The 57,671-nt window shown below is 69.8% G+C and carries 44 protein-coding genes, 2 tRNA genes, 2 pseudogenes and 2 CRISPR repeat arrays (1 of these 50 running past the window's edge); of the genes and pseudogenes, 12 read left to right on the top strand and 36 right to left on the bottom strand.

Annotated elements, in window-relative coordinates; translation table 11 throughout:
- The 3 genes from ACZ6QQ_RS30410 to ACZ6QQ_RS30400 all read left to right on the top strand — a co-directional run.
- On the top strand, positions 1-202 hold the 3' portion of the coding sequence (locus ACZ6QQ_RS30410; RefSeq protein WP_465880935.1) for an alginate lyase family protein. 812 nt of this gene lie to the left of the window's left edge; the window shows 202 of its 1,014 coding nt (coding positions 813-1,014); the start codon falls outside the window, past its left edge; it ends in the stop codon at positions 200-202.
- A gap of 59 nt (positions 203-261) precedes the next feature.
- Positions 262-2,061: a peptidoglycan-binding protein gene (locus ACZ6QQ_RS30405; RefSeq protein WP_465880934.1), complete on the top strand. Its 1,800-nt coding sequence runs from the start codon at positions 262-264 to the stop codon at positions 2,059-2,061.
- Positions 2,062-2,331: 270 nt separating this feature from the next.
- Positions 2,332-6,165, top strand: coding sequence for an nSTAND1 domain-containing NTPase (locus ACZ6QQ_RS30400; RefSeq protein ID WP_465880932.1), 3,834 nt, complete (start codon positions 2,332-2,334; stop codon positions 6,163-6,165).
- A 111-nt stretch (positions 6,166-6,276) separates the two neighbouring features.
- On the opposite strand, the gene ACZ6QQ_RS30395 is transcribed toward ACZ6QQ_RS30400, so the two are convergent.
- The 3 genes from ACZ6QQ_RS30395 to ACZ6QQ_RS30385 form a co-directional block, all read right to left on the bottom strand.
- On the bottom strand, positions 6,277-6,585 hold the full coding sequence (locus ACZ6QQ_RS30395; protein WP_465880931.1) for a hypothetical protein: 309 nt from the start codon (positions 6,583-6,585) through the stop codon (positions 6,277-6,279).
- Positions 6,586-6,664: 79 nt separating this feature from the next.
- Positions 6,665-7,060 (bottom strand): hypothetical protein, encoded by a 396-nt coding sequence (locus ACZ6QQ_RS30390; protein WP_465880930.1) that lies wholly within the window; start codon positions 7,058-7,060, stop codon positions 6,665-6,667.
- Between the two features lie 260 nt (positions 7,061-7,320).
- On the bottom strand, positions 7,321-7,896 hold the full coding sequence (locus tag ACZ6QQ_RS30385) for a TetR/AcrR family transcriptional regulator (RefSeq protein WP_465880928.1): 576 nt from the start codon (positions 7,894-7,896) through the stop codon (positions 7,321-7,323).
- Positions 7,897-7,956: 60 nt separating this feature from the next.
- On the opposite strand from ACZ6QQ_RS30385, the gene ACZ6QQ_RS30380 reads away from it, so the two are divergent.
- On the top strand, positions 7,957-8,442 hold the full coding sequence (locus ACZ6QQ_RS30380) for an FBP domain-containing protein (protein ID WP_465880927.1): 486 nt from the start codon (positions 7,957-7,959) through the stop codon (positions 8,440-8,442).
- A 108-nt stretch (positions 8,443-8,550) separates the two neighbouring features.
- Here the strand turns inward: ACZ6QQ_RS30380 and ACZ6QQ_RS30375 are convergent, their stop codons facing one another.
- From ACZ6QQ_RS30375 to cas7g, 8 genes and pseudogenes are all read right to left on the bottom strand, one after another.
- Positions 8,551-9,330, bottom strand: a complete 780-nt coding sequence (locus ACZ6QQ_RS30375) for an SAM-dependent methyltransferase (protein WP_465880925.1) — start codon at positions 9,328-9,330, stop codon at positions 8,551-8,553.
- Between the two features lie 98 nt (positions 9,331-9,428).
- Positions 9,429-10,771: direct repeats of the CRISPR family, unit length 36 nt; unit sequence GCCTCAATGAAGGGCAGCTCCGGTGGGAGCTGCGGG.
- A 184-nt stretch (positions 10,772-10,955) separates the two neighbouring features.
- On the bottom strand, positions 10,956-11,258 hold the full coding sequence (cas2, locus tag ACZ6QQ_RS30370; RefSeq protein WP_465880923.1) for a CRISPR-associated endonuclease Cas2: 303 nt from the start codon (positions 11,256-11,258) through the stop codon (positions 10,956-10,958).
- Positions 11,255-12,489, bottom strand: a pseudogene (gene cas1, locus ACZ6QQ_RS30365) (CRISPR-associated endonuclease Cas1). Before cas1 ends, cas2 begins: the two are co-directional and overlap by 4 nt.
- Positions 12,417-12,818 (bottom strand): CRISPR-associated protein Cas4, encoded by a 402-nt coding sequence (locus tag ACZ6QQ_RS30360; RefSeq protein WP_465880922.1) that lies wholly within the window; start codon positions 12,816-12,818, stop codon positions 12,417-12,419. The pseudogene cas1 and the gene ACZ6QQ_RS30360 overlap by 73 nt, the downstream one beginning before the upstream one ends.
- A 26-nt stretch (positions 12,819-12,844) precedes the next feature.
- Positions 12,845-13,891, bottom strand: a complete 1,047-nt coding sequence (locus ACZ6QQ_RS30355) for a hypothetical protein (protein WP_465880920.1) — start codon at positions 13,889-13,891, stop codon at positions 12,845-12,847.
- Complete coding sequence (cas3g, locus tag ACZ6QQ_RS30350; RefSeq protein WP_465880918.1) at positions 13,888-16,626, bottom strand: type I-G CRISPR-associated helicase/endonuclease Cas3g; 2,739 nt, start codon at positions 16,624-16,626, stop codon at positions 13,888-13,890. The genes ACZ6QQ_RS30355 and cas3g overlap by 4 nt, the downstream gene beginning before the upstream one ends.
- Positions 16,623-18,140, bottom strand: a complete 1,518-nt coding sequence (csb2, locus tag ACZ6QQ_RS30345) for a type I-G CRISPR-associated protein Csb2 (RefSeq protein WP_465880917.1) — start codon at positions 18,138-18,140, stop codon at positions 16,623-16,625. Before csb2 ends, cas3g begins: the two co-directional genes overlap by 4 nt.
- Complete coding sequence (cas7g, locus tag ACZ6QQ_RS30340; protein ID WP_465880916.1) at positions 18,137-19,372, bottom strand: type I-G CRISPR-associated RAMP protein Csb1/Cas7g; 1,236 nt, start codon at positions 19,370-19,372, stop codon at positions 18,137-18,139. Before cas7g ends, csb2 begins: the two co-directional genes overlap by 4 nt.
- Positions 19,373-19,802: 430 nt before the next feature.
- Positions 19,803-20,924: a CRISPR direct-repeat array (repeat unit 36 nt; unit sequence GCCTCAATGAAGGGCAGCTCCGGTGGGAGCTGCGGC).
- 278 nt (positions 20,925-21,202) lie between these two features.
- On the opposite strand from cas7g, the gene ACZ6QQ_RS30335 reads away from it, so the two are divergent.
- Both ACZ6QQ_RS30335 and ACZ6QQ_RS30330 read left to right on the top strand, forming a co-directional pair.
- Positions 21,203-21,457, top strand: coding sequence for a hypothetical protein (locus tag ACZ6QQ_RS30335; RefSeq protein WP_465880953.1), 255 nt, complete (start codon positions 21,203-21,205; stop codon positions 21,455-21,457).
- A pseudogene (locus ACZ6QQ_RS30330) lies at positions 21,349-21,685 on the top strand (transposase); the annotation flags it as partial. The gene ACZ6QQ_RS30335 and the pseudogene ACZ6QQ_RS30330, both read left to right, overlap by 109 nt.
- Before the next feature lie 314 nt (positions 21,686-21,999).
- Here ACZ6QQ_RS30330 and ACZ6QQ_RS30325 read toward each other — a convergent pair.
- From ACZ6QQ_RS30325 to ACZ6QQ_RS30310, 4 genes are all read right to left on the bottom strand, one after another.
- Positions 22,000-22,073: transfer RNA gene (locus ACZ6QQ_RS30325), tRNA-Ile, on the bottom strand.
- A 160-nt stretch (positions 22,074-22,233) separates the two neighbouring features.
- The gene (locus ACZ6QQ_RS30320; RefSeq protein WP_465880915.1) at positions 22,234-23,475 is read right to left on the bottom strand and encodes an NAD(P)/FAD-dependent oxidoreductase; all 1,242 of its coding nucleotides are present in this window, start codon (positions 23,473-23,475) and stop codon (positions 22,234-22,236) included.
- Positions 23,465-25,624 (bottom strand): MMPL family transporter, encoded by a 2,160-nt coding sequence (locus ACZ6QQ_RS30315; protein ID WP_465880914.1) that lies wholly within the window; start codon positions 25,622-25,624, stop codon positions 23,465-23,467. Before ACZ6QQ_RS30315 ends, ACZ6QQ_RS30320 begins: the two co-directional genes overlap by 11 nt.
- A gap of 75 nt (positions 25,625-25,699) precedes the next feature.
- Positions 25,700-25,772 (bottom strand) — tRNA-Asn (locus tag ACZ6QQ_RS30310).
- A gap of 260 nt (positions 25,773-26,032) precedes the next feature.
- Here ACZ6QQ_RS30310 and ACZ6QQ_RS30305 point away from each other — a divergent pair.
- The gene (locus tag ACZ6QQ_RS30305) at positions 26,033-26,368 is read left to right on the top strand and encodes a hypothetical protein (RefSeq protein ID WP_465880912.1); all 336 of its coding nucleotides are present in this window, start codon (positions 26,033-26,035) and stop codon (positions 26,366-26,368) included.
- A 138-nt stretch (positions 26,369-26,506) separates the two neighbouring features.
- Here ACZ6QQ_RS30305 and ACZ6QQ_RS30300 read toward each other — a convergent pair whose 3' ends face one another.
- From ACZ6QQ_RS30300 to ACZ6QQ_RS30290, 3 genes are all read right to left on the bottom strand, one after another.
- Positions 26,507-27,514, bottom strand: coding sequence for a sugar phosphate isomerase/epimerase family protein (locus tag ACZ6QQ_RS30300; RefSeq protein ID WP_465880911.1), 1,008 nt, complete (start codon positions 27,512-27,514; stop codon positions 26,507-26,509).
- A 262-nt stretch (positions 27,515-27,776) separates the two neighbouring features.
- The gene (locus ACZ6QQ_RS30295; protein WP_465880909.1) at positions 27,777-29,903 is read right to left on the bottom strand and encodes a ThuA domain-containing protein; all 2,127 of its coding nucleotides are present in this window, start codon (positions 29,901-29,903) and stop codon (positions 27,777-27,779) included.
- Positions 29,904-29,988: 85 nt separating this feature from the next.
- The gene (locus ACZ6QQ_RS30290; RefSeq protein ID WP_465880908.1) at positions 29,989-32,844 is read right to left on the bottom strand and encodes a PQQ-dependent sugar dehydrogenase; all 2,856 of its coding nucleotides are present in this window, start codon (positions 32,842-32,844) and stop codon (positions 29,989-29,991) included.
- Between the two features lie 525 nt (positions 32,845-33,369).
- On the opposite strand from ACZ6QQ_RS30290, the gene ACZ6QQ_RS30285 reads away from it, so the two are divergent.
- Positions 33,370-33,867: a hypothetical protein gene (locus tag ACZ6QQ_RS30285; protein WP_465880906.1), complete on the top strand. Its 498-nt coding sequence runs from the start codon at positions 33,370-33,372 to the stop codon at positions 33,865-33,867.
- A 137-nt stretch (positions 33,868-34,004) separates the two neighbouring features.
- Here ACZ6QQ_RS30285 and ACZ6QQ_RS30280 read toward each other — a convergent pair whose 3' ends face one another.
- Both ACZ6QQ_RS30280 and ACZ6QQ_RS30275 read right to left on the bottom strand, forming a co-directional pair.
- Complete coding sequence (locus ACZ6QQ_RS30280) at positions 34,005-34,667, bottom strand: hypothetical protein (RefSeq protein ID WP_465880905.1); 663 nt, start codon at positions 34,665-34,667, stop codon at positions 34,005-34,007.
- Positions 34,668-34,676: 9 nt separating this feature from the next.
- Entirely contained in the window at positions 34,677-36,839 is a 2,163-nt protein-coding gene (locus ACZ6QQ_RS30275) for a glycoside hydrolase domain-containing protein (RefSeq protein WP_465880904.1), read from the bottom strand.
- 323 nt (positions 36,840-37,162) lie between these two features.
- Here ACZ6QQ_RS30275 and ACZ6QQ_RS30270 point away from each other — a divergent pair, with 323 nt between their 5' ends.
- Positions 37,163-37,507 carry a hypothetical protein gene (locus ACZ6QQ_RS30270; RefSeq protein ID WP_465880902.1) on the top strand — a complete coding sequence of 115 codons (345 nt, stop codon included), beginning with the start codon at positions 37,163-37,165 and terminating at the stop codon, positions 37,505-37,507.
- A 527-nt stretch (positions 37,508-38,034) separates the two neighbouring features.
- Positions 38,035-38,625 (top strand): AfsR/SARP family transcriptional regulator, encoded by a 591-nt coding sequence (locus tag ACZ6QQ_RS30265; RefSeq protein WP_465880901.1) that lies wholly within the window; start codon positions 38,035-38,037, stop codon positions 38,623-38,625.
- A gap of 34 nt (positions 38,626-38,659) precedes the next feature.
- On the opposite strand, the gene ACZ6QQ_RS30260 is transcribed toward ACZ6QQ_RS30265, so the two are convergent.
- Genes ACZ6QQ_RS30260 through ACZ6QQ_RS30225 form a run of 8 tightly spaced genes read right to left on the bottom strand, consistent with a single transcriptional unit; the run spans position 38,660 to position 46,864 of the window.
- The gene (locus ACZ6QQ_RS30260; protein ID WP_465880900.1) at positions 38,660-39,727 is read right to left on the bottom strand and encodes a polyprenyl synthetase family protein; all 1,068 of its coding nucleotides are present in this window, start codon (positions 39,725-39,727) and stop codon (positions 38,660-38,662) included.
- Positions 39,724-41,121 carry an alkaline phosphatase family protein gene (locus ACZ6QQ_RS30255; protein WP_465880898.1) on the bottom strand — a complete coding sequence of 466 codons (1,398 nt, stop codon included), beginning with the start codon at positions 41,119-41,121 and terminating at the stop codon, positions 39,724-39,726. The genes ACZ6QQ_RS30260 and ACZ6QQ_RS30255 overlap by 4 nt, the downstream gene beginning before the upstream one ends.
- Positions 41,122-41,135: 14 nt before the next feature.
- A complete protein-coding gene (eboE, locus tag ACZ6QQ_RS30250; protein WP_465880897.1) occupies positions 41,136-42,326 on the bottom strand; it encodes a metabolite traffic protein EboE in 1,191 nt (396 codons plus the stop codon).
- Positions 42,326-43,189, bottom strand: a complete 864-nt coding sequence (locus ACZ6QQ_RS30245) for a TatD family hydrolase (RefSeq protein WP_465880895.1) — start codon at positions 43,187-43,189, stop codon at positions 42,326-42,328. The genes eboE and ACZ6QQ_RS30245 overlap by 1 nt, the downstream gene beginning before the upstream one ends.
- Position 43,190: 1 nt before the next feature.
- Positions 43,191-43,799, bottom strand: coding sequence for an EboA domain-containing protein (locus tag ACZ6QQ_RS30240; protein ID WP_465880894.1), 609 nt, complete (start codon positions 43,797-43,799; stop codon positions 43,191-43,193).
- The gene (locus ACZ6QQ_RS30235) at positions 43,799-44,749 is read right to left on the bottom strand and encodes a sugar phosphate isomerase/epimerase family protein (RefSeq protein ID WP_465880893.1); all 951 of its coding nucleotides are present in this window, start codon (positions 44,747-44,749) and stop codon (positions 43,799-43,801) included. Before ACZ6QQ_RS30235 ends, ACZ6QQ_RS30240 begins: the two co-directional genes overlap by 1 nt.
- A 52-nt stretch (positions 44,750-44,801) precedes the next feature.
- Positions 44,802-45,665, bottom strand: coding sequence for an SCO3242 family prenyltransferase (locus tag ACZ6QQ_RS30230; protein ID WP_465880892.1), 864 nt, complete (start codon positions 45,663-45,665; stop codon positions 44,802-44,804).
- Positions 45,666-45,676: 11 nt separating this feature from the next.
- Positions 45,677-46,864 carry an inositol-3-phosphate synthase gene (locus ACZ6QQ_RS30225; protein ID WP_465880890.1) on the bottom strand — a complete coding sequence of 396 codons (1,188 nt, stop codon included), beginning with the start codon at positions 46,862-46,864 and terminating at the stop codon, positions 45,677-45,679.
- Positions 46,865-47,342: 478 nt separating this feature from the next.
- Between ACZ6QQ_RS30225 and ACZ6QQ_RS30220 the strand changes: the two genes are divergently transcribed.
- Positions 47,343-47,492, top strand: coding sequence for a hypothetical protein (locus ACZ6QQ_RS30220; protein WP_465880888.1), 150 nt, complete (start codon positions 47,343-47,345; stop codon positions 47,490-47,492).
- 125 nt (positions 47,493-47,617) lie between these two features.
- On the opposite strand, the gene ACZ6QQ_RS30215 is transcribed toward ACZ6QQ_RS30220, so the two are convergent.
- From ACZ6QQ_RS30215 to ACZ6QQ_RS30180, 8 genes are all read right to left on the bottom strand, one after another.
- Positions 47,618-48,826 (bottom strand): Gfo/Idh/MocA family protein, encoded by a 1,209-nt coding sequence (locus ACZ6QQ_RS30215; RefSeq protein ID WP_465880887.1) that lies wholly within the window; start codon positions 48,824-48,826, stop codon positions 47,618-47,620.
- Positions 48,827-48,844: 18 nt separating this feature from the next.
- Positions 48,845-49,894: a substrate-binding domain-containing protein gene (locus ACZ6QQ_RS30210; protein ID WP_465880886.1), complete on the bottom strand. Its 1,050-nt coding sequence runs from the start codon at positions 49,892-49,894 to the stop codon at positions 48,845-48,847.
- Between the two features lie 95 nt (positions 49,895-49,989).
- Positions 49,990-51,060 carry an ABC transporter permease gene (locus ACZ6QQ_RS30205; protein ID WP_465880885.1) on the bottom strand — a complete coding sequence of 357 codons (1,071 nt, stop codon included), beginning with the start codon at positions 51,058-51,060 and terminating at the stop codon, positions 49,990-49,992.
- Positions 51,057-52,619, bottom strand: coding sequence for a sugar ABC transporter ATP-binding protein (locus tag ACZ6QQ_RS30200; protein ID WP_465880883.1), 1,563 nt, complete (start codon positions 52,617-52,619; stop codon positions 51,057-51,059). The genes ACZ6QQ_RS30205 and ACZ6QQ_RS30200 overlap by 4 nt, the downstream gene beginning before the upstream one ends.
- Positions 52,616-53,794, bottom strand: coding sequence for an ROK family protein (locus tag ACZ6QQ_RS30195; RefSeq protein WP_465880882.1), 1,179 nt, complete (start codon positions 53,792-53,794; stop codon positions 52,616-52,618). Before ACZ6QQ_RS30195 ends, ACZ6QQ_RS30200 begins: the two co-directional genes overlap by 4 nt.
- A 159-nt stretch (positions 53,795-53,953) precedes the next feature.
- Positions 53,954-54,943, bottom strand: a complete 990-nt coding sequence (locus ACZ6QQ_RS30190) for a YihY/virulence factor BrkB family protein (RefSeq protein WP_465880880.1) — start codon at positions 54,941-54,943, stop codon at positions 53,954-53,956.
- Positions 54,944-55,020: 77 nt separating this feature from the next.
- Positions 55,021-55,827 carry an ABC transporter permease gene (locus ACZ6QQ_RS30185; RefSeq protein WP_465880879.1) on the bottom strand — a complete coding sequence of 269 codons (807 nt, stop codon included), beginning with the start codon at positions 55,825-55,827 and terminating at the stop codon, positions 55,021-55,023.
- A gap of 12 nt (positions 55,828-55,839) precedes the next feature.
- Positions 55,840-56,655, bottom strand: coding sequence for an ABC transporter permease (locus ACZ6QQ_RS30180; protein WP_465880952.1), 816 nt, complete (start codon positions 56,653-56,655; stop codon positions 55,840-55,842).
- Between the two features lie 364 nt (positions 56,656-57,019).
- On the opposite strand from ACZ6QQ_RS30180, the gene ACZ6QQ_RS30175 reads away from it, so the two are divergent.
- The gene (locus ACZ6QQ_RS30175) at positions 57,020-57,571 is read left to right on the top strand and encodes a hypothetical protein (RefSeq protein WP_465880878.1); all 552 of its coding nucleotides are present in this window, start codon (positions 57,020-57,022) and stop codon (positions 57,569-57,571) included.
- The last annotated feature ends 100 nt before the right edge of the window (positions 57,572-57,671 follow it).

Here is a 57,671-nt window from a genome sequence, read left to right as displayed (position 1 = left end):
GCTGACCCCGTCGTCGGAGGCTCCGTCGCTCGGCACCTGGGGAACGTCGGTGACCAGCCCGGCCTGGGCGATCATCCACAACCACTACGTCACCCGCAAGGCCCTGTCCGCCCCGAACACGGCCGTCCTGGCGAACCGGGCGCGGGCCGAGGGCGGCGGCTTCGACCAGTTGGGCCTCGGCGCGCTCGCCTACACCCTGTAGCGGCGCCGGCCGCCCGTTTCCGTACGTCCACTGGTCATCGAACAGAAAGAAGTCCCGCCATGAAATTCGTCACCAGAGCCGAGTGGGGTGCGCGTCCGCGCGGGGAGAACGACGACCCGCCGATCACGTCCAACCGGGGCGTCAAAATCCACTATCTCGGGTCGCTGTACGCGATTCAGCGCCACCAGGATTGCGACGCCAAGGTCCGGGAGGTTCAACTCGGCCACCAGAACCAGGGATGGTCGGACATCGGCTACAGCCTGGCGGTCTGCCGGCACGGATACGTCTACGAGGGCCGGGGAAAGAATCGCCAGAACGCCGCGAACGGCAATCAGACCCTGAACCGCAACCACTATGCCGTTCTCGGGCTGGTCGGCACCGGAGTCGAATGGTACGGGACCTCCGGCTGGGGTATCTGGAACACCGCCGCCACCGCCGAGATGAAGCAGGGCATCCGCGAGGCCATCGCCTACCTGCGGTACTACGGCGGGGCCGGCAACGAGATCCTGGGCCACCGGGACGGCTACGCCACCGCGTGCCCGGGGTCGCACCTGTATAACCTGGTCAACACCGGCGCGCTCGAACCCGGCGGGAACAGCGGACCGATCGAGTACATCACCGGGGTCGGGGAAACCCTGGGCTCGGTCGCCCGGAAGTTCAACATCCCCTGGTCCGCCCTGGCCGCGGCGAACGGCATCCCGATGGTCGTGCTGGAGAACTACACGTTCGTGCTCGGCACCCGCCTGACGATCCCCGGCCAGGGATCGAGCCTGGACCCGCAGGGCGGCAGCGCCCCGCTCGACGGGTACGTGCCCTTCCCGGGAACCGAGTGGTTCAAGGGCCGGCCGAACAGTCGCATCATCATGGCGATGGGTGTCCGGCTGGTTCAGGAGGGTTGCAACCCGTACCGGGTGGGCCCCGGCAGCCAGTGGTCCGACGTCGACCAGGACGCGTACGCGATGTGGCAACGCAAGCTCGGCTTCACCGGCGCCGACGCCGACGGCTGGCCCGGCGCCACCACCTGGGACCGGCTGAGGGTGCCCAGCGAGGGCGGTGTGTCGGCCGGGCCGACCAGCTACGAACCGTACCCGGGTGCGGCCTTCTTCCAGTCCAACCCGAACAGCTCGATCGTGACGGCGATGGGCGTACGGCTGGTCGCCGAGGGCTGCGGGGCGTACCTGTCGGGGCCGGGACCGAGGTGGAGCGAGGCGGACCGCCAGTCGTACGCGAACTGGCAGCGCAAGCTCGGCTACTCCGGTGCGGACGCCGACGGCTGGCCCGGCGCCACCACCTGGGCCCAGTTACGGGTCCCGCGCCAGGGCAGCGGCCCCTACGAGGAGGGTGGCGCGGCCGGCAGCACCTACGAGCCCTTCCCCGGCGCGGCCTGGTTCAGGGCCAACCCGAACAGCTCGATCGTCACCGAGATGGGTCGCCGCCTCATCGCGGAGGGCTGCGGCAGGTACACCTCCGGCGCCGGTCCCCAGTGGACCGACGTCGACCGCCAGTCGTACGCGGCCTGGCAGCAGAAGCTCGGCTTCACCGGCGCCAACGCCGACGGTTGGCCCGGCAAGTCCTCCTGGGATCAGCTCCGGGTGCCCCGGTACACCAACCAGTACCAGGCCTATCCGGGTGCGGACTGGTTCAGGTCCAACCCGAACAGCGTGGTCGTGACCAACATGGGTCGCCGTCTGGTGGCCGAGGGCTGCGGCCTCTACAGCGTCGGTCCGGGCCCCCAGTGGTCCGACGTCGACCGCCAGTCGTTCGCCAAGTGGCAGCGCAAGCTCGGCTACACCGGCGCCGACGCCGACGGCTGGCCCGGCCCGACCTCCTGGGACCAGCTCCGCGTCCCGAGGAGCTGACCGCGCGACGGTTGGACTTCAGGATTTGCGTACGGAAGCGGAGGAGGCCGTGGGCAGCTCGCCTACGGTCTCCTCCGTGTTGTCCCCTATTGTTGCTTGAACGGGATTCGCTGGACCGATGATTGCCGCCAATTCCCCCGAAGCTGTCCACCCGACCGGCGCTCGGCTTTATCCGGTCCTCATTCGGGCCACAGCAGCGGCAGCCGAGGCTCGCTATCAGAAACACGACTGTTACGCAGAGCAAACCTGACGCCGACGGACAATGGCGCCGTGCCGGCTGACCAGATAGGACCCGACCCGAGCCACATCCGTACCCGGGCGGATTTTTCCCGGGCCCTGACCGAATTGTGGCAGTCGACGGACCTGAGCGTGCGGGACCTGACAAAAAAGGCGTTGGCGCGCATGCCCGGAGCGGTGTTTCCGAGCGGCGGCCACACCACGATCAACGACTGGTTCACCGGGAAGTCCCGGCCGTCGCCGTCGAACAAGGAGTTGTTCGTCGCGGTACTCGGGGTCTGCGGGGTCACCGACGACGCCGGAGTCGAAGAGTGGATGCGGGCCTGGCGGCGGGTCCGGCAGAACCCCGGACCCCGAAGCGTCGTGGAGCCGTACCGGGGCTTGGAGACCTTCCAGCCGGAGCACGCCGCGTGGTTCTTCGGTCGAGAGGCGCTGACCGCACAACTCGTGGAGCGGCTGGCCGCGCTCGACGCGGCCGATGGCGGCATCCAGGTGGTGGTCGGCCCGTCGGGCTCCGGAAAGTCCTCGTTGCTCCGCGCGGGCATGATCCCGGCGGCCCGCCGGGGCGCGGTGCCGGGTTCGGACCGCTGGCGGGTGGTGCTGCGCACACCGAGCACGCCTCTCCTGGAGAGCCTCGCCTTCGACGCCGACGATGCTGTTTCCGAGGGCCGCCGACTGCTCGTGGTGGACCAGTTCGAGGAGGTCTTCACGAGCTGTGACGACGAGGACGAGCAGGCCCGTTTCGTCGCCGCGCTGTGCGCGCTGGCCGCACCGCCGCAGGGCGCGCTGGTGGTCCTGGGGCTGCGGGCCGACTTCTACGCCCGGCTGCTGAGCTACCCGGACCTGGTCGCCGCGGTTCGGGATGGCCAGGTCACCATGGGGTCGATGAGCGAGGCCGAGTTCCGTCGGGCGATCACCGAGCCGGCGCAGAAGGCGAAGGTTGATATCGAGAACGGCCTGGTGGAGTTGCTGCTGCGGGACGTGATGCCGCGGGGCGCCGGTCCCGCCGGTGGATTCGGCCCCGGCGTGCTGCCGCTGCTGTCCCACGCGCTGTACGCCACCTGGCGCCACGAGGCGGGCAAGAGCCTGACCGTGGCGGGTTATCGGGAAACCGGCGGAATCGACGGGGCGGTGGCCACCAGCGCGGACGCGGTCTATCGCAGCCTCGCTCCCACCCAGCGTGAGCTGGCCCGCCGCATGTTTCTCAGTCTGGTGCACGTCAACCCGGACAGCGCCGACACGCGTCGCCGGGTGACGATGACGCAGTTGGTGATGGACACCGGCGGAGAGCCGGACCAGCTCACCGACATGGTCGACTGCTTCGTGGCTCAGCGACTGATCACCGTGGACGCCGAGACCGTCGAGGTCAGCCACGAGGCGCTGATGACCGCATGGCCCGCGCTGCGCGGCTGGCTGGAGACCGACCGCGCCGGTCTGGTCGTCAGGGCACAGCTGACCGCCGCCGCATCGGCGTGGCATCGGGAGGGGCGCGACCCGGACGGCCTCTACCAGGGCACCCGGCTCGCTACCGCCCAGGGTTGGTCCGCGCATCGGCGCTCCGAGCTGCCTCAGCAGACCGTGGAATTTCTCGACGCCAGCGGACGGCATGCGCAGCGCCGCACCCGGCGGCTGTACCGGTCGATCGCCGCGCTGCTCACGCTCACCGTCACCCTGTTCGGGGTGGCGGCGTACGCGCTTGATCAACGGTCTGCGCTGGACGCCCAGCGTCAGGCTGCGATCGACCAGCGCAAGGACGCGGTCAGCCGGCTGGTGGCGGGACGCGCCAACCGGCTCCGTGAGACCGACCCGGCGTTGGCAAGGCAGCTCAGTCTGGCCGCCTACCGGGTCGCCCCGACGTCGGAGGCCCGGTCCAGCCTGCTCGACGCGTACGCCGGGCCCGCCGCGACCCGGCTGGGAGGATTCACCCAGGAGGTCCAGTCGGTGGTCTTCAGTTCCAGTCGACGGCTGCTTGCCGCAGGCAGTGCCGACGGGACCGTTCGCCTCTGGGAAATGAGTGTGCCCGGCACGCCCGCATCGCTCGGGCCGCCGCTGACGGAGCCGACCGCGGCCATATACACGGTCGCATTCAGCCCGAACGGCCGGGTGCTGGCCGCCGCGGGTGGTGATCGACAGATCTACCTGTGGGACCTGACCGATCCGCGGCGCCCGACCATGCTGGGAGCGCCGCTGTCCGGCCCCGCCGCCACCGTCTATTCCGTCGCGTTCAGCCCCAACGGCCGGCAGCTGGTCGCCGGCAGCGCGAATGCCAGTGTGTGGCGCTGGGATGTCTCGGTGCCCGAGCGGAGCGTCCCGCTGCCTGCGCTGACCGGCCCCGGCGCCGTCCAGGCGGTGGCGTTCAGCCCGGACGGACGGCTGCTCGCGGCCGGCGTCGCCACCGGCGTCGTCCGACTCTGGGACGCGGCGGAGACGGCCACACCCACCCCGATCACCCCCGACCTGGCCGAGCACACCATGGCGGTCATGTCGGTCGCGTTCAGCCCGGACGGCACCACCCTGGCCAGCGGCAGCAAGGACACGACCGTACGCCTGTGGGACGTCTCCCGCCCGGACCGACCGACGCCGCGCTCGACGCCGATGGAGGAGCCAACCAGCTGGGTGAACTCTGTCGCGTTCAGCCCGGACAGTGGTCTCCTTGCCGCCGGCACGTCCGACAAGACCGTGCTGACGTGGGACATCGACACCGGCGAGATAGCCGAAACGCTTCCCCATCCGGCCCAGGTGATCGGCCTCGGGTTCGGCGGCGACGGCCGGACCATCGTCACCGGCAGCGGCGACGCAACGGTACGTGTGTGGCACCTACCCGGGCCGGTCCTCGCCGGCGCCACCGACACGATTTTCAACGTGTCCTTCGGGCCGGACGACATTGTCGCCGCAGCCAGCCGGGATCGGGCCGTACGAATCTGGGACGTGGCCGACCCGCGCCGACCGGTGCCACTCGGGCCACCGCTGACCAGCCCGGACGTTGCCGCGCCGTACGCGGCGACGACCACCTTCAGCCCAGACGGACAACTGCTCGCCGTTGGCACCCGTACCGGACCGATCCATCTGTGGAACGTCAGTGATCCCGCGCGTCCGGTCGTCGTGGGGACGCCGTTGACGGCCCACACCGAACTGGTCGAGACAATGGCGTTCAGCCCGGACGGCACACTGCTGGTCGCGGGCGGCGACGACTTCAGCGTGTCGGTATGGGACGTCCGTGATCCGGCCGCACCGGCACTGCGCACCACCATCCCGGGCACCGACGCGATCATCAACGCGGTCGCGGTCAGCCCGGACGGGCGGACCCTGGCCATCGGCAGCACGGACAACGCCGTGCGTCTGGTCGACATCAGCAATCCGAGCCGACCGTCACAGCGCGAGGCCCTGCCGGGATTCACCGGCTACGTCTACAGCGTCGCGTTCAGCGCCGACGGCCGTACGCTGGCGGCGGGCAGCGCGGATCGGACGATCAGGCTCTGGGACGTCAGCTCCGGCGGGCCGGCCGTTCCGCTCGACCCACCACTGACCGGGCCGAGCGGAAACGTCTACTGGGTGGCGTTCGGCCCTGACGGCCACACTCTCGCCGCAGCGGCCGGTGACAACACTGTCTGGCTCTGGGACACCACGGATCCTCGGCGACCGTCCGTCGTCGCCACCCTGACCGGTCTGATCAGCCCAGCCCGCACCCTGGCGTTCGCGCCGTCCGCACAGACCCTCGCCACGGCCGGCGAGGACCGGCGGGTCCACCTGTGGGAGCTCGATCCGGAACAGGTTGCCACCTGGGTCTGCGACACCGCCGGCGACGCGATCACCGTCCGGGAGTGGAACCAGTACATTCCCAACGAGACCTTCGTCCCCCCTTGCTGAGCCGGTCCGCGCACCCCGGGGTCGGCTGCTGCCCGGTTGAAGTAGAACGGCCCCCGACCGTGTGGTCGGGGGCCTGGTGGTAGTGGGATGGGCGCTCAGGCCCGCGTTGATTTACTCCCACTCGATGTAGGACTTCGTGGCCCGGGAGCTGCTGTTGCAGTACCGGACGTCCCACCAGGAGACGTAGCGGTCGAACCAGGAGCTACGCACCGTGTACGTGAAGTACGACCCGATCACCTGACACTGCACGGCGAGGCGCGTCCTGCGGCCCTCGTAGCTGCAACCGCCGCCACCGGCGTTCCAGTAGACCTCTCCTCGGCAGGTGTGGGCCTGGGCCGGCGTGGCGGCGAAGGCCGCGGTGCCGCCCAGAAGAGCCAGGGAGGTCAGCACGGTGGCGATGAACTTCTTGGTACGTGACACAGGAGTTCCCTTCCGCTGGAGCTGAATATATTGGTGGCGCTGCTGGCTTTTCGTATCCATTCATTGCCTATCAGAGACGCTAGCAGCCGAATCGGTTGTGTCCGCTCACGCTCTGGTGTCCCTGGTTGGACTCCAGGATCGAACGGTAGGTCCACGTGCCGGAGCCGCCACACCCGGTCGTAGTGGTGAGGCCGCCATTGCCGTCACGCCAGTTGTTGCCGAGGTTCTGCCAGATCGGACCCGACCTGTGTCGCTGGATGGTCAGGGTCCACCTTGCCCCACTGGGGCAGTCGCTGATATTCGCGGTCGCGGTGACGTTGCTGCCGCTCTTGCCCGGTGTGGGCGCGGAGAATGTGCAGGAAGCCCTGGTCACCCCCGTCGAATCGCCCTGCTGACGAGCCCAGGCCTGCCCCGGCACGAGCATCGTGATGGCGGCCGCCACCACAAGGACTCCAGCGAATGCTTTCTTGGCCACGAGAAACTCCGATCTGTCGATCCGTCAGTGGTTCGAGTTTTTCGACAGCTCGCGATCGAGACAAGGACATCGGAGTTGTTCGGACACGGTCGTACAGTGATTGACTCGATGAAGGAGTTGTTCGGACACTCTCGGACAAGGCCCATGGCGTGCGACACGGTCGTATCGCATGATTGCGGCCCGGTCCTCCCGCGACACTTCGGTCGGAGCAGCGCCCCGAAGATTGCGGAATCAGCTCCGCATCCGTGCCGGTGCCGGGTTCACTCCGATGGCCAGTTGCGCAGGAGCGTGTCGAGGGCGTCCAGTGCCCTGGACCACGAGGTGTCCGACGTACGCGGGTGGTGACGGAAACCGCCCGCGCTTTCCAGGCTCACGTAGCCGTGGAAGGTGCCGTGCAGCAGCCGTACCGCATCGGTCTGGTCCGGTTCGGACAGCTGGTAGCCGCGCAGGATCGCCCGGGTCAGCTCCGAGTGCCGGCGGGCCGCGCCGACCGCCTCGATATCCGTCTCCGGATCGAGGTCCAGTTGCATCGCCGCGTACCGGCCCGGATGCTGCCTCGCGTAGTCCCGGTACGCGTTACCGAAGGCGACCAGGGCGTCCTTGCCCGCGCGACCGGCGAGGGCCGCCCCGGCTCGGTCGGCGAGTTCCGTCAGGGCCAGCCCCGCCACCCTGACCCGCAGGTCGTGGGCGTTCCTGATGTGCGCGTACAGGCTCGCGTCCTTGACGCCGAAGTGACGTGCGAGCGCCGAGACGGTCACGTTCCCGAAGCCGACCTCGTCGGCCAACTCCGCCGCGGCCAGGGTCAGCCGTTCGACGGTCACCCCCGCACGTGCCATGTGTCCCGCTCCACACCTAATCGGTTTGGCTATTTGCCTAGAGTCATTAGGCTGGCTCCTATGCTACCGCCGACCGAGGCCGCCATCCGCGCCTCCTTCGTCAACTGCACCCAGGGCGAGGCGAAGCGCCTGGCCCTGCCGAAGGACTTGGACGATCGCCCCTGGGCCGACCTGGACTTCCTCGGCTGGCGGGACCCGTCCGGCGCAGACCGGGCCTACCTCGTCGCCTCGTCCGACAACGGGCTGGTCGGCGTGGCACTACGGGTGGCCCAGCAGACCGGACGCGTACGCCGCAGCATGTGCTCGCTCTGCCTGACCACGCACACCGGGGACGGCGTGTCGCTGATGACGGCACGCAAGGCCGGGCCGGAGGGGCGTCAGGGCAACTCGGTGGGCTCGTACATCTGCACCGACCTGGCCTGCTCGCTCTACCTGCGCGGGAAGAAGCACGCCGGGCCGCGTATCCACGAGACCATCACGGTCACGGAGAAGATCGAACGGACGACGGCCAACCTCACCGCCTTCCTGCACCAGGTGACCGGCTGATCCACCGGACACTGGCGCTCGTCGATCAACCCGTCGCCGTCGGGATCGCCACCCTCAGCGGCCTGACGGTGCTCGCCGTACCGTTGATGGCCGTGTTCGGGGCCGTCGTCATGCCTTGCGGCCGACCGCAGCATGTAGCCCGGACCGCTCCGGGTGCTCGAACGTCGGTCCCGCCGGAACCAGCTCGGGCCGCCACTGGCTGACGAACACCACACCCGGTGACACCAGCTCAAAATCACCGAGGTACGCGGCGACCTGCCCTCGGGTCCGCGCCGTCGACCGTACCGCCGCCGTCTTCGCGTACGCCGCCCGCAACCGCTCCACCTCCTCCGCCGTGAACGACTCCGTCGCCCCGTGGGAAATCACCAGGTAACTCCCCGACGGCAGCCACTCCCGCACCATCGCGAGCGCCCGATCGGCATCACCGTCGTCGAGTACGAAGTGCAGCACCGCGGCGAGCAGCAGGCCGACCGGTTCGTCCTGGTCGATCAGGCCGGTGTCCTTCACCCGGCGCAGCAGCTCCGCGGTCTGCGTCAGATCCCCCTCCAGTGCCACCGCACGCTCGTCACCGCGTAGCGCGTCCGCCAGCTGGGCGACCGCCTCCGGGTTGATGTCCACATACACGACCCGCGCGTCGGGCACGATCGTCCGGGCGATTCCGTGGACACTGCCCTCGCCCACGATCGCCGCTGACCCGATGTCCACGAACTGCCGGACACCCTGCGCAAGCAGGTGACGAACCGCCCGCTCCAGCCATGCGCGGTTCGCCTGCGCGAGACCACGAGTGCGGTCGTTCGTCTCCACTATCTTGTTCGCGGCCACGCCGGGCTGCTCACCGGAAGCGAGGTCGGCGTAGATCTCCGAAACACTCGCCGTCTGATCGGTCACTGGATGCCTCTCCGTGAGGGGTGGAGTGGGGCACAGCCCGTGCCAGGGACAGCCCGCGTGGCTCTTCCTCGGCCTGGAGCCTGATTCATCTGGAGCCTGATTCAATGAAGGGCAGCTCCGGTGGGAGCTGCGGGCTCGACCGCCACCGGGCGGCAACCGTTGAACCGCACCGTGCCTCAATGAAGGGCAGCTCCGGTGGGAGCTGCGGGTGGCCGGGCCGGATCGCCTGCGCCTGCCATGTCGCCACGCCTCAATGAAGGGCAGCTCCGGTGGGAGCTGCGGGGGTCACGGGTCGCGTGCTGCCGGACTACCACCCGTCAAGCCTCAATGAAGGGCAGCTCCGGTGGGAGCTGCGGGTGCAGCTCGATGGTGTCCTCGCTGTGCCGGCCGACGCCTCAATGAAGGGCAGCTCCGGTGGGAGCTGCGGGCGGCTACGGCGACGAGCAGCGCACCATCCGCGTCCGCCTCAATGAAGGGCAGCTCCGGTGGGAGCTGCGGGTCGGCCGCCACAGCGCGAACCAGGGTGGTCAGCTCGCCCTGCCTCAATGAAGGGCAGCTCCGGTGGGAGCTGCGGGGATCGCCCGCACGTGCCGGGAGCAGCGACACGCCGGCCTCAATGAAGGGCAGCTCCGGTGGGAGCTGCGGGTCGTCACGGCCGTCGTGGCTGACGTTGATTGCGGTGCCTCAATGAAGGGCAGCTCCGGTGGGAGCTGCGGGGGCTACGTGAGGATGCAGGCGATCCGCTCATCCGGGCCTCAATGAAGGGCAGCTCCGGTGGGAGCTGCGGGTTGAGTGCGGAGGCGATGTCGTGGGCCAGGGCTTCGGCGCCTCAATGAAGGGCAGCTCCGGTGGGAGCTGCGGGTGCCGGAGGTAGCGGTGTCCGGGCGCGATGGTCGGCCTCAATGAAGGGCAGCTCCGGTGGGAGCTGCGGGCAGCAACGCGCTGCCGGTGGTGGCTGCGGCCGACAAGCCTCAATGAAGGGCAGCTCCGGTGGGAGCTGCGGGCACGGGCGGCGCCACCGGCAGCGTCGTCGCGGTCGAGCCTCAATGAAGGGCAGCTCCGGTGGGAGCTGCGGGGGTGTGACCGGCAGCGGGCTGCGCGAGTCGTGGTGCACGCCTCAATGAAGGGCAGCTCCGGTGGGAGCTGCGGGGCAGGACAAAAGTGACGTTACGCTACTTGAGATGGTTGAGGCCTCAATGAAGGGCAGCTCCGGTGGGAGCTGCGGGCCGCCGTGGGCACCGGGCTCAAGGGCGCGGCCACCGCCTCAATGAAGGGCAGCTCCGGTGGGAGCTGCGGGCTACTACGTCATCGACCGGCTCGGCATGACGATGAAGCCTCAATGAAGGGCAGCTCCGGTGGGAGCTGCGGGGGGCGGCGTCGACGGGCAGGGCATCAGCCCGAAGACGCCTCAATGAAGGGCAGCTCCGGTGGGAGCTGCGGGAGGGTCAAAATTCTATCCCCCTTGACCAGCGTCCCAGCCGCTTCGCCGCGAAGGGTGAGCTCCCCGTGGTCGAGATGATGCCCCAGAGCTGCGTTCGTGGCGCTCAACAAGGCGCTCTGGCTGGACAAACATCCCGCGACGGGTGCCCGCTTACGGGCGGGACGACGAAGGCTTCGCCGACGGTCTAAAGAATGGCTGGTCCGTGACCGGTGATGGTGCGACTGCGGCCCACCACGTCGAGCGACCGACGTTGGTTGTCCCGCAGAGTACCCAAATCGCAGAAAAGAACAGAATCTGTACCCTGCTCGATCAGGTCGACGAGCTGGGTACGAAGCCGCAAAAGCTTCGCCGGGCGGGCATCCACGATGAACACGCTGTACTGCACACGGTCGCCGTACGATTCGAGCTTCTTGGCCACCCTCGTTCGGCGGACATCATCGGAGATGTCGTACGCGATGAGGTAGCGCCGGACGTCGTCCAGGCTCATCGGACTTTGATGCCCTGGTACCGGGGCTGTGTCCCGTCGATGACTCCCAGGACAAGTCGTGCCTGGATCTCCATCGCGCGCCGCCATGTCACGTCGTACCCGAAGATGGGGTGACGGAAGGTGCCGGTGACGCGGCGCTCGTAGCCGGCGATGAGTGCCTTGCGCCCACGCTCGCCGATACGGGTTGTCCCGAGAACGGTCGAGAAGTCTCGGGCGCGGATTTCGCCGTTGTTGAATGCGTTGATGACGACCGAATCGGCTACCGGGGCCCGGAACTCCTCGACCAGGTCCAGGCCAGCGCTGGTTTGTTGCGTCCGCTGCTGTGCAGGAAGCCGGCGTGCGGGTCAAGACCGCAGGCGACGACGGCCCGCAGGGCGTCGGCAGTCAGCAGACCGTAGCAGAGATTCAACGCGGCGTTGAGAGGGTCACGGGCCGGACGTCTTGTCCGTACAGAGAAGGTCAGCCCTTCCGCCGTTACCACTCTCGGCCGGAGCATGGTCAGGAAATGCTCGAAGTAGCGCGCCGCGGCGTCGCCCTCGATACCGAAAAGGTCGGTCAATGACGGCGCCACCAGGGCTTCCCGTTGCAGCTCCCGCAGCCGGGCCACTGCGGTCGGAGCGTCACCGTGCCGGCGCAGCAGCGTCGCCTGGTTGGCGACCTTTGCCGAGACGAACTGCCGGGCCAGGTCGATGCGCCCGTTGTATGAGGCGACATGTTGGAGCAGTCGCGGGCCGCCGTTGGGCCCTTGCGCCGCCCTGGCCCATCCGGTGACCCGACCTGAGCTTGTGCACCACACGACGGACAGGCTGCGCCACAACAGCTCCCGGATGAGGCCGCTGGAGAGGTCGACGTTGCCGTGCACCACCACGCCCTGCACACGTTCGATCGGAAAGGTGCCGAGCTTGTCGCCGCTCTTGCTGACCTCGATACGCCCGCGGGCGACGTACGCCCGTGAGCCCGGCGTGGTCAGGTGCAGCACCTGCGTATCAGGGTCAGCCACGACAATCCGGCGAGTCACGGACGTGAGTGGGCGTTCGTCGGGAAGGCAGACCGTGATGTGCGAGCAGCGGGAGCAACGCCGGTCGTCTTCGAGTGGAGGCGGTGCCTCCTCGGCGGCGAGGGTACGCGCGGTGGCCACGACGGTCTCCCGCGCGAGCGTCATGTCTTCCGCGGTGATGGGTACGTCGACCCGGGTGCGGTGGTTGGTGAAGTAGATGGCCTGCCCCGCCACGGGTAGCCCATGTCGGCCAGCGCGCCGGCCAGGAGCGCGACCTGGATCCGCATCGGTTCGGTGACCTCGGGTCGGCGGCGGACCGGGGTGGCCTTGTGCTCGATGACCGTCATTGCGGCGTTCTCGTCGAGCTCGACGGTGTCGCAGCGCCCGATCACACCGAGGTCGTGGCTGATCACATCGACGGCACGATAGCGCCGGGATCGCGACCCGGTCGGATCGTCGGCCGGCGCGTGCGCCTCGGTGCCGATCGCCATCTGGTGCGTGTCGGTCGTCTCACCCACCGCTTCCAACCAGGCTCGACGCGGGCAGAATGCCTGATGTGCCACCAGGCTGATCGGAATCAGTTCGTGCATCAACGGCGACCGGTCTTGAGTAGCTCACCGAGCATGGCCCGACGTTCGGGTGCGCTGTCGCTACCGAACCGATGCACCGGGAAGCGTACGACCGCGGTGACGCCCCGGCTTGCCAACCATTGACGGGCGACCTCACCGCTCGACGCGTCGTCGTCCGCAGCTCGGCCGAGGTCGTTCGGAGAGAGTCCGGTCCTCGCGAACTGGGCTAGCTGCCTGCTCGCGAGGATCGTACGGTGCCGGGCGGTTCGCCACTGACCATCCCAGACGGGTACGTAGAAGTAGCCGGATGTCCCCCGCCCAATGTGCCCAGTCGCCTCGGCGAACTTGTTTGTGTTCTGGGCGATGGGGAACTGCGAGATGCCCCACAGGGCGCACCAGGCCAGCGCGTTGTCCGTCGGCCCCGGCGAGGCGAACCCGGTAGGCGTACGGCTGGTTGGTGCGTCCTTGCCGATCTCGTCGCGGACGCTGCGGCCGAGCAGTCCGTCGCTGACTGCCGCGGCGGTGCGGGCGGCGACCGCCGCGGCAAGTGGGCGGATCCGGTTGCCGACGAACTCGGAGCCCTGGTTGCGGGGCTGCATCTCCAGCCGGCTGGCGCCGTCGTCCTGGAGTCGCTGGCCCTGTCGGTTCCGTCGCCAGTAGCTCGGCTCTCCCAGCGCGGCGATCAGCCGGAGATCGAGTAACGCCCGCGCGGCGGTGAGCCGGTCGAGCACGTCGTGCCGGCGGTCCTGGAGTGAGCACCAGTCCTCGCCAGTGGTGATGACGCTGATTCGCGGACTCATCAGCGCTCGCTGCTCGTCTTCGCTGATTTTCCGGCTCGGCCAACTCTCCGGCTCGTCGTGCCGGGCCGCGTGCCTGCGTACGATCTCGCCGATCGTCTCCGGCGTGGCCTGCGGCGCGCTGAGCACCGGTCGGGGCGCCATGCCACCGGTCCACCGAAGTCGAACGCCCTCCAGGCCGCCGTGCTCGACGATTGCCGCGAGCCCGTACAGTGCCATGTGCGACAGCATCGTCGTCGATTGGGCGGTCGCCAGTACGAAGTCGGTCATGACCCCTCCGCCGATACCTGCCCGTCGGCCGCGCGGAGCAGCGCCTCTAGGTAGGCGCAGCCCCACACCCCCCAACGGATATGTGTACGTTCGATCAGCTCGTCCCACAAGCCCTCGTCGTACAGCGTGGTGGCGATTTCGCCGGGGCTGTCCACCAACTGTGCGCTCGTGTGTGGGAAGCCGTGCCGGCCGTGCCCGTGGCTCGTGCCGATCAGCCGAGCCACCAGGTCCCGGCGTGTCTCATCCAGAGCGGCCAGTTCTGGCCAGGCGCGGACAACGGAGAACTGCTCGTGCCGCCAGCCAGTCGGCAGGCCCGAAGACTGACGGCGCCGCCGGCTCGTCCGCGCGTCTCGCACCCCGCTCTTGGCCAGCGGTTCCCCGTTGCCAGCACCGGCACGCAACAAGCGCTGGAATCTGTCGTCCGCCTTCCCATCGTCGTGGTGGAGGCCCGCGAGGCGCAGCGTCTCCACCAGCTCGGTGTCGAGGCCGAGCCGGGTGGCGACGGCCTCGGACCGCCTCGCCACGGCTTCGGCGTGCCGCCGCAGCGCGACGGGCCTACGGCGCGGGGTCCACTCCTGCCGCAGCTCCGCGTCCGCGGTCGCCTTGCGGAGGTCGACCACGATCAGCCGGACGAGTTCCGCCTCGCCGTCGTCGGATTCCTGCCAGCGGACGGTCACCTCTGCCCCGGCCGGCTCGTCCTCCGCCCGGTCGAGCAGGTCGGCCGCCGCTGCCACCATCGGTCGCGGCGCCAGCTTCTCACTGTGCACGCGGAGCAGCCGGGCGATCTCCAGTGGGTCGGGCTCGGCCGGGTAGTCGGTCGCGACGGCAACGGCGTCGAGGAGCCGGCGGTGAACGGCGGCGTCGCGCTCGATCCGGAGCACGACGTCGCCTGGCTTCGGGTCGGCGAGCGCGTCAAGCACGTCGTCGACCCGCTCGTTGCCGTCTGGGTCGACGACCCCGGCGGTGAACAGCTCGGTGCTGTCGTCGATGACGAGCTGGTCGCCGGGCCGGAGCCGATCTCCGTCGGCCAGCGGGCGCGGTGCGTCGTCGCCCGGCCGGACCAGCACCGAGCCCGGCTTCAGACGTTCCCGGATTTTCGCCGCCTGCCGGATCGAGACCGGAAACACCTCGTGCTCGCGAGGAGGCAGCACCTCAATCAGCTGCACGGCTTCGGTCTCGTCGTCCGGCAGCGCGCGCCGGACGACGAGACCGATCTCATGGTCGGCCTCGTCAAGGTCGTCGGAGAGCCACAGGTCGAGGTCGTCCTGGGGGGCGGCGAGGTCGTCGCTGGTTCGAGCGAGATGCCACGCCTGGGCCAGTTCCAGACGCTGGAGCAGGTCCCGCTTCAGCGCCGGGACCGGCGGTCGAGACTCGCGCAGCGCCCACGGCGCCAGGCCGGCCGGATCGGACTGCCGCTCCACCAGCCAGGCGTGGGCCGCCACCAGGTCTTCACGCTGGTACGGCCCGGACTGAGCCCCGGCGGGCAACTCGGCTGCCGGTACGACCACGGAGACCGTCGTGGCGCGCAGCCCGAGCCGGTTGACCCGGCCGGCGCGCTGGGCGATGGCCCCACCGGGGGCCAGCTCCGTGACGGCGGCGGCCAGGTCGAGGTCGACTCCGACCTCCAGGCTCTGGGTACTCACCAGGACGTCGACCGCCCGGTCACCGGCGATGCTGAGCAGCGTCGACTTCGGTGGCCTCAGACGGGCAACGTCGTACGGCCGCAGCCGCCCGCAGACCAGCTCGGTCGTCATGCCACGCGCCCGCAGCTCCTCGGTGACGGCGGCGGCGACCGCGACGGTGTTGACGAAGCACCCGACCGTCGGGCCGTACTCCTGGCGCAGCCGCACCGCCTCGGCCGCCAACGCCGTGACGCCCGCCTTGCGGGCAGGGCCGTTGAGCGGGATCGGCCAGGAGGTGAGTGGCAGCAGGGTGACGGGTTTGGGCGTGGTCAGCCGTTGCCGCAGCGGCTCGTCCACGTCCAGATCGTCCGGTTCGACGCCGATCGCCACACCGGCGTCGGCGCGAGGCGTGGCGGTGGTTTCGACAACCTGGAGGACCGGTACGTCGAGCGGCTCATCGGCGACCGCGGCCAGCTCGGTGACCCGGCGGGCCGTGGTCACCAACTGCTGGGACAGGTGCGCTTCGTCGACGACGGCGACGGTGTCGTACGCGAGCAGGCCGGCCTCGCGGGGCCACGCCTGTGCCCGCGACCCGTAGCCGGACAGCAGCAGGCGCGAGCCCCACATGTCGGGCGTGGCGCAGAGCACGACGCAGCCGACTGGGTCGTCCAGCCAATCTCGGGCTGGGGGTGCGCCCCCTCGCAGCAGCGCCGTCGACAGCGCAGGGCGGGCCGGGCCGTTCCGGGTAGCCGACAGTGAGTGAAGCGCGTCGGCCACCCGGGCGAGGACGTTCTCACCTCCGCGGGCATCCGCCAGCTGGTTCGCGACGAAGGTCGCGTGCTCGTGCTGGTCGTCGACAAGGGCCCGGCGGTCGACGACCAGCGCCAGCCGACGCGGCACCCGGACCGGGTGACCGGAGGCCATCAGCGCCACCGCGAACACGTGTACGTCGATGACGCTCGTCTTGCCCGCCCCGGTCGGCGCGACGAGCTGGTCCGGCCAACGTCCGGTACTCAGAATGTGGTCGAGCAGCCGCTCCTGCCACCGGAACGGCCGATGTCCCCCACGGACCGCAGCGAAGAAGGCGCCGAAGTCGGCGCGGTCGAGGCTCACCGGGCCAGCCTCCGCGCGATGGCGGACGGCAGGTCTCTCGGCACGAGCAGACCACCGCCCAGGTGCCGGCTCTGCCCGATCGCCGCGATCGTCCGGGGGCCGGCCAGGTCACCGAGGCTCAGCACCGCGCGGTACGGCTGGATCACCGTATCTGGGTTCACCTTGTGTACGTAGCGACCGACGTCGCCGTCCATCACCCGTACCGCCGACTCGACCCGGACCCCGCGCCCGGCGGCAGCCTCGGCCAGCGCCCGGTAACGCGCGTCGCCTCGGCCCGGTGCGGAGATCTCGTGCCGCCAGGCCAGCGCGACCGACAGCGCGGCGGCGTCGGCGAGGGACCAGCGGCCGCCACGCGGCGGCCGGCTGTCGGGCACGGCGACCGGCTCGGTCTGCCACCACCGTTCGGTGCCAGCGGGCGGCTCCGGCCAGAACTCGTCGGCCGGGACCTCCACCGGTGGCCCGAGGTTGAACGGGCCGGCGGCGACCCGGACCCGCCTCAGCCGCTGCACCGCCATCCTGATCAGGGTGCCCTCGACGTCGCTCGCCTCGCGTGGCAGCAGCAGAGCCAGCGCCGTACCGCCGACATGCGGCGCGTCGGGGCCGAGGAACTGGATCGCACACCGGTTGCTGGGACGCGGCGCCCCCGACTCGTAGGCGCCGGTCAGGATTGCGGGTGCGCCGTCGCCGACGAGGTCGATGAGCGCGCGGTGTACTGCCACCGCGCACCGGACCCGCTGCTGCGGCGGGATGGGTCGGTCGACCCGGAAGACCAGCACCGACGTCCACGGTGTCGGCGGGGGCGGCGGCTCCGGCCGGGCGTACCGGCCTAGTTCGATGCCAGCCGTCACAACCGGCGGCGGCCCGGTCCTCTCACTCGACCGGTGCGCATCGGCCTTCAACGGCGGCGCCACCGACGCCTCGCGGTGCGCCGCCTCGAGCGCCTCCAGGCGACCGGTGGTCGCCACCGCGAGGTCCAGGCCCTCCCCGGTGAACAGGTCGGCGTCGCGGTCGAGGCGGTGAGTCGGTTCGGCGTCCGCCACCGCGAGCCGCACCGGTGACTCGCTGGTCCCCAGGTACGGCACCTCGGGACACAACTCGGCCAACGCGGTGGCCACCGGCCCGGGCGGATCCTGGTCCCACGTCCACGCGAACCGCCCGGCCACCGCAACGCCACTCAACGCTGGCTTGCCGACAAGCTTTTCCGACAACGGGTTGCGGCCCTCCTTGACGACCAAACCCTCCTTCCGGTAGGCCGTCGCGACACCTCCGTTGCGCAGCGTCTCCGGCACGGCGATGCCGTCCGGCGGGTTCGCCTCCAGCCACCGCAACGCGTCACGGTCGGCCTCACAGAGCTGTAGCCCATCACCGTGGGAGACCGCCCGGACCCCCTGCGCCGCCGCGGACAACAGGGCCGCGTACAGGCGGGCCGGTGACGGCAGCGGATCAAGCTCACCGCTGCCCACGTGCCCCCGGTAGACGCCGAGGAGAGGCTCGGCGACGATGGCGAAGCTCACGACTTTTCGTCCGTCTCGACCGCGCCGGAGACGATGTCCGGGTTGCCGGTGACCCACATCGCCAGACCCGACCAGGTGACGTCGGCGACCTTCTCGGCATGCGCGAGCGCCTCGCTGAGCAGCAGGTCGGCCGCGTCGATGCTGAGCGGCTCGACGTCGAGGAACACGCCGCCCCGCTGATCGAGCCTGAACTTCTGCGGCGCCGCCTCGACCAGGTCGCAGTTGGCCCGCAGGTAGAGCTCCGCGTCGGAGCGGGCGAGCGCGTTGAGTGCCAGCGCCGCCAGAAGCGCCCGGCATGCGGCGTCGCCCTCGACGCCGGCACCGAAGCGCATCTGGCGCAGCGTGGCAAAGGACAACACATGCGTACGGATGATGGCGTCGCAGGCGACGCCGGCCAACTGGTCGAGCGTCGGCGGGATACCACCGAGGCCGAGCGGGGACGCCGACTTCGTCTCGCCGGACCTGATCCCATTGGCCGTCTTCAAGATCTCGTCGTAGGTGGTCGGACTCAACTCCGCCCGCTGCCGATCGGCCGTCTCGGCCATCGTCTTCTTGCCGAGGTTGATCTGCATGCCAACCGGGTCGACCCGCGCGCCGCCCCGCAGCCTCGGCTCGGGCTTCGTCAGCCCACCCGTCGCGTCACGACTGGCCGAGACGAAACCGACGATTTCCCCGACCAACGCGCTCCGCCAGCGCCCCTGCCGGCTGCGCCGGCTCGAGTCCCACCCACCGAAGACCAACGTCACCGGACTCGTCTCCAGCAGAGCCCGGGCGTTGGCCGGGGTCGCGTCCCGGACCGCCCGGTACGCCTCCGTCTGTGTGGTTGGCCGGTCGCCGATCGAGCCAGCGCGAATATGTCCGTCGAACACCCGGTGTGGCAGCGTGAGGTCGTAGAAGTGTTCGACAGCGCCGTCCCGCTCGTACGTGACCCGCACATGCGGCACACGGGACAGCAGCGGGTGCCCGTCCTCGATGGCCTGGGCCAGCGCCAGCTCGGCCCGGTTGAGCTGTGACTGCTTGGAGTCGATCATCACCGCGTAGCGGCTCTCGCCACCGAGGTAGCGCTGCTCGTACGCGTACACACCGCCCTTCTTGCCCCGCTCGGCGAACTTGGCCGGCGCGACAGATGTGTGCGGCCCACCGGCCGGCTCCAGTTGGGTGGTCGACGTTAGGCAGCTGGACCCACCCGGCGACCCCGCAGCCAGCAGGGTCGAAAGATCCAACGAACGCATCAGACGTCCTTTCGCGTGTTCAACTATCGAGCCGTCTTGTCCTTTTTGTTCTTCAGGCAGCATTCACACCAAACCCCCGGCGCGCGCCTCCAAATTACGTAGCTGCCTTCAGTGTGCGGTCGGTTCGAGCCGCCCAGTGGGAGGCACGAGCACGGAAGTCCACGCGTACCTACGACGGGTGGTGAGCGCCAAGCCCTCCCTGAGGGATACCTGGGTGTATAACCGTCCCATGATTCGCCGACCTTGAAGACCTGGTAAAACTGAGGATGCAGGGCGTAGTGCCCTTCATTGAGGCGTAGCGGCCTTCAGCCTCCACACGTCGGGCAGCAAACCGCTTGGCCTTCGGGGACAGCTTGTCGCCTCAATGAAGGGCAGCTCCGGTGGAGCTGCGGCCAGCCACCGAGCGTTACCCCGGCATGATCTCCGTGCAGCCTCAATGAAGGGCAGCTCCGGTGGGCGCTGCGGCAGGATGATCGTCGGGTCCAGGTGCGTCGGCACCATGCCTCAATGAAAGGCAGCTCCGGTGGGAGCTGCGGCGGTCGTCGCCGTCGTACGGCCGCCACCCCGCGTACGGTCCTCAATGAAGGGCAGCTCCGGTGGGAGCTGCGGCAGCGCCTTAGCGTTGGACGTGGACAGGTCGATTTCGCCTCAATGAAGGGCAGCTCCGGTGGGAGCTGCGGCGTGCACCTCGTGCCGGTCGGTCGGGCTGATTGCCACCGCCTCAATGAAGGGCAGCTCCGGTGGGAGCTGCGGCCGGTCTTGTGGCAGTCCGCGGCTGACTTGGTGATGCCTCAATGAAGGGCAGCTCCGGTGGGAGCTGCGGCACTCTCGCGCAATCGGATTCGCGCGCACGCGCACCGCTCCGCCTCCATGAAGGGCAGCTCCGGTGGGAGCTGCGGCTTCCTCGTGCAGCAGCTCCCCGCGCGCCGGGTCCAGCCTCAATGAAGGGCAGCTCCGGTGGGAGCTGCGGCGGGTACTACGCGGCGGCGGACCCGAAGTCGTCGGAGGAGCCTCAATGAAGGGCAGCTCCGGTGGGAGCTGCGGCGTCGATCACGTGGGTCTCCGGGGCGGCCCGGTCGGAGCCTCAATGAAGGGCAGCTCCGGTGGGAGCTGCGGCGCGCGGAGCTGGATCAGCAGCCGGGCGGCGACCTGGCCTCAATGAAGGGCAGCTCCGGTGGGAGCTGCGGCTCGAACCGGTCGGAATAGGCGCGGAGGTTGACGTTGCCTCAATGAAGGGCAGCTCCGGTGGGAGCTGCGGCGGCCGTACTCGTTGGACGGGCGACACCACCGGACCGGGAGCCTCAATGAAGGGCAGCTCCGGTGGGAGCTGCGGCGGAGCAGGTGGCCCGGGCGATCGCCGACTGGGCGCACGCCTCAATGAAGGGCAGCTCCGGTGGGAGCTGCGGCCCGGCCGCCGTCACGTTGACCGCCGTAGCGGTCACGGTCGCCTCAATGAAGGGCAGCTCCGGTGGGAGCTGCGGCCTGCCCGGTAGCCGCGCCGATCCGACCCACGAACGCCTCAATGAAGGGCAGCTCCGGTGGGAGCTGCGGCTGGGTCGAAATCCTATCCCCCTTGACCAGCGTCCCAGCCGCTCCGCTGCGAAGGGTGAGCCGCCCGCAGTCAAGATCATGCCCCAGAACTGCGACCGTGGTGCGTAACAAGGTCAGCTGCCTGGACAAACGTCCCGCGACAGGTCCACGCTCACGGGCGGGACAACGGAGGCTTCGCGACGGCCTAAAGGATTGCTGGCTCGTGGTCGCTGACGGGACGACCGCGGCCCACCACGTCGAGCGACCGGCGCTGGTTGTTCCGCACAGTACCCAAGCCGCATGATGCTCTTTGCCGAGGCGGATCTGATGCGCGAACACGCGACCCGTCTCACCGCCGGGTGCGCCCGGCCGAACGTGCTGGAGGTCGGCCTCGGCCTGGGCATTCTCGCCACCCAACTCGGCGAGGTCGGCTACGCCGCGATCGGGTCACCCCCGACGCGGACAAGGACATCCTCAGGTTGCGGGCCGGCACCGGTGGTGAGGCGCGAGATTCTGGATAAGCGTACTGACCGACCAGTGCAACCGGGGGTGTGAAGGACGGATTCTTCCTCGTCTACGACGGCCTCAAGGGCCTAACCGAGCTGGTCACGGACGTGTGGCCCCACACGATCATGCGCGCGCATCATCCATAACACCTTCCGGCTGACCTCACGCAGGCACTGGGACGAGTTGAAACGGCACGTTAAGCCGATCTGCACCTTGGTCAACGCCGCCGCTGCCCGGGCCGCGTTCGACGACCTGGCCGACAAGTGGGACGACCGGTAGCCGGCGGTGATCCGCCTGTGGGGACAACGCCTCGGCCGAGTTCATCCCGATGCTCGCTCGGCCGACATCACGTCCAGACGGCTCGGCCATCGGCTCGCCGAGCTCACCCGCAAGCTCCGGCTCAGCGGAACTACATCCGAGTCGGTCACCGAGTTCCTCGTGGCACGGCGCCCGCAACGCCTGGCGCAGTGACCAGCAGGCACTTTGCACGAAGATCTTGCACCCCTGATCAACATCCCACCGTGGCGACGTTGCCCCGCCCGACCCGACGAGGACAACGACAACGGTCAGTCACCGGTACGCGCTTCGAGTGGGGCGGGCGGGACTCGAACCCGCGACCGAAGGATTATGAGTCCTCTGCTCTAACCTGCTGAGCTACCGCCCCTGGTGGTGCGGGAATGGTAACCCGCGTGCCGAGCCGTCCGCCGACCGCTGACGGGCACCCAACAGCCCCCGCCACGACCGCCGGGACCAGCGCCGGCACCGCCGAGAATAACAGCGCCGACCGACACCGTACGGACCCACGCAGCCGCGGCGTCGGACGCTCAGACGGCCAGCGTCAGGTGACGTACGACGGCGGCGCCGGCTCGCCAACCGCTGGCCAGGGCGCCCTGGATCGACGGGCTGTCCCGATGGTCACCGGCGACGAACACCCCGCCGCCGAGGTCGACCGGCTGCCGCAGCCGCCCCTTGAGCGGCAAAGCCGCCGGCAGTGCGGCCGGCAGACTCACCGTGGTCAGATGCTCCCAGTCGTCGGTCCGCCAGCCGTACAGCCGACCGAGCTCGGCCCGTACGACAGGCTCGGGCGGCGGGGTGGGGCCGGCCACGGAACTGGCGATCAGGTGCCGACCCGGCGGGGCGTACGTGGGTGCGGCGCGGCTGATCACCACCGTGTTCGCCACGAGTTCCCGGCGGTCGCCGTCGAGCAGCAGGATCGGCTCGGCCAGCGGTGGCGAGCCGGCCGAGTGGTAGTAGGTGGTTAGGGCACGCATCCGCACGTTACCGAGGGCGGGCAGGAGGCGGGTTGCCGTACCCGGATCGGTGGCGACGAGGACGGCCCGGCAGCGGAGGTCGCCGTCCGGGGTGCGGACCAGGCCGGGGCCGATCGTGCTGACCGGGGTGTTGAGTCGCAGCAGGGTACGTGGCAGCGGCGCCGCCACCGCCGCCGGCAGCTCCCCCATCCCGCCCGCCGGTACCCCGATTCTGCCCCGCACGAACGATCGGGCGATCAGGGCGCTGACGTGGCTGGAGGTGTCCAGGGCCCGGTCGGCGAGTACGCCGGAGAGGAACGGCCGGAGCAGTTCTTCGATGATCCGGTCGGAGAGCCCGGCCCGGTGCAGGGCCTGTTCGGTGCTGACCTCCGGGGCGTCCAGCAGGCGGTGCACGGGCGTGGTGGCACAGCTCGCCGCGAGGGCGGCGAGTCGGAGCCGGTCGCGCAGCGTGCCGATGTCGGCCGATGCCGTCAACGGTGCGGCGATCGGGTCGCGCAGCGGGTTGGTGAGCCGGTGCAGGCGTCCGTTGCGGCGGACCAGCACTCCGGAGGTGAAGTAGCCGAGGTTGAGGGTGTCGAGGTCGAGCAGGGTGCCGAGCCGGGGGTAGCCGGTGTTGAGCACTTGGAAGCCCCGGTCGAGAAGGTAGCCGTCGACGCGGTCGGTGGCGACCCGGCCGCCGAGCCGGTCGGCGGCCTCGACGAGCAGCCAGGGTATGCCGGCCCGGTGCAGCCGGCGGGCGGCGGCGAGTCCGGCGAGACCACCGCCGACGATCACCACATCAGTGTCAGCGGGCATGGCGGGCGCGGTAGTCGGTGTCGTCGGGCGGTTCTGGCTGGTCGGCGCGGGCGAGGCGGCTCGGCCACCAGATCGCCGGTCCGATGTGGTGGGCCAGGGCCGGGACGAGCAGGGAGCGCACGATGATGGTGTCGATGAGGACGCCGAGGGCGACCGCGAGGCCGAGTTCCACCAGGATCACCAACGGGAGTACGGCGAGCGCCGAGAACGTCGCGGCCAGTACGAACCCGGCGGAGGTGATCACTCCGCCGGTGACGCAGAGTCCGCGCAGTACGCCCTGGCGGGTGCCGTACTTGACGGCTTCCTCGCGTACCCGGCTCATCAGGAAGATGTTGTAGTCGACGCCGAGGGCGACGAGGAAGACGAAGGCGAACAGCGGGAACGAGGCGTCCACCCCGGGGAAGTCGAAGCCGTGGGTGAACAGCACCGCGCAGAGCCCCAGGGTGGCCGCGAACGAGAGCACCACGGTGATGATGAGCAGGAGCGGGGCGACCAGTGAGCGCAGCAGCAGGGCGAGGATGACCGCGATCACCCCGAGCACGGTGGGGATGATGACGTTCTGGTCGCGGTCGGCGGCGTCGCTGGTGTCGATGTTGATCGCGGTGAAGCCGCCGACCACCGCCCCGGCGTCGGGTACGGCGTGTACGGCCACCCGCAGCCGCCGTACGGTGTCGCGGGCCGCCAGGCTGTCGGCCTCCTCGGCGAGGGTCGCCTCCAGTTGGACCCGCCCGTCGACGACCTTCGGCGGGGCCTGTGGGCCGGCTGCGGGGTCGGCCTGGCCGCCTTCGCCGGGTGCGACGGTCAGCGGTTGGACCTGCACGACTCCGGGGACGCCTCGGGCCACCTCGGCGACCCGGTCGGCGCTGCCCTCGGCGACGAAGATCATCGCGGGGCTGCCGAGCCCGCCGGGGAAGTGTCGGTCGATGATGTGCTGGCCGTCGACGGAGTCGGTCCGCTCGGTGAACAGGTCGGCCTGGCCGAGGGTGGTGCCGCCGAGTTGGGTCAGGCCGGCGGCGAGGGCGACGAGCGCGGCGGCGGTGATCGGCCAGACGAGTCGGGCCCGGCGGCCGATGAACCGGCCGGTGGCCCGCCACAGGCCGCCGGAGCGGTCGGTGCTGCCGGCGTGCGGGACCCGGGGCCAGAACGCCCACCGGCCGCCGAGCAGGAGCAGCGCCGGCAGGAAGGTGAGCATGACGATGAGGGTGATGCCGACGCCGACGGCGGTGACCGGGCCGAGAGCGCGGTTGGAGTTGAGGTCGGACAGGAGCAGGCAGAGCAGGCCGGCGATGACGGTGCTGCCGGAGGCGAAGATGGCCGGTCCGGCGCCGCGCCAGGCGGCGATCATGGCGTCGAGCGTACGGGGGTGGTGGTGCAGTTCCTCCCGGTAGCGGGCGATGAGCAGGAGCGCGTAGTCGGTGCCGGCGCCGAAGACGAGCACGGTGAGGATGCCCTGGGCCTGACCGTTGAGTTTGATCACGTCGTTGGCGGCGAGTTCGTAGACGACGAGGGTGGCGACCACGTACGAGATTCCGGCGGCGAGCAGCGGGATGATCCAGAGCACCGGGCTGCGGTAGACGATGAGCAGGATGACCAGCACCACGACGAGGGTGACCAGCAGCAGTGGGCCGTCGATCGAGGAGAAGACGGCGGTCAGGTCGGCCAGCAGGCCGGCCGGTCCGGCGACCTCGACGAGCAGGCCGTCGGCGCCCGGTCCGGTGATGTCCCGCATGGCGTCGACGGCCTGGTGGACCCGGTCGCCGCCGTCGTCGCTGGAGTCGATCGGGACGATGAGCTGGAGCGCCTGGCCGTCCTGGCTGGGCACCGGTGGGGGCAGCGGGGTGATGACGCCGGGGACGCGGGTGAACCGGTCGGCGTCGGCGGCGACCCGTTGCCGGTCGGCGTCGGTGATGCCGCTGGTCCGTTCGTAGACGACCAGTGCCGGGGTGGTCGGCCGGTCGACGAAGCCGCTGGCGAGCCGGTCGGCCCGGGTCGCCTCGGCGTCCGCGGGTAGGAAGGCGGCGTTGTCGTTGTTCGCGACGTCGTCGAGCCGTCCGCTGTACGGGCCGGCGAACCCGGCGACCGCCAACCAGCCGAGCACCAGCGCGACGGCCACCACCGTGCCGACGGTCCGGTTGCGGATTCCCCTCATCGTTCACCCCCGCCGGATCTCCTCGGATACGACGATGCCCGCCGGCAGGGCCGGCGGGCGGGTTTGTGGGGAAAGCTCCCCCGATTGGACTCGAACCAATAACCTGCCGGTTAACAGCCGGCTGCTCTGCCAATTGAGCTACAGGGGATCGTGAGTTGCCGGGTTACTGGATCTCCCCGGTGCCTCGCGACGGCATAAGAGTACAGGACTTCCCGGGGGTCTGCGCTATGGGGTTATCGGCGAAACAGCCCACACCGGCAGCCAGGCAAAATGCCGCGCCTGCAGCGGACAGGCATGACCTTCCGGGAGGATGGGTAGGTACCTGAGCACAGACGACGCAAGCGCGACGCGGTTGCCCATCCGGTCCTCGGGGGGCGCAACGGCGCGTCAGGCACGAAGGGAGCCGCCATGCGCGGAAAGCTGTGGTTCATCGGCGGGCTGGCTGCGGGTTTCGTCCTAGGCGCCCGCGCCGGCCGGGAAAAGTACGACGAACTGGTCATCAAGGGCCGTAAGGTCCTCGACCACCCGACGGTGCAGGAGGCGGCCGGGGTCGCCCAGGCCCAGGCGAACCGCCTCTATGCCGAAGGCAAGGATCGGCTGAGCCACACTCGGCTGGGCGAGAAGCTGAGCCCGGGTACGAACGGCAGCACCACCGAGTTGACCTCCACGGGCGTCGGGTCGACGACGACCCCACCGACCCGGAACAACCCGTCCGGCAGCGGAACGGGCAGCGCCTCGTTCTGACCCGGCACGGATTCCTCCGAGGAACGGCACGGTACGGATCCCCTCCGGGGAAGAACGGCACGGGCCGGCCGCCTGAATGGCGACCGGCCCGCTGGCGTGCGGATGGATCCGCGTACGGATGGATCCGTACGGTGGTGGTCAGTCCTTGCTGGCGAAGGCGGCATCGAAGGCCGCCGCGGGTGCGTCGAAGGCGAGCCGGCGGACGAACTGGAGCGCCTCGGGGGCGCCGACGAGGCGGTCCATGCCGGCGTCCTCCCACTCGATCGAGATCGGGCCGTCGTAGCCGATCGCGTTCAGCGCGCGGAAGCTGTCCTCCCACGGCACGTCGCCGTGGCCGGTGGAGACGAAGTCCCAGCCCCGACGCCCGTCGGCCCACGGCAGGTGGGACGCGAGCCGGCCGCGACGCCCGTCGCCGGTGCGGACCTTGGCGTCCTTGCAGTCGACGTGGTAGATCCGGTCGGCGAAGTCGTAGATGAAGTTCACCGGGTCGAGTTCCTGCCAGACGAAGTGCGACGGGTCCCAGTTGAGCCCGAACGCCTCCCGGTGGCCGATCGCCTCCAGGGTCCGCTTGGTCGTGTAGTAGTCGTACGCGATCTCGCTGGGGTGGACCTCGTGCGCGAACCGTACGCCGACCTCGTCGAAGACGTCGAGGATCGGGTTGAACCGGTTCGCGAAGTCCTCGTACCCCTTCTCGATCATCGACGGCGGGACCGGCGGGAACATGGCCAGGGTGTGCCAGATCGACGAGCCGGTGAAGCCGACGACCGTCTTCACCCCGAGCTTCGCCGCGGCCCGCGCGGTGTCCTTGAGTTCCTCGGCGGCCCGCTGGCGGACGCCCTCGGGTTCGCCGTCGCCCCAGATCCTGGCCGGCAGGATGCCCTGGTGCCGCTCGTCGATCGGGTGGTCGCAGACCGCCTGGCTGAGCAGGTGGTTGGAGATCGTGAAGACCTGGAGGTTGTGCTTGGCCAGGGTCTCCTTCTTGCGCTCGATGTACGACTCGTCGGCGAGCGCCTTGTCGACCTCGAAGTGATCGCCCCAGCAGGCGATCTCCAGGCCGTCGTAGCCCCACTCGGAGGCGAGCCGGCAGACCTCCTCGAACGGAAGGTCGGCCCACTGGCCGGTGAAGAGCGTGATGGGTCGCGCCATTGTCCTTCTCCCCTGTTGGATACCTGGGATTCCCGACGGGCACCGCGGCGGCGGTGTCCGTGGACGGGCGCGAGGGAGACCGGTCCGGGCGTGCGGCGGACCGGTGGAGGCGGGACCGGTGCGTGCGTACGCACCCTGGGCGAGCGGGTTGCGCCTCCCGCTGCTCACCGGTGGTCTCCAAAGGTCGCCAGGAGCCACTCTAGGCCCCGCCCCCGGAATGGTGGAAGGGCCCCTCGACAACGAGGGGCCCTTCCGCACTCACTCAGGCCGGAAGGGTCCAGCGCTGGCTGGCGACGCCGAGGCAGTCCCAGAGGTGCACGTTCTGGCCGTCGGCGGAGCTGCCGTTCAGCACGTCCAGGCACTTGCCCGACGCCGGGTTGCGCAGCGAGCTGTCGGCGGCGTTGGCCACCCAGTTCTGCGCCCCGGTGCCGTTGCAGGTCCAGAGCTGGATCTTGGTGCCGTTCGCGGTGCCGCTGCCGTTGACGTCCAGGCACTTGCCCAGCGTCCGCAGGGTCTGGCCCTGCACGGTCCAGGTCTGCCGGGGCGTACCGGTGCAGGTGTTGATCTGGGCCTGGGTGCCGTCGGCGGTGCCGCCGCCGTCGATCTCCAGGCACTTGCCGGCGAGGCCGACGATCGCGCCGGTGCCCGGCGTCGAGCCACCACTGCGGACCAGGGTGAAGTCGTCCACGTCGAACAGGCCGGTACCGCCGCCGGTGAAGGTCAGGTACAGGTTCTGCGTGCTCGCGGGGACGTTCGTCAGGGTGGTGGTGACGTCGGCGAAGGTGTTCCAGCCGCCGGTGTTCGGCACCGCCACCGAGCCGAGGACCGGGCCGGTGGTCGAACCGGTACGCACCTGGATCGTGCCGCCCGCGCCGCCGGAGACGACCCGGGACCGGAACGAGGTGACGCCGGTCAGGTTCTGCCCGTTGTACGCGGCCCAGTCGCCGTTGTCGATGAACCCGATGGTCGAGCCGCCGTTGGCGCCGGTCTTGCCGACCACCTGCACGCCACCGGTCGAGCTGAACGTCTCGGCCTGGACGGTGGTGTTGCTGCCCGGCGGCGGGTCCGTCGGCGGGGTGCCGAGTTCCTTGATCCGGACGTTGCGGAACGACGCGTCGTCGCCGGTCCCGTGGTTCTGCAGGCCGATGTAGCCGGCCAGCGAGCGGACCGGGTTGGTGTTGGTGAAGTCGTTGATCAGTACGCCGTTGAGGTAGATCCGCAGCCGCTCGCCCTCGACCAGCAGTTCGTAGTTGTTCCACTCCCCCGGCGGGTTCAGCGCGGCGTCACGGGCGGCGATGTCGGCCGACTTGAAGGTGTAGACGGCACCGGTGGTGCGGTCGGCCGCGTCGGTGGCGTCGATCTGGATCTCGTACCCGTTGTCCACCGCCGACCACGGGTCGGTCGAGGCCGGGAAGCCGATGAAGACACCGGAGTTGTCGTCACCGGCGAGCCGCCAGTCCAGCTTCAGCGAGTACGACGAGAACTGCTTGGCGCTGTACCAGTACAGCCCCATCCCGCCGACCGAGGTGAGGGTGGCGTCGGTGTTGGTGAAGTTGCCCGGTCCGGCCTGCGACCAGCCGGTGGTGGAGCCGTTGAACAGGGCGGTGTAGCCGCTCTCGGGCCGGCAGTCGGCCTTGGTCGTGCCGGCCGCGTACCGGATGCCGCCGAGCAGGTGGGACCGGAACGCCGACTCCGCGTACGTCGACTGGGTGTGGCCGAGGCCGGTGTAGAACGAGCGGCCGCCCTCGTACGTCTTGCACCAGGAGATCGGGTGGTCGGCGCCCATGCCGCCGCCGGAGTACGACGACTCGTCGAGGTTGGCCAGCACCCGCGCCGAGGACCGGGGGTTGGTGCGGTAGTTGTACCACTCGTCGGTACGGGTCCAGGTCTGCGGCAGCGCGGCGGTGGCCGCCGTGGCCCGGTTCTCGACCCGGATGTTGGCCTGCTGGATCGCCGGGTGCGAGGCGAAGTACCCGCCGACCAGGTTGCCGTAGAACGACCAGTCGTACTCGGTGTCGGCGGCGGCGTGCACCCCGACGTAACCCTTGCCGCTGCGGATGTAGGACTCGAACGCGGTCTGCTGGGTGGCGTTGAGCGCGTCGCCGGTGGTGTTGAGGAAGACGACGACCTCGTACTGGGCGAGGTTGGCGGTGGTGAACGCGGCGGCGTCCTCGGTGGCGGTGACGGTGAAGTTGTTCGCCGCGCCGAGTTCGCGGATGGCCTGGGTGCCGACCGCTATCGAGTCGTGCCGGAAGCCTGCGGTCTTGGAGAAGACCAGCACGTCGTACGGGGCGTCGGCGGCGCTGGCCGGGGTGGCGGGTGTGGTACAGGCGATGACGGCGAGCGCCGCCATGGCCGTACCGAGGACGGGTCGCAGGAGTCTGCGCATCGGTGCTCTCCCTAGGGCGAGTCGGGAAGGGCCCTTCCGTCGGACAACGATCGGAAGGGCCCTTCCCTACATCAGGGCGGTGGGGTTACGGGAGGGTCCACTTCTGGTTGGCTGCGGTGGGGAAGCACTCCCAGAGGTGCACGTCCTGGCCGTCGGCGGAGCTGTTGTTCGACACGTCCAGGCACTTGGCCGTGGTCGGGTTGCGCAGCGAGCCGTCGGCCTGCGGGACCCAGTTCTGGGCACCGGTGCCGTTGCAGGTCCAGAGCTGGATCTTGGTGCCGTTGGCGGTTCCGCCACCGTTGATGTCCAGGCACTTGCCCAACGCCCGCAGGGTCTGGCCCTGCACGGTCCAGGTCTGCCGGGCCGTACCGGTGCAGGTGTTGATCTGGATCTGGGTGCCGTCGGCGGTGCCACCGCCGTCGACCTCCAGGCACTTGCCGGCCAGGCCCTTGATCGGGCCGGTGCCGCCACCGCCGCCACCGGTGCCGGTGGTGAAGGTGAAGGCGTCCAGGTCGTAGAGCGCCCCGGTGCCGGTGCCGGCGAAGGTCAGGTAGAGCGTGGTGGTGCCGGTTGGCGGGCTGGTGATGGTGCCGGTGACGTTGACGAAGGTCTCCCAGCCGCCGGTGACCGGGACGGTCGCCGAGCCGAGCACGGTGCCGGTCGCGGAGCCGGCCCGGACCTGGAGGGTGCCGCCGGCGCCGCCGGAGGAGACGCGGGCGCTGAACGAGGTGGCGTTGGCGAGCCGGTACGGCTCGAACGCGATCCAGTCACCGTTGTTGATGTCGCCGACGGTCCGACCGCCCTCGGCCGGGGTCTTGGTGTACGTGGCGATCCCGGACGAGGTCTTGTAGTGCTCGGCCTGCCGGTGCTTGGGCTGGAGGATGTGCTGGGTGTGCGTGGTCAGCCCGCCGTTGTCGGTGTACTCGGCGTCGAAGATCGGGAAGATGTTCGCCGCGTCGTCGTGCTCACCGTCGGTCGGGATGGTGATCGTGCCGGTGCAGCCGTTGGCCGAGGTGATCTGGTGGCCGTGGGTGTCGTGGCCGAGCACGTAGGTCATCTTGACCCGCGAGCAGGCGACCGTCCCGTCCTCCGGGTCGGTCACCGTGATCTGGAACGGCACCGCGTCACCGAAGGCGACCAGTTGCCCGTTGGCCGGGGTGTTGATGGTCACCACCGGGGCGGTGTTGCCGACACTGATCGCCACGCTGGCCGTGCCGGTGGCGCCGGCCGGGTCCCGTACGGTCAGGGTCGCGGTGTAGTTGCCGTTTGCGGTGTACGTCTTCGTCGGGTTCGCCGCCGTCGACGTGGTGCCGTCACCGAACGCCCACGAGTAGGTCAGCGCGCCGCCCTCGGGGTCGGACGAGCCGGCCGAGGAGAAGGTGACCGCGAGCGGGGCCGCGCCGGAGGTCCGGTTCGCCGAGGCGACCGCGGTCGGGGCCCGGTTGCCACCGGCGATGTAGTCGAACCGGTACAGGGCCGAGTTCGCGTCGCCGTTGAAGTAGCCGGTGCCGTAGTCGAGCACGTAGAGCGCGCCGTCCGGTCCGAACGCCATGTCCATGACCTGCTTGCCGACCCAGGGGAAGGTGTCGATCGTGCCGACCGAGCCGTCGGTGTTGACGTGGATCGGCTTGATCCAGCCCCGGCCCAGCTCACCGGCGAAGAACTGTCCCTCGAAGGACTGCGGGAACTTGGTGGTGGAGGGGTTCGACGCGTTGTAGCGGTAGACCGGGCCGCCCATCGGGGACTCGGAGCCGCCGCCGAACTCCGCCGGGCTGCCCGCGTCACCGGCGTACCGGATCCAGGACGGGCGGGCGGGCGGCAGGGTGGTCTGGCCGGTGTTGCGGAACGAGTTGTTGGTCGGGCCGCCGGTGCAGTTGTACTTGGCCGCGCCGGGCCCGTCCGGGAAGGTCCACTCGTTGTACGTCTCGCTGCTGGTGTTCGTCCCGGTGCAGTACGGCCAGCCGTAGTTGCCGGGCGAGGTGACCCGGTTGAACTCGACCTGTCCGCTCGGTCCCCGGTTGGCGTTGGTGGAGCCTGCGTCCGGGCCGTAGTCGCCGACGTAGACGTAGCCGGTGGCCTTGTCCACGCTCATCCGGAACGGGTTGCGGAAGCCCATCGCGTAGATCTCGGGGCGGGTGTTCGCCGTACCGGGGGCGAACAGGTTGCCGGCCGGGATCGAGTACGTCCCGTTGGCGTTCACCTTGATCCGCAGGATCTTGCCGCGCAGGTCGTTGGTGTTGCCGGCGGAACGCTGGGCGTCGTACACCGGGTTGCGGTTGGTCCGCTCGTCGATCGGCGAGTAGCCGGCGGAGTCGAACGGGTTGGAGTCGTCACCGGTGGACAGGTAGAGGTTGCCGGCCGCGTCGAAGTCGATGTCGCCACCGACGTGGCAGCACATGCCCCGGTCGGCGGCGACGTCGAGGACGTTGACCTGGCTGGCCATGTTCAGCGTCCAGTCGGCGTTGACGGTGAACCGGGACAGCCGGTTCACGCCCTGCCAGGCGGTCCAACTCGTACCGGTGGCGGGGGCGTCGCCGGCCGGGGTGGACAGCGGCGGGGCGTAGTAGAGGTAGATGAACCGGTTGCTGGCGAAGCCGGGGTCGACGCCGACGCCCTGGAGCCCTTCCTCGTCGTGGGTGTAGACGGGCAGGGTGCCGACGACGGCCGTGTTCCCGTTCGCGTCGGTACGCCGCAGCGTGCCGTTGCGGGCGGTGTGCAGGACCGAGCGGTCGGGCAGTACGGCGATCGTCATCGGTTCGCCGACCTCGGCCGCGCCACGGGCCAGGGTGACCTGCTGGAAGTCGGCGGCGTTGATGGCGTGGGCCTGGGCCGGGGCCGCGGTGCCGAGTACCGCCGGCGCGGTGGTCACGACCAGCAACAGCGCGGCGGCGGTTGCCCGCCTCCGTAGGCTTGGCGTGGTCCGACCATCTGTTCTGGACATGGTCATGCTTCCCTTCCTGACCGAATGACTGCCAGGCAAGGGCGCGCGCCGTCGCGCCAGATGCCGTAGCGGGGGTGGAACCAACCTGGGGGACGCCACTCCCACCAGGCCGCGACCGCCGCTTGTTGTTGCGCGCCGGGTCCGCCGGGTCGCCGGTCGTTGGGTCGACCGCGCCACCGATTTACCTCGTCGTAACAACTCTGCGCTGGACACGACATTAATTACTACTTACCGATGTGTCTATACCTTCTGCGCGCCGAACCAGAACTTTCGTTCACCTCGACGGAAAGTTGCCGACCAGGCACCATACGCAGACACTTCGTTCCCCTCCGGCCCCGGGACAGGCCCGAAACCCTCACCGTCACGACATCGGACGCCGGAGGTCGGCCGGATCGGCCTCGCCCCGCCACCGCCCGGCCCGCGCCTGGCACGAGGGATCGGCGGTGCCCTGACGGTGACCACCCGATGATCGTCACCCCTACCGTCCACGACGACCCGACACACAGAGGTGAGGAAGTGGGAACGATGACGGTGAAGGTCAGACGAGCCGGGCTGGTCATGCGGACGCTGGTCGCGGCGGCGCTCGCGGTGGGAGTGGGCGGGGCGGTGACGCAGCAGGCCGCGCAGGCCGCACCACCGGCGGGAGTGAGCGACCACACGGCATCGGCAGCAGCGCCGATGGCCTGCTACGAGGGCGAGATCCCGGGCAGCGCCAACTGGGACGGAGACATCAGCACGCACGTACGGGGTTCGGCCTGCACCACCCGGTGGGCCCGAATCGTCTGGGACAACAACCCCAACTGCTGCATCCCGGTCTGGGCAAAGATCGAACGGCAGGTGAACGGCAGCTTCGGGTGGCAGGTCACCCACACCCAGACCAGGAAGCTCGAGTACGGCAACTTCGGTACCTTCGACACCGCGACCGTGCCCTGGGTTCAGAACGCCCCCCAGCGATTCCGTGCCTGCTGGGGCACCGGACCCTCTCAGCCCAGCAGCTGGGACTGTGGGCCGTACGTCAACTGACCCGTTGACCAGCTGAGCCATCCGGCAGCATCCGATGGCCGGGACCCCCGCTCACGTGGAGGGATCCCGGCCATCGGCGCTGTCACCGATCACCGCACCGGGCGGCCTTGGCTACCCGGCCGGCTCCGACCGTCGGGTCAACGCGGACGGGGTAGGCGCCGGGCCAGGTCGCGACGCGCGGGGGTCGACGGGTCGGCGACCCTGCCGGCGATGTGGGACCGCTCCCCCACCCGGACGCCGGTGTCCAGCCGAGCGGCAACGCGGGCCAGGGCCTTGTCGCCGGGACGGGCAACGAGGTGGAAGTGCGACGCCTTCACCGGGCTCAGGTCCCCGCCCCAGACGACCGTGCCGTCGCAGTCCACGAGGATGTCCCGCACGATCGCCTCATGATGGGGCCACAGCCGCTCGCTGCCGCCCAGTGGGTAGGCGGTGGGGTGAAGCGCGACGGCAGTGCCGGAGAGGTAGTTGGACTCGAAGTCCGCGGTGATCTCGCGGCTCGCGGTGTAGGCGGTGATTCCCCCGCCCTCGCCGGTATCGAGCGGGGCGATCTCGTAGTGCCAGCGGCGCGCGAGGTGCAGCAGTACCGTGGCGGCCTGGCCCTGCCGCAGCGCGACCGAGGCGCCGGACCCTTCGACCCGGTAGGTGGCGATCGCGGCGGGATCGATCCGCCAACCGTTGGCGGATCGATCCCGCCTTCCGACTCCCGCGCCCTTTCCGGCCGCCTGGGCCGGAACGACGGGCGCGAGCGCGAGCACACCGGCACCGGCTGCGGCACCCAGAAGATTACGTCTGGTGATCATTGGTATCCCTCACTCACCCGTCGTCAGAGCGGACACACCCGGATCGGCTCCGGCTCGCCACACGTCGTGGTCCAGACCCCAGCCCGGCTGGAACATGTACTCCTTGATCTGGTTGAAGGACCAGTTCTCGGGCAGGGGGAAGCCGAGGTTCCCGGAGTAGCCCCAGGACATTCCGGAGACCAGCGACCAGCGGGCACCGATTTCGTGCGACACGCGGCTGCACACGTTGCGGGAACCGTAGATGCCGAAGCTGTAGCGGTTGCCCAGTTCGGCGAGGCCGGCCTTGACACCCTGGAAGTACGGGTTGATGTTGCTGTCGATCTCGGAGTCCATCGCGTCGTAGTCGACGGCGAAATAAATACAGGTACCCGCCGGGATCCGGTACTCGATGCACTTCCGGTGGGCGATCTTGCCCTGGTCGTACCCCTTTTCGTAGGTGAAGTTGAACAGTTGCTGGCCGTTGTACTGGAAGATCGGGAAAAACCTGAGCCCGGCGTCCAGGATGGTCTGCGGCTCATTGGGCTTGAGCGCCTTGCCGATGTAGTACGGATCGCCCGGCAGAAGGTGCTCGTCGAGGTACCGGCCGACGATCCGGTAGCCGGCGTTCCAGAGGTCCCTGCCCCGGGTGGCGGTGATCTCGGTGATGCAGTCGCAACCGGTCGCGGGCCGATCGATGTCGCCAGAGGAGACGAGCAGTTGGGCCCAGGTCGTGTAGTCGTTGGTGCCCGTCACCGGCAGCTGCGAGAAGCTCTGAAAGGCTCGTACCCAGGCCAGGTGGGTGCTGGTCTCGGTGTCGGTGCCGATGTCCTCCGGGCGGTACATCAGCGGCACCTGGGGGTTTCCCGGCAACATGGTCGGCGAGTTGAAGTAACACGCGGCACGGAACAGGTAGCGCAGATCGCCGGTGAGCCGGGTGGAGCCCCTTCCCCGCAGCGCGGCCTGCGTGCCGGGACCGAAATAGCCGTTGATCGAGTTCAGCGCCAGGCCCAGTTCGTACTGGATGGCCATCATCAACCCCTGCTGGACGTCGCGGGAGTAGATGCCGTCGCAGGGCACCAGACCCATCGCCGGGATGCCGATCTCGGCGACGTAGCGGGCGTTCAGCCGCTGCTGGATGCGCTGGATGTTGATGTCACCGCCCGGCACGAGGCGGAACTGGTCCATCCGCATCAGCGCTTTGGCGACGTGCGGCCACATCTTGTACCGCATTGTCACGTTGTCCCACGACAGGCCCGCGTCGGTGTAGACCCGCTGGAGCGCGCTCTGCGAGTCGCCGGTCCAGAAGTGCTGGATGGTCGAGGTCCAGTAGCCCTTGCACCACAGGCCGCCGTTGTAGATCCGGATCAGGTTCTCGTTGCCTTCCTGATCCGGCATGATACTGCGCGACTTGACGGCCTCAAAGGTGCCGGGACCGAAGCTCTGGACCGTCGGGGATATGCCGAGTTCGTCCTGGAGCCCCTGCGTCAGTGACAGCACTGTGGACCAGCCGGTACGCCCGTTCTCGGGGCTCTCGATGTAACCCGGCGCGTTCTCGTAGGTGACGTTCGCCCATTTCTGGGCCTCATAGATGTAGATGTCCGCGAAGCCGCTCCACGGGACGGCGGGGTCGATCGTCGAGCCCTGCTGCGCGTACATGCTGAGGTGACCAGGGCACTGGGTGTTGTATCCGTGCGAGTGCGGGACGATCCGAGTGCCGGCCAGTTTGGGCGCCTCCCGACGCAGGTGGTCGATAAGCGACCGAAACGAGCGCAACATGGGCTCGGTCGCGGTCTGGTTCGCCCGCATAAGGCCGCAGATGGAGTAGAAGGCGGCGTTGCGGGGCAGACCGTCGACGGGCTCCCCCGTGCCGGCGTTCGCCTCGCCGCGCTCGTATCCCCGCCCCTGGTAGATGTTGCCGTGCGGGCAGATCAAGAAGTTGTAGCCGATGTCGCTGTCGAAATTAGAATCGTCGAAGTGCATCTCGTAGACGGCGGCGACGTCTCTGCGGCAGTCCTCCTCCGTCACGAGTTCACCCGCGAGCGGGTCCGCCCCTCCACGATAGTGGATGAATACCCCGCCGATCGGATCCCAGGCCGGATTGTCGCTGGGCTGAGGGGGAGCAGAGGCGTGCGCCCGCCATTCCTCCTTGACGTACTGCCCCCAGGTCGCGCGACTGTTTATTGTGACAATCATGGCACCCCCGTCTTACCGATGACTCAGGATGATCGGCCCACTCACGGCCGGGTCACAGGCACCCTAACGGCCGACCCAACGGCAGGGTCCGGAGTGGTTCGAGATTGCCCGGAGTACGGCCAGGAATTGCGCGCACAATCCGGCTCCGGCGCCGGGCATTTGCTCGACACGAAGATCCTACGGTTCGGTGAGCGCATTGTAAATCGCCTATCCTCAATGCGACATTCGATGCGGATGAAGTGACACGCCGATGACGTGTCGATGACGGGGGCGACCCCGGTCGGCCACCGTCGTCGTCCGTGGGGTGCTCTACGATCGATCAGATGACGACCAAGGGCACGTCCGGCAGGGCACGGCTCACCACCTGGCTAAGTCCAACCCGGGTCGTGGTGGCCGGGACCGCAACGGTCGCGTTGCTGCTGATCCTGCCGATCCGGATCTTCGCGCCCGGCGACCACGAGAAGAGGGTCTGCGGCAACGCGCTCTTCACCGACCTGGACCTGTGGCGGGTCCCGACGGACGGCGACTACTGGGACAGCGCCTACCAGTCCTGCACCAGCGGTCGCATCGACCGGCTCGCCTGGGCAGTGGCCGTCGTGGCGGTGACCGTTCTGGTCGCGACCGTACTGGCCGCGCGCCGCGCGCCGTCGGCGGGTCCCGTCCGCTGACCCCGGCGGGATTGCCACGCCGGAAAACCGTCACTCCCCACAAAGGACAGCCGACCGGTTCCGCCGCTGACCTATCCACTTACGTCCAGATATGGGCTGCGGGAACGGGATCGACGGCCGGCGAGCAGCGGATTACATCACCCCCTGACGCAGCGATCGACCTCGGTAAACCATGCGCAACAACGACGGAACCCTCTGTTGATTTCGCTGCAACCGCGTGGCAGACTGATAGTCACGAATGACTAACACGGGGGATCCAGATGAGGTTTTGCCTACTCGGGCCGCTAGCGATTCGAGCGGGTAGCAAATACCACGCTATCGAGAGCAGCAGGCAACGGAAGCTTCTGGCCGCTCTGCTGATCGATAACAACACACCAGTGTCGATCGGCCGACTGGTGGACGTACTCTGGGGAAATAACCCACCGCCAACCGCACGCAAGCAGGTGCAGAACTGCGTAGGTTCATTGAAAGTGGTCCTCAGGTCATTCGGTCAGGAAATCGAATTGACCCGGAGAGCATCGAACTACGTGCTCGAGGTGGACGACGACCTGGTGGACTACCGACTGTTCCGCCAGCTCGGCGACGGAGCCGACCGGCTCGTCGGCAACGGAGAGCTGACGGAGGCCGCCGTTCTCCTCCGAGAGGCGCTGGCACTGTGGCGCGGACCGGCACTGGAGGACGTGGGATCCGATGCGCTGGCCGCCGACGCCGCCCATCTGGAGGAGAAGCGGCTCCGCACGATGCAGACCCTCACCGACCTCGAATTCACCCAGGGCAACCACGCCGAAATGATCGCGGACCTGGGCGTCTGGGTACGCCTCTATCCGTACCACGAGCGCCTGCACTGCCAGTTGGCGAGCGCACTGCACGAGGTATCCCGTACCGCCGAGGCGCTACAGCTTCTGCGGGCACTCAAGGAACGGCTCAGCACGGAGCTGGGCATCGGCAGCGGCGCGCCGGTGTGGCACCTGGAGCAACAGTTGCTCGGCGCGACCGAAACCCCGCCCGCCAGCGGCCAGACCCCCGTGGACGGAGAGCTACTCAAAGCGATCAGGTCGGCCATGAAGGAACTGTCCGCCGCCGTTCACCTGCTGTCGAACGAAAAAGTCGGCTCCTGATCGTCGAGTCGCCGCCGGGTCTCCCCGGCGGCGACTACACCTCCCGGTTGACCGCCTCCGCCGCCAGGGACGCCAGCATCGCGTTGGCCTCGCCGGAGATCGGCGCGTCGGCAAGGGCCGTCAACGCGCTGTCCGTACGCACTTTGATCATCTGTTCGATCCGTCCCAAGGACCCGGTCTCAACGATGATCGCGCGCAGCTCGGCCGCCCCGTCCGGATCCAGGTCCGGGTTGCCGAACAGCTCCTTCAACCGCAGCGCCTGGGCCCGGTCCGCGCTGCCCCGGGCCAACGCCATCATCACCGTGGGCTTGCCCTCCCGCAGATCGTCGAGCACCGACTTGCCGGTCACCGCCGGATCCCCGAACACCCCGAGCACATCGTCACGGAGCTGGAACGCGTCCCCGAGCGGGTCACCGAAGGCGGCGAACGCCGACAGCAGCTCGGGACCGGCACCGGCCAGCGCCGCCCCGATCTGCAACGGCCGGGTCACCGTGTAACGGGCCCCCTTCATCCTTATCACCGTCAACGCGCTCGCCACCGAACCGTCCCCGACCCCGGAAACCAGGTCCAGGTACTGCCCGGCGATCACCTCCGTACGCATGTTCGCGAACACGCCGTACCCCTGGTGCAGTTGGTCGGCGCTCAGGCCGCACTCGTGGAACATCTGGTCCGCCCAGGCGGCGCAGAGGTCCCCGCAGAGCAGCGCGGTGCTGCGCCCGTACGACGCCGGGTCGCCCCGCCACGACGAACGGGTGTGCAGGTCGGCGAAGAGCCGGTGCACCGACGGCTCACCCCGGCGCCGGTCACTGCCGTCCATGATGTCGTCGTGGATCAGCGCGAACGCGTGGAACAGCTCCAGCGCCGCCGCCGCGACCACGATCGGGGTGTCGTCCACCCCACCCGCCCCGCGCCAGCCCCAGTAGCAGAACATCGGCCGCAACCGCTTGCCGCCGGCCAGCACGAACCGGTGCAGGGTGGTGAAGACACCGCGCGGCGCCCCGTCCGGCCAGTCCGGATCCTGCCGCTCCAGGAACGCCGACAACTGGGCGTCGAACCGCTTCCGCAACTCCGCCGCGTCGGTCAGCGGCGCGGTCGCGGTCACGCTTCCCCGTCCCGCGCGCCGAGTCCGGCCAACTCCAGCAACAGTCCCTTGACCTCGGTCGCCGCGATCTTCTCGCGGGCCGGGCCCGGAGCCGAGCAGAGGAAGACCGGGGCGTCGGCCGGATCCTCGGGCAGCCGGCCGTGCGAACCCTTCACCGCACGCGCCCCCGCGTCCAGCCCGACCACGCTCATCATGTACCGCATGCCGAGCTTCTTGCGGGCCAGGGCCACCCCGGCCCGCCGCTTCGCCGCACCGGGCGCCTCCGGGTCGAAGAACAACTCGGCCGGGTCGTACCCCGGTTTGCGGTGGATCTCGACCAGCCGGGCGAAGTCCGGTGCCCGCGCGTCGTCCAGCCAGTAGTAGTAGGTGAACCAGGCGTCCGGCTCGGCCACCAGCACCAACTCACCACTGCGCTCGTGGTCCAGGCCGTACCGGGCCTTGCCGTCGGCGTCGAGCACCTCGGCCACCCCCGGCAGGGCGGCGCAGAGCTTCGCCACCGCCGGGATGTCGGCCGGGTCCTTCACGTACACGTGGGCGATCTGGTGGTCGGCGACCGCGAACGCCTTCGACGTCCACGGGTCCAGGTATTCCATCCCGTCCTGGGTGTAGACCCGCAGCAGGCCCTCGGCGCGCAGCAGCCGGTTGACGTCGACCGGCCGGGACACGTCGGTGATGCCGTACTCGGACAGCGCCACGATGGTGGCGTTACGGGCCTTCGCCGCGTCCAGCAGCGGACCGAGCACCCCGTCGAGTTTCGCCGCGGCGGCCGCCGCCTCCGCCGAGCCCGGCCCGAACCGTTGCAGGTCGTAGTCCAGGTGCGGCACGTAGACCAGGGTCAGGTCCGGGTTGTGGGTGGCCATCACCTGCTGCGCCGCCTGGCAGATCCAGCGCGACGACGGCAGCCCCGCCCCCGGCCCCCAGTACGTGAACAACGGGAACCCGCCCAGCTTCGCGGTCAGCTCGTCGTGCAGCTCCGGCGGGTCGGTGTAGCAGTCCGGCTCCTTGCGACCGTCCGCGTAGTAGATCGGCCGGGGCGTCACCGTCCAGTTCACGTCCGCGCCCATCGCGTACCACCAGCAGATGTTCGCCACCGTGTAGTCCGGTCGCTGCGCCCGGGCCGCCTGCCACACCTTCTCCCCGCCCATCAGGGCGTGGTGCTGGCGCCACAGGAACACCTCACCCAGGTCGCGGAAGTACCAGCCGTTGCCGACGATCCCGTGCTCCGTCGGCGGCGCACCGGTCAGGAACGTGGCCTGCGCCGAACAGGTGACCGCCGGCAGCACCGTACCCAGCTCGGCCTCGAACCCGGCCTGGGCCACCGCCCGCAGGCGGGGCATGTGGGCGAGCAGTCGCGGGGTCAACCCCACCACGTCGATCACGACCAGCGGTGCCATTTTCTCTCCTTGAGTCATGCCGTCACCGGGGCGGACACCGGGGTCAGGCCGAGGTCGACCAGCTCGTCCCGGGCGTACGCCAGCTCGGCCGCGATGCCGCCGACGAGTTCGGCGTCCGAGTTCGGCCGCCGGGCCGCCGGCAACACCCCCCAGGTGTACGTCTCCACGTCGAAGTGGTCACACCCGGCGCTCGCCCCGCCGAGCAGTTCACGCAGCGCGCCGCGCAGCACCGGGGTGGTCGCCCGCAGCGGCGGCTCCGGTTCGGCGTGCAGCGGCACGTGGTAGTGCACCCGCCAGGGCCCCGGCAGCCCGTCCGCGAGGGCCTGGTCGAGGTCGTCGGTGGCGTACGCCGGATCGGCCGGGTCGGCCGCACCGGCACAGCCGGCACCCCGGGTCTGGTGCAGGAAACGCGGCTCGACGTACCCGCCCAACTGCTCGGCGGCGGCCACCGGGTCGTCCGCCTGCAAAGCGGCCGACACCTGCACCTTCACCACCGGCAGCCCGGCCCGGCGCAGCCGCTCCAACGCGTCGGCCGGCTCCTCCCAGGCACAGGCGAGGTGCGCCAGGTCCAGGCAGATGCCGAGCCGGTCGGTGTCGACCCGGGCGAGCTGGGCGGCGGCCTGCGCGGTGCTCTCCACCGCGCAGCCGGGCTCCGGTTCGAAACCGACCCGGACCGCCCGCCCGGTCTGCCAGGCGATCGAGGTCAGCCCGGCGGCGAGCTGTTCGAGCGTACGAGCGGCGGCACCGGCCTGGGCCGGGGTCCACGGCGTACGCCAGGCCAGCGGCAGGGTGGAGATGGAACCCCTGGCGGCGTCGTCGGGCAGCAGGTCGACCAGGATCCGGGCCAGGTCGAGGGTGTACTCCAGCCGCTCCGGCGCGGTCCAGTCCGGGTGGTAGACGCCGAGCTTCACCACCGGCGCCTGGAACGACCGGTACGGGAACCCGTTGAGCGTCACCACCTCCAGCCCCCGCACGTCGAGTTCGGTACGCAGCCTGCGTCGCAGGCCCGCGTCGGCGGCCAGCCCGGCGGCCACCGGTGCGGCCAGCCACAGCCCCAACCCGAGGACGTCGGTGTCGAGCCGGCGCCGGATCGGCTCGGCGAACGTGTCGAGCTGGCTGATCACCCCGGCCAGGTCCTCGGCCGGGTGCACGTTCGTGCAGTAGCTCAGGTGGACGGTCTGCCCGTCCGGGTGGCGCAGCCGCATCAGCTACCACCCCGCAGGATCGAGTTGCCCTCGAAGGTCGGCTCGGGTCCGGCCGCCGAACCCTCCAGCTCGGCCGGGTCGAGCCGGCCGGACTGGCCGTAGAACTCGATCGGGTTGCGCCACAGCACCCGGTCGACGTCGTCGTCGCTGAACCCGGCCGCCAGCATCGCCTCACCGGTGATCCGGGTCAGCAGCGGGTCGGACCGGCCCCAGTCGGCGGCCGAGTTGACCAGCATCCGCTCGGTGCCGTACTTGCGCAGGATCTCCACCATCCGGGGCGGGGACATCTTCGTGTCCGGGTAGATGGAGAAGCCGGCCCAGCAGCCGGAGTCGCGTACCTGCTCGACGGTGACCTCGTTCAGGTGGTCGATCACCACCCGGCCGGGGTCGATGCCGGACTCGGCCACCACCGCGATGCTGCGTTCGGTGCCCCGGGCCTTGTCCCGGTGCGGGGTGTGCACCAGCGCCGGCAGGTCGTACGCGACCGCCAGGGCGAGCTGGGCGGCGAAGACCTCGTCCTCCTCCGGGGTGGTGGAGTCGTACCCGATCTCGCCGACCGCGACCACGTTGTCCTTGTCCAGGTAACGCGGCAGCAGGTCGAGCACCTCCCGGCAGCGCGGGTCGTTCGCCTCCTTCGGGTTCAGCGCGATGGTGGCGTAGTGCCGGATGCCGAACTGGCTGGCCCGGAACGGCTCCCAGCCGACGAGCGAGTCGAAGTAGTCGGCGAACGACCCGGCGCTCGTACGCGGCTGCCCGAGCCAGAACGCCGGCTCGACCAGGGCGCGGACCCCGGCGGCGGCCATCCGCTCGTAGTCGTCGGTGGTGCGCGAGGTCATGTGGATGTGCGGGTCGAAGATGCGCATGTCACGCCTCTTTCGTGATGAGTCGGAGCCGGTCGAGCAGGGCGGACGCGTCGGCCGGGATGGAACGGCCGGCGGCGCGGCGTTCCTCGTCCAACCCGGCGAGCATGATCTCCAGCTCGCCGTCGGCCCGCTCGTCGAGCCGGTCGACCACGGCCAGCGGCACCTCCATGAACACGCACTTGAGCACCGCCTGGCGCCAGCTGGCGGGGTCGAGGTGGCCGGCGTACGGGCCGAGGGCGGCGGCGACCAGCCGGGTGTCGTTGGTCCGGATCGCGTCGTGCAGCAGCGGCACGGCGGCGGCCCCGATCGGCAGCCACGGCAGGGCGCGCAGGACGGCCCGTTTCTCGGCCGCGTCGCCGTACCGGTAGAGGGTTTCCACCTGGCCGACCACCCGGTCGGCCGGCAGCATCGTCAGCAGCAGCACCCGGGCCGCGTCGTCGGCGGTCCAGCCGGGCGCGTCCGGTAGCGGTGCCCGGCCGCAGCGCCGGCCGGCGGCGGCGAACAGCCGCCCGACGGCGTCGGGTTCGCTCACGACCCGCCGCAGCGCCTGGTCCAGCCAGTCCGGGTCCGGTACGGCCGAGAGCGCCGCCCGCAGTTGATCCGGTTCCATTACGCCTCCCCTTCCAAACCGGCCGGTCGCGCCACGGTGGTGGTCGCGCCGGCCCGCTCGATGGTTGCCCCGGCCCGCCCGGCGATCCGGCCGACCTGCTCCACGGCCACCCCGGCCTGCCAGGCTGCGGTGTGCAGGAAGTCGACCGAGCGGGACGCCACGGCCGGTGCCGCGTGCGAGTCGCGGGGCAGTTCGACCGCGACCAGGCCGGTGTAGCCGGCGTCGGCCAGGGCCCGGAGCACCGGCGGGAAGTCGATCTCACCGGTGCCGAACTCCAGATGTTCGTGCACGTCCCGACGCATGTCGTCGATCTGCACGTTGACCAGGTGCGCGGCCACCTCGGCGACGCAGTCCGGTACGGGCTGCGGCTCCAGGCACCGGCAGTGTCCGATGTCGAGGGTGATGCCGAATCCGGGCGGTGCGCCGAGCGCGTGCCGCAGCCGCCACCAGGCGGCGATGTCGGGCACCAGCATGCCCGGCTCCGGTTCGAAGCCGAGGGTGACACCGGCCGCGTCGGCGGCGTCGACCACCTCGGCGCAGCCGGCGACGAGCCGGTCCCAGGCGCTGGTCTCGTCCAGCGCGCCGGGGCGTACCCCGGCCCAGAACGAGACCGCCTCGGCACCGAGGTCGGCGCCGACCGCGACCGCCCGGCGCAGGAACTCGATCCGCAGCGCCGGATCGTCGTCGAGCAGCGTCGGGGCGTGCTTGCGCCACGGGTCCAGCAGGTAGCGGGCCCCGGTCTCGATCACCAGCCCCAGGTCCAGTTCGGCCAGCCGGTTGCCGAGCGCGGCCACCCTCGCCGCGAGCGCGGGCGCGAACGGGTCCAGGTGGTCGTGGTCGAGGGTCAGCGCCACCCCCTGGTAGCCCAGGTCGGCGATGACCCGCAGGGCGTCGTCGAGCCGGTGGTTGGCGAACCCGTTGGTGCCGTAGCCGAACCGCAGCCCGGTCATCGTCCGCTCCCCCGTCGCGCCGGACCCACCGGTCGCCACCAAGCGGCCGTGCTCATGTCGGGGACAGCTTCCGGGCCAGCCGCCGGCCGAGCGGTGCCGCCGCGGCGACCGCCATTCCGAGCACCCCGGCACCGGTCCGGGCGACCAGGGCACCCTGCAACGCCGGCAGGCCCATGATGCCGGCCCCGACGGCGGCGCGTACCCGGTCGGCGGCCGGGTCGGCGGCGACCCGCGCCTGCGCGGTGCCGTACTGGCCGACGTACCAGGCGGTCAGGGCGGCGGGCACCCAGGCCCGCCAGCCGGTGCGGCGGGGACCGACCACGGCGGCGGCGGCCACCGCGGCGGTCCCGGCCAGGGTCACCTTCGGCAGGGTACGGTCGGCGCCGCTGACCTCGCGGCGGGACAGTTCGGTCACCGTGTACGTGTGCGCGGCCACCGTCACCGCCGCCGGCAGGGCCCGCAGCGGTTTCCTGCCACCGCTGGCGCCGAGCAGCACGTCCAGCCCCCGGCAGGCGGCCATCACGGCGGGACCGGCGGCGGTGTTCTTGGCCTTCACGTCGTACGCCCAGATCGCGCCGGCCAGCGGCACCGCCACGGCCAGCGCCCGACGTCCACCGGTGAGACCGGCGACGGCGAGGCCGGCGGCGGTCAGGCCGGCGGAGACACCGAGCGCGGTGCCGGGTGAGATCCGGCCGCTCGGGATCGGCCGTTCGGGCCGTTCGACCGCGTCGAGTTCGCGGTCGGCCCAGTCGTTGGCGGCCATTCCGGCCCAGTAGAGCAGTACCGAGGCGCCGGCCAGTCCCGGCACCCGCCGGCCCAGCGCACCGGCCGCGGCGGCACCGGCCACCACGTCACCGGGTACGGAGAGCGCGGCCGGTGCCCGGACCAGCTCGGCGAAGTCACCCAGGGAGGGCATGGTGACGCACCTCAGCCCTGGGCCGCGTCGGCCGGTCCGGCCTCGGCGCCCGGTGCGTGAGCGTCGGCGTCGAGTTGGCGGACGAAGGCGCACAGGATGGCCCACTGCTCGGGCAGCGAGTGCGAGCCCTCACCGAGCGGGTCCTTGAAGAAGAAGGCCAGCTCGTCGAGGGGACCGCCGCGCCCGGTCCGGTGCGCGGTGGCGGTCAGCCGGGCCAGGTCCAGCACCAGCGGCGCGGCGAGCGCCGAGTCGCACCCGTGCCAGGTGAACTCCATCCGCATCGCGGTGCCGAGGAAACCGGAGAAGGTGATCAGGTCCCAGGCGGTCTTGAAGTCGCCGATGTCGTCGACGTACTCGATCCGGGTGTTGCCCTGCGGCACGTAACCGAGGGTCTCGCCGAGCACCCGCTGCTTGCTGGCCGCCTTCGCGGCGTTCGCGGCTGGTTCGGCCAGGTTCGCGCCGTCGCCGCCGCCGAGCAGGTTCACACCGGACCAGGTACGCACCTTCAGGTTGCGCAGCGCGAACATCGGTGCCAGCACCGACTTGACCAGCGTTTCGCCGGTCTTGCCGTCGTGTCCGGCGTACGGCAGGTTCTCCCGGGCGGCGAGTTGCGCCAGGGCCGGCAGCCGGGCACCGGTGGACGGGGTGAAGTCCACATAGGAGCAACCGGCGGCGAACGCCGCGTAGGCGTACGCGGAGCTGTTCGGCAGCACGGTGGCACCGTCGGCCAGCGCCTGTTCCAGGGCGGCCAGGTCGGCGTGCGCGGGGTCCGGGGGCGGGGCGGGTTCGGTGGCGGAGACGTTCACCACCACCACCCGGTCCAGCCCGTTGCGCTGCTTGAAGGTGGTGAGGTCGGCGACCAGGGCGGCGATCACGTCGGCCTGCCGGTCGGCGGTGGGGACGGGGCGGATCTCGCGTTCGACGGTGGCCAGCTCGTCCGGGAGCGCGGTCACCAGCCGGGCCGGCAGTACGCCGGCGGCGGCGAGCGCCTCCGCTTTCTTCACCACCGGGGTGGGGACGAGGTCGTGGCCGCCGAAGACGAGATCGGCGTAGCCCGGTAGGGCCGGGCTGCGCAGCTGGGGCAGTTCGGTGACACAGCCGGTCGGCTCGACGAGCCCGGCTCGCAGGGCCAGGGCCCCGACCACGCTGGTGACGGCGACCGAGCCGCGTGCGCCCACCAGCCAGATTCCCGTACGCATGTTGTGCTCCTTCCTCGCGCGGGGAACTGCGCGGTGGCATCCGTGGGGGTTGTACGGATCCACCGGTATAAATACTGGCGTGCTGGAAAGTCAACGGCGTGGTGGAAGAGCACCCCGCCCGCCCGACCTGGTCGGATAACGTCCCTCGAACAGCGCCGGAGTCGGCGGCAACGGCGTTGTTCGTGGAACCCGGCAGGTACGGGCGGACGGGGCTGGCAGGCAAGGTCGGTCGGCGTCGCGACCTTGCCTCCCCCGCGTCGTGCCGGCTGGTGCGGCGGCGTTTCGCAGCGCCGCGCCAGCCGGAGTCCTTCCCTGATTGAGTTGTCATCGGATGCGGTCCGGGACGGGGGCCCCGGGCCGTACCCGCGGCTACGGCGTAGCCATCGGGAATGTCGTCCGGTTCGTTCGTGCGTGCGCCCCGGGGGTCGGGGCCGGTGGTGGTGGTCGGACGGCTCCGGGGGTCGGTGCCGTGGGCGGTGTGGACGGGCGGCCCCTGCTCTCGGGGCCGGTGCTGCTACTGGGCGTCCGGTACGACCGGGGAATCCCGGTCCGGCCGTACCGGACGACCGCGTTACCTCCGTACGCCGCCGTGGTCGGGTGGACCTCGGTGCGTACGCCCTCCGGGTGACCCTGCTCCGGCCGCGGGGCGCAACCGCGACCGGACCCTCGCTGATCGATCCGGAAAGCTGGTCGGGTGGTGGTGTTGGCGCACCACCACGGATGGATGTGTTCGGGTACTGGGGTGGTGCCGGGTCAGGCGGCGACCGTGACGAGCGTGGGCTCGACCTCGGTCCACGACGAGCCCAGCTCCGCCGAGCGCACCACCGCGTCCAGCACGAGCTGGACCTGGAGGGCGTCGGCGAACGACGGGGTCGGATCGGTCCCGGTGGCGATCGCCTCCAGGAAGTCGCGCATCTCGTGCGTGAACGAGTGCTCGTACCCGATGATGTGTCCCGGCGGCCACCATGCGGACATGTACGGGTGGTCGCCCTCGGTCACCAGGATCCGGTTGAAGCCCTGCTCGGCGGTTGGCCCGCTGGCCTCGTAGAACTCCAGTTCGTTGAGGCGTTCGAGGTCGAACACCACCGTGCCGAGCGATCCGTTGATCTCGACCCGCAGCGCGTTCTTGCGCCCGGTCGCGAACCGGCTCGCCTCGTACGTGGCCAGGGCCCCGCCGTCGAGCCGCGCCACGAAGACGGCGGCGTCGTCGACGGTCACCTCTCCGGTGGCGACGGATCCGTTACCGGTGGAGGCGGCCAACCCGCTGGACTCCGCCGGCAACGGCCGCTCCTTGACGAACGTCTCGGTGATCGCGCTGACCCCGCTGATCCGTTGTCCGGTCACGTACTGGGTCAGGTCGATGATGTGCGCGCCGATGTCACCCAGCGCCCCGGAACCCGCCCTGTCCCGCTGCAACCGCCAGACCAGCGGGAACTGCGGGTCGACAATCCAGTCCTGCAGGTAGACCGCACGGACGTGCCGGATGACGCCGAGCCGGCCGGATTCGACCAGCTTCCGCATGAGGGTGACCGCGGGGACCCGGCGGTAGTTGAACCCGCACATGGACCGTACGCCCACCGCCTGCGCCTTGGCCGCGGCGGCGACCATGGCGCGAGCCTCGTCGACGGTGTTGGCCAGCGGCTTCTCGCACAGTACGTGCTTGCCCGCCGCCAACGCCGCGATCGTGATCTCGGCGTGGCTGTCACCCGGTGTGCAGACGTCGATCACGTCGATGTCGTCCCGGTTGATCAGGTCACGCCAGTCGGTGGTGTACCCGTCCCAGCCGAGCCGATCGGCGGCCGTAGCCACCTTCGACTCGTCCCGGCCGCAGATCAGGGCCATCCGGGCTCGTGTCGGCAGGTCGAATACGCGGTTCACGGTGCGCCACGCCTGTGAGTGCGCGGCGCCCATGAACGCGTAGCCGACCATGCCGACCCGCAGCTCGCTATCTACAGTGGACAAGGTGGGCCTCCCCTTAGATCAGAACCCGAGCTTGCTGTAAGTGCTCGCGTTCTCCTTGGTGATGGTCTCCGAAGTGAGAGTGATCTCCTTCGGGACCTGCAGCTCGACCAGGTCGGACATGCCCTTGCCCTGTCCGATCAGGCGAGCCAGCGTGATCGCCGAGGATGCCATCGAGGGGCTGTAGGTCACGGTCGCCTTCAGCACGCTGTTGTCGGCCGCGATCGCGTCGATGGCGGCCTTGGAGCCGGCGCCGCCGACCATGATGAATTCCTTGCGGCCGGACTGCGCGATCGCGGCGAGAACCCCGATGCCCTGGTCGTCGTCGTGGTTCCAGACCGCGTCGATCTTCGGCAGCGCCTGGAGGAGCTGCGAGGCCTCGGCCTGCCCGCTGTCCGCAGTGAACCGCGCGGCCCGCCGGTTCTCCACCTTGAAGCCGAAGGTGGCCAGCTCGGCCTTGAAGCCGGCGGACCGCTCCGTGGTCAGCTCCAACTCGTCCATGCCGGCGATCTCGCCGATGATCGGGTTGGTGATGCCCTTCTTCTTCATCTCCTCGCCGATGTACTTGCCGGCGGAGACGCCCATGCCGTAGTTGTCGCCCTTGATCTGCAGCCGGTAGGCCAGCGCGTCCGGGAACGCCCGGTCCAGGTTGACCACCGGGATGCCGGCCTTCATGGCCTCCAGGCCGAAGGCGTTGAGCTCCTTGCCGTCGTGCGGCAGCAGGACGATGACGTCGGGCTTCTGCGCGATCAGCGCACGGAGCGCGGCGAGCTGGGCCGGGGCGTCCGCGCCGGCCTCGACCGTCTTGAAGGTGACGTCCGAGTAAAGCGCCGCCTGGGCCTTGGCGTTGGTGGTGATGGCGGCCATCCAGCCGTGGTCGGCGGCCGGGGCGGAGAAGCCGATGGTGACCGGCTTGCCCGGCGCGGCGGCGGACGCGTCGGCGACCTTGGTCTGGCCCTCCGGCGCGGCAGCCTCGTTACTGGTGCAGGCGGTGAGCAGGGCACCGGCGCCGAGCGCGGCCCCGCCGAACATCAGCCGGCGGCGCGACAGGTCGCGCGCTTGCTGGGTCATAACGACCTCCTGTTTTCTCTGAAAGGTGGGGGTGTGCGGATATGTTGGGTCCGGCGAGCGCCCGACTGCGGCGTCACCTGGAGAGTTGCGGTGCCTCAGGTCGTGGTGACCTTGTTCCGCGCGAAGAACTGGGTGATCGACTGGAACCGGAACTGCTGGATCAGCACGGCGACGACGATGATGCCGCCCTTGACCATGTTCTGGACCTCGACCGGAAGGTTGTTGATCGCGAACAGGTTGGTGATCGTGGCGAAGATGATCACGCCGAGCAGGGAGCCGACGATGGTGCCCCGACCGCCGCTGAGCAGCGTGCCACCGATGATCGCGGCGGCGATCGCATCGAGTTCGTACAGGTTGCCCATCGCCGCCTGGGCGGAGTTGGCCTGGGCGGTCAACATGATCGCGGCGATGCCGCAGCAGAGCCCGGAGAGCCCGTAGAGCAGCAGGGAGTGCCACTTGACGTTGATGCCGGCGAGCCGGGCCGCCTCCGGGTTGCCGCCGACGGCGACCGTACGGCGCCCGAAGGTGGTGCGGTTGAGCAGGATCCAGCCGACGAGCACCACCCCGGCGAAGATGTAGACCAGGATCGGGATGCCGAGCAGCTTGTTGCTGGCGATCCCGTTGATGGTGGAATTCGTGGAGACCTGGGTCTGCTTGCTGGAGATCTGGGCGGCGAGCCCTCGGGCGGCAACCAGCATCGCCAGGGTGGCGATGAACGGCACCAACTTGCCGTACGAGATCAAGACGCCGTTCACCAGGCCGACGATCGTACCGACGATGATCGCGGTGAAGATCATGCCGGCCGCGCCGTAGCTCTGGGTGGCGACCGTGGTGGCCCACACCCCGGCCAGCGCGACGATCGCGCCAGCCGACAGGTCGATGCCGCCGCCGATGATCACGAAGGTCATCCCGACGGTGACCACACCGACCACGGAGGCCAGTTGCAGGATCGACAGAACGTTGTTCCAGACCCAGGTGGAGTCTCCGTACAGGCCGGGTTGGGTGATCGCGCCGATGATGATCAGCAGCGCGAGAACGCCCACCAGACCCAGGTTGCGGGTGATCGACTCGCCCAGGTCGCCACGCCACTTGCCACCCTTGGCCGGGGGCGTGGCGCCGCCGTGCTGCGGGGTCTCGGCCACCGCGGTCGCGGTCGCGTCACTCATGCTGGCGCACCTTCCATCAGCGACCCCGACATGACGAGGTCGAGCACAGTGTCTTCGTCAAGTTCGCCGGCCGGCGCCTCGCGCACGACCCGCCCCTCCCGCATGACCAGCACACGGTCGGCCAGGCCGAGCACCTCGGGCACCTCGCTGGAGACCAGCAGCACACCCACCCCGCGCTCGGCGAGGGCACGGATCACCTGGTAGAGCTCGGCGCGGGCGCCGACGTCGACACCCCGGGTCGGCTCGTCCAGCAGCAGCAGTTTGGTGTCGCCGAGCAGCCAGCGACCGACCACCACCTTCTGCTGGTTACCGCCGGAGAGGGTGCGCACCGCCCGGCGTACGTCGAGCGGGCGCAGTTCCAACGAGTCGGCGATCTGCTCCGCCTCGGCGCGTTCCTTGCCGGCGTTGGTGAAGCCGAATCGGGCGTACCGGCTGAACGTGGCCAGGGTGACGTTGCGGTAGATCGGCTCACCGAGCAGCAGCGCCTGACTCTTGCGCTCCTCCGGTGCCATGCCCATGCCGGCCTTCACAGCCGCGCCGACGCTGCCCGGACGCAGGTTGCGCCCGTTCATGCTGACGGTGCCGAACTGTGACCGGCGGGCGCCGTAGATGCACTCCAGCAACTCCGACCGGCCGGACCCGACCAGCCCGGCGATGCCGACGATCTCACCGGCCCGGACGTTGAGCGAGACGTTGACGAACTCGCCCTCGCGGCAGAGCCCGTCGACCCGGAGCAGTTCGGCGGCATCGGGCGCAGCGGCCCGCCGCTCGGGAAAGACGTACTCGATGTTGCGGCCGGTCATCCGGCTGACCAGGTCCTTGGTCGGGGTGGTCCGGGCCGGCAGGTTCGCCGCCGTGGTCCGGCCGTCCTTGAGTACGGTGACCCGGTCGCCGATCTCGCGGAGTTCGTCCATCCGGTGCGAGATGTAGATGACCGCGATACCCTGTGCGGTCAGTTCGCGGATGATCCGGAACAGGTTGCCGACCTCGTCGTGGGCCAGCACCGCGCTCGGCTCGTCCATGATGATCAGTCGGGCGTCGTGCGAGAGCGCGCGGGCCATGCTGACGATCTGCTTGCCGGCGGCCGGCAGCGACCGGACCATCCGGCTCGACGGGATCTCCCCGTGACCGAGCCGGGCGAGGATGCCGTTGGTCTGGCGCTCCATCTTGCCCCGCTGGACGAAGCCGAGGATGCGCGGCTCGTGGCCGAGGAAGGCGTTCTCCGCCACCGACAGGTCGTCGACGAGGTCGAGTTCCTGGTAGATGGTGGCGATCCCAGCCTTCATCGCGGCCTGCGGGTTGGCGAAGTTGACCGTCTCGCCGAGCCACTCGACCTGCCCCGAGTCGGGCTGGTGCGCACCGGACAAGATCTTGATCAGGGTGGACTTGCCGGCGCCGTTCTGGCCCAGCAGGCAGTGCACCTCGCCGGCCCGCACCTCCAGCTGCACGCCGTCGAGCGCGCGTACGCCGGGGAACGTCTTCACCACGTCGGTGAGCCGCAGGACAATATTGGGTTGTGCGGAATCTGTCTGTTGTTCCGTGCTGACGTGCTCGCTCACAATGCCTCCCCGAAGGCGACGTCGCTGGCGAGTACCGCGGCGCCGGTGACCCCGGCCCGTGGGCCGAGTTCGGAAAGAACCACCGGCAGGTTGCCGGTGGCCAACGGCAGCGACCGTCGGTAGACCACGCTGCGAATTTCCGCGAGCAGGATGTGACCCAACTGGGCCAGCCCCCCTCCGATGACAATCATCGATGGATTGGCGAAGCTGACCAGGCCGGCGAGAACTCCGCCCACCCGGCGCCCGCCGTCACGAATGAGCCGGATGCAGGTCACGTCCCCCTCGACGGCGCCCTCGGCGACGTCCTGGGCGGTGACCGCACCGCTCGCCGCGAGCCGCTCGGCCAGCACCGGTGATGCGCCACTGCGAGCCGCGACCGTGGCGTCCTTTGCCATGGCGGCGCCACTGAACAGCGCTTCCAGGCAGCCGACGTTGCCACATGAACACATCGGACCGTGCGAGTCGACCTGGATGTGGCCGATGTCGCCGGCACATCCGTCGGTGCCCCGGTAGACCTCGCCGGTCAGGTAGATCCCGCACCCGATGCCGGTGCCTATCTTGACGAAGAGGAAGTCGTCCACCGAGTGGGCGACCCCTCCGTGCCGTTCTCCGATCGCCATGATGTTGACGTCGTTGTCCACCACCGCGGGGCAGTTGTGCTCACGGGTGAGCAGCTCCCGCACCGGGAAGCGGTCCCAGCCCGGCATGATCGGCGGGGACACCGGCACGCCGTCCCGGAAACTCACCGGGCCGGGTACGCCGATGCCGACCGCGTCGAGCCGCTCGTACGCGCCCTCGACCTTGGCCTTGTGCAGCAGCTCGTTGACCCGCTGCAGTATCACCTTCGGGCCGGACCGGATGTCGCTGGCCTCGGCGTACGCGATCACCGGTTCGAGGCGGCCGTTGACCACCTCGACGTCGATCGAGCTGGCGCCCAAGTCGACCGCGGCGAACCGCAGACCGGGGTTCAGTTCGACCAGTGTGGACCGACGTCCGCCCCGGCTGGCGGCGAGTCCCGCCTCGGCGACGTAGCCGGCGTTGACCAACCGGTCCAGCTCGGCGAGGAGCCGGGGCCGGGGCATCTCCAACCGGTCGGCGAGCTCGGCGCGCGAGACGGCTCCCTGGTCACGGAGCAGTCGCAGCAACCGGAGGTGGAGTAGTTCCGCCGTGCGCACGTGGACTCACCTCCCGGTCGGGTCTGTTCACATCGACGCAACGTCGAGGTGTTGTGCCCGACACAGTAGGAGCCTTCCGGCGCACCTGTCTAGAGCTTCAGGAGATCTGGAACGAACTTTTGTCTCCCCGAGCAAAAGCACCGTCCTGATCAAGAAAACTCATTCGTTCGGCGGACGCGCGTCCCTGCGGAGTGTGCGATCGTCCCGGAGCTCCAGGTACGGCTCACGGTCGGCCGGGTAGCCGGCCGCGATCGCCCGTCCCCGCTCCAGTTCGGCGTTCAGCTCGGCGCCGATCAGGATCGCCACGTTGGTCAACCAGAGCCAGACCAGGAACACGACCACCGCCGCCAGCGTGCCGTACGTCTTGTTGTACGAGTCGAAGTTCACCACGTACAGGGCCAGTCCACCCGAGGCGAGCAGCCAGACCACCACGGCGACCACCCCGCCCGGCGTGATCCAGCGGAAGCCGCCCTGCCGGGCGTTCGGCGATGCCCAGTAGAGGATCGCGAACATCAGACTGACCAGCAGCAACAGCACCGGCCACTTGGCGATGTCCCAGGCCGTCACCGCCGCCCCGCCGATCCCCAGCACGTCACCGGCGACCTCGGCCAACCGACCGGTGAAGACCACGATCAGCGCACTGACCAGCAGCATCACCCCGATCACCGCGGTCACGCCGAGCCGGATCGGCAGCGTCTTCCAGATCGGCCGCCCCTCGGGCACGTCGTAGATCGCGTTCGAGGCGCGCATGAACGCGCCGACGTAGCCGGACGCCGACCAGAACGCGGTCAGCAGACCGAAGATCGCCGCCAGGCTGGCCGTACCGCTGTTCTCCCGTACCTGCCCGATCGCCCCGTCGAGGATGTTGCGGATGTCCTTCTGCGGCACCACGTCCCGGATGGTGCCCTGCACGTCGTCGGTGGTCTGGGCGCCGAGCAGCCCGAGCAGGGAGACCAGCACCAGCACGCCGGGGAATATCGACAGCACGCTGTAGTAGGTCAGCGCCGCCGCCAGATCGGTCAGGTTGTCCTTCTGGAACTCGGCGACCGTCCGCCGCAGCGCCGCCCACCAGGAGGTCCCGGAGAGCCGGACCGGACTCGACGGTCCCTCGTCCGGGGCCGGTGGACCGGTCTGCTGGTCCGAGGCCATGGCGGCCTCCCTCCTGTCTGCGGGCACGATCACCACCTGATGCCCCACCGGCAGCCGCCGCAATCCACCAGGTCAGCTCACTTGTACAGCATCCGGCCCATCCGCCGGGACGCGACCAGCAGGCCGACCAGCGTCGCGGCGAGCAGGTACAGCACATCGACCATCCGCAGCCAACCGCCGGTGCCGGTGGTGATCCCCCGGATCAGGTCGACCGCCCGGTAGAGCGGGCTCACCTCCACGAGCCAGCGCAGCACCACCGGGTAGCCCTGGGCCGGCACGAAGGTCCCCGAGAAGAGGAAGAGGGCGAACTGGGCCGACCCGATCAGGTCAAAGTCCTGCCAGCTGCGCATGAAGGTGGTCAGCGCCATGCCGAGCGAGCCGAAGGCGAAGCCGACCAGCACCGCGGCCGGGAAGGCGGCGAGCGCCCGCGCCGGGGTGGTCAGGTCCATCGCGACCATGACGACGAGGAACGCGGCCGAGTAGAGCGTGCCGCGCAGCATCGCCCAGCCCAGCTCGCCGAGCGCGATCTCGAACGGCCGTACGGGGGTCGCGAGGATCCCGTCGTACAGCTTCATGTACTTCATCTTGCCGAAGAAGTTGAAGGTGGTCTCCGACAGCGCGCCGCTCATCGCCGAGGAGGCGAGCATCGCCGGGGCGACGAACGCCGCGTACGTCACCACCTGCCCACCGGGCAGGGTGAGGTCGCCGATCAGCGCACCGACCCCGACGCCGATCGAGAGCAGGTAGAGCAGCGGCTCGAAGAAGCCGGAGACCAGCACCACCCAGTAGGCGGACTTGAGCGCGGCGACGTTGCGCTCGGCGACCGAGACCGAACGGCGCGCACCCTCGAAGCCGATCAACCGGGGCAGGACGAGGCTGACCACTGATGTCCCTTCCTAGATCACGAGCCGGCGGCGGAACGCGACCACGGCGAGCAGCCAGCCGCCGATCGCCCAGGCGGCGAGGTAGAGCAGGTGACCGGCGATCGACCACTGCGGCGCGATGCCGAGGGTCGCGGCCCGGCACAGGTCCACGCCGTGCCAGAGCGGTGACACGTACGCCGCCCAGCGCAGCCCGACCGGCAGCGACTCGACCGGGAAGAAGACCCCGGCGAAGAGCGTCATCGGGATGATCGCGAAGCGGAACAGAATCGCCAGGTAGCTGTCGCTGCGTACCCACGCGGAGTAGGCGAAGACGGGGGTGGCGATGGCCAGCCCGAGCAGCACCACCAACGGCAGGGTGGCCAGCGCCCAGACCGAGTGCAGCGCCCCGAAGGCCGCCGCGACCAGCAGGAACGTGGCACTGCTGGTGAGCACCCGGACCGCCACGAAGGCCACGTGTCCACCCAGGATGTCGGGCACCCGCAGCGGCGCGGCGATCTGGGCGAAGTAGGTCTTGACCCAGTTGAAGCTGCTCAGCACCGGCCAGGTCGACTCGCCGACCGCCACCTGGAGCGCCGTCGAGGCGATCAGACCGGGCACGAGGAAGTCGAGGTAGTCGACGCCGTCCACGCCCTGGGTGACGTAGGCACCGACCCCGAGGCCGAAGCCGACCATGGTCAGCAGCGGCAGCACGAACGAGGAGACCGCGCTGGACCGCCAGGTCCGCCGATAGTCGGCCAGGTGATATTCGAGTACGGCCAGCGCCGCCGCCGGCCCGCTCGGTGGGCGCGCCGGTGTACGGGGCACGGCCGCCCCGTCGACGGTCACCATCAGCGCGTACCGGTCCGGCCGGTCTCGACCACCCACCGCATCACGTCAGCCTCCGCACAGCTCCGCAGCACGACCTGGTCGTCGTACCGTCGGAACTGTACGGCGGGCCGCCGACGTTTTCGCAGATTTTTGCGAGCCGGACGGCTACCGGTGCCGGATCCTCCCTGGTCAGAGAGCCGGCCGAGACTTCCACCGGCGGCGGGGTGGGCGTCCGTTCCCCACTGCGATGGAGCCTTCGAGACGAAGCACTCATTCAACCGGGCCTATATTGACATACATCAAAGTACGCTCGTATCTTAGTGATCACCGCAGTCCCGCTCTGGGCCTGCGACTTCACGAGGGGACCCCATTTATGCTCGTCCGCATGCTCACGGTGACCGCCGCGACGCTTACCGCCGCGCTTCTGACAGCAGGTGCACCGGCTCCCGCAGTGCCCTCCGACCAGCCGTTCGCGGCACAGGCGGCCGCCGCCAAGCTGACAAAAGCTCAGACCAGCGCATTGCAAGACGAGATGGACTCCTACCTGAAGAAACTCGGTGGCAAGCAGGTCTCGCTCAACGAGATCACGTTCGACGGCGGCGAGTTGGCCGTGGCACTGCCCGGTGAAGCACACCCCCGGGACTTCACCAACGGAAAGGCCCGGATCGCCAGCGAGTGCGCCTCGGGCTGGCTCAATGGCTGGTTCTGCGCCTTCAGCGGACCGAACCAGACCGGCTCCGAGCTGAACTGGTACAAATGTGGAACCAGGTACAGCATGCCGTGGACCACTACCGGGTCGTGGTGGAACAACCAGACGCAGGGAACCGTGGCGGCGTTCTTCAAGACCACCGGAGACCTGCACGCCTACACCCCACCTGCATACAGCGTGAACATGAGCTACTACTGGGCGCCCGTATACACCGTTCGCATCTGCTGACGTTGACCTGGGGGGGGGGGGGGGGGGGGGGGGGGGGGGGGGGAGGGGCGGGGGGGGGGGGGGGGGGGGGGGGGGGGGGGGGGGGGGGGGGGGGGGGGGG

The organism is Micromonospora sp. NPDC049529 (assembly GCF_055586685.1).
Note: the sequence above shows the minus strand (reverse complement) of the source record. Positions and strands in the feature narration are given on the sequence as shown.

Excerpts from the sequence above, each read along its gene's own strand:
- ACZ6QQ_RS30405 (WP_465880934.1), top strand. The coding sequence starts at position 262 with ATGAAATTCGTCACCAGAGCCGAGTGGGGTGCGCGTCCGCGCGGGGAG.
- ACZ6QQ_RS30385 (WP_465880928.1), bottom strand. The coding sequence starts at position 7,896 with ATGGCACGTGCGGGGGTGACCGTCGAACGGCTGACCCTGGCCGCGGCG.
- ACZ6QQ_RS30380 (WP_465880927.1), top strand. The coding sequence starts at position 7,957 with ATGCTACCGCCGACCGAGGCCGCCATCCGCGCCTCCTTCGTCAACTGC.
- cas2 (WP_465880923.1), bottom strand. The coding sequence starts at position 11,258 with ATGAGCCTGGACGACGTCCGGCGCTACCTCATCGCGTACGACATCTCC.
- ACZ6QQ_RS30355 (WP_465880920.1), bottom strand. The coding sequence starts at position 13,891 with ATGACCGACTTCGTACTGGCGACCGCCCAATCGACGACGATGCTGTCG.
- cas7g (WP_465880916.1), bottom strand. The coding sequence starts at position 19,372 with ATGCGTTCGTTGGATCTTTCGACCCTGCTGGCTGCGGGGTCGCCGGGT.
- ACZ6QQ_RS30335 (WP_465880953.1), top strand. The coding sequence starts at position 21,203 with ATGATGCTCTTTGCCGAGGCGGATCTGATGCGCGAACACGCGACCCGT.
- ACZ6QQ_RS30320 (WP_465880915.1), bottom strand. The coding sequence starts at position 23,475 with ATGCCCGCTGACACTGATGTGGTGATCGTCGGCGGTGGTCTCGCCGGA.
- ACZ6QQ_RS30315 (WP_465880914.1), bottom strand. The coding sequence starts at position 25,624 with ATGAGGGGAATCCGCAACCGGACCGTCGGCACGGTGGTGGCCGTCGCG.
- ACZ6QQ_RS30305 (WP_465880912.1), top strand. The coding sequence starts at position 26,033 with ATGCGCGGAAAGCTGTGGTTCATCGGCGGGCTGGCTGCGGGTTTCGTC.
- ACZ6QQ_RS30300 (WP_465880911.1), bottom strand. The coding sequence starts at position 27,514 with ATGGCGCGACCCATCACGCTCTTCACCGGCCAGTGGGCCGACCTTCCG.
- ACZ6QQ_RS30295 (WP_465880909.1), bottom strand. The coding sequence starts at position 29,903 with ATGCGCAGACTCCTGCGACCCGTCCTCGGTACGGCCATGGCGGCGCTC.
- ACZ6QQ_RS30290 (WP_465880908.1), bottom strand. The coding sequence starts at position 32,844 with ATGTCCAGAACAGATGGTCGGACCACGCCAAGCCTACGGAGGCGGGCA.
- ACZ6QQ_RS30285 (WP_465880906.1), top strand. The coding sequence starts at position 33,370 with ATGACGGTGAAGGTCAGACGAGCCGGGCTGGTCATGCGGACGCTGGTC.
- ACZ6QQ_RS30280 (WP_465880905.1), bottom strand. The coding sequence starts at position 34,667 with ATGATCACCAGACGTAATCTTCTGGGTGCCGCAGCCGGTGCCGGTGTG.
- ACZ6QQ_RS30275 (WP_465880904.1), bottom strand. The coding sequence starts at position 36,839 with ATGATTGTCACAATAAACAGTCGCGCGACCTGGGGGCAGTACGTCAAG.
- ACZ6QQ_RS30270 (WP_465880902.1), top strand. The coding sequence starts at position 37,163 with ATGACGACCAAGGGCACGTCCGGCAGGGCACGGCTCACCACCTGGCTA.
- ACZ6QQ_RS30255 (WP_465880898.1), bottom strand. The coding sequence starts at position 41,121 with ATGGCACCGCTGGTCGTGATCGACGTGGTGGGGTTGACCCCGCGACTG.
- eboE (WP_465880897.1), bottom strand. The coding sequence starts at position 42,326 with ATGCGGCTGCGCCACCCGGACGGGCAGACCGTCCACCTGAGCTACTGC.
- ACZ6QQ_RS30245 (WP_465880895.1), bottom strand. The coding sequence starts at position 43,189 with ATGCGCATCTTCGACCCGCACATCCACATGACCTCGCGCACCACCGAC.
- ACZ6QQ_RS30240 (WP_465880894.1), bottom strand. The coding sequence starts at position 43,799 with ATGGAACCGGATCAACTGCGGGCGGCGCTCTCGGCCGTACCGGACCCG.
- ACZ6QQ_RS30235 (WP_465880893.1), bottom strand. The coding sequence starts at position 44,749 with ATGACCGGGCTGCGGTTCGGCTACGGCACCAACGGGTTCGCCAACCAC.
- ACZ6QQ_RS30230 (WP_465880892.1), bottom strand. The coding sequence starts at position 45,665 with ATGCCCTCCCTGGGTGACTTCGCCGAGCTGGTCCGGGCACCGGCCGCG.
- ACZ6QQ_RS30225 (WP_465880890.1), bottom strand. The coding sequence starts at position 46,864 with ATGCGTACGGGAATCTGGCTGGTGGGCGCACGCGGCTCGGTCGCCGTC.
- ACZ6QQ_RS30210 (WP_465880886.1), bottom strand. The coding sequence starts at position 49,894 with ATGACCCAGCAAGCGCGCGACCTGTCGCGCCGCCGGCTGATGTTCGGC.
- ACZ6QQ_RS30205 (WP_465880885.1), bottom strand. The coding sequence starts at position 51,060 with ATGAGTGACGCGACCGCGACCGCGGTGGCCGAGACCCCGCAGCACGGC.
- ACZ6QQ_RS30190 (WP_465880880.1), bottom strand. The coding sequence starts at position 54,943 with ATGGCCTCGGACCAGCAGACCGGTCCACCGGCCCCGGACGAGGGACCG.
- ACZ6QQ_RS30180 (WP_465880952.1), bottom strand. The coding sequence starts at position 56,655 with ATGGTGACCGTCGACGGGGCGGCCGTGCCCCGTACACCGGCGCGCCCA.
- ACZ6QQ_RS30175 (WP_465880878.1), top strand. The coding sequence starts at position 57,020 with ATGCTCACGGTGACCGCCGCGACGCTTACCGCCGCGCTTCTGACAGCA.